At 70.4% G+C, this 54589-nt stretch carries 59 protein-coding genes (1 of these 59 cut by a window edge); 32 read left to right on the forward strand and 27 right to left on the reverse strand.

Going from position 1 to position 54589, the window contains the following annotated elements:
* The coding region (locus tag ABT123_RS21890) for a DUF6542 domain-containing protein (protein WP_502971014.1) at positions 1-461 on the forward strand (461 nt) is incomplete at its 5' end.
* A gap of 57 nt (positions 462-518) precedes the next feature.
* Here ABT123_RS21890 and ppgK read toward each other — a convergent pair.
* Together ppgK and ABT123_RS21900 are read right to left on the reverse strand one after the other, a co-directional pair.
* A complete protein-coding gene (ppgK, locus tag ABT123_RS21895; protein ID WP_351317172.1) occupies positions 519-1271 on the reverse strand; it encodes a polyphosphate--glucose phosphotransferase in 753 nt (250 codons plus the stop codon).
* A gap of 21 nt (positions 1272-1292) precedes the next feature.
* Complete coding sequence (locus ABT123_RS21900; RefSeq protein ID WP_351317175.1) at positions 1293-2279, reverse strand: 4-hydroxy-3-methylbut-2-enyl diphosphate reductase; 987 nt, start codon at positions 2277-2279, stop codon at positions 1293-1295.
* Between the two features lie 95 nt (positions 2280-2374).
* Here ABT123_RS21900 and ABT123_RS21905 point away from each other — a divergent pair, with 95 nt between their 5' ends.
* The 4 genes from ABT123_RS21905 (at position 2375) to ABT123_RS21920 (ending at position 6084) form a co-directional block, all read left to right on the forward strand.
* Positions 2375-3787: an APC family permease gene (locus ABT123_RS21905; RefSeq protein WP_351317178.1), complete on the forward strand. Its 1413-nt coding sequence runs from the start codon at positions 2375-2377 to the stop codon at positions 3785-3787.
* Positions 3788-3796: 9 nt separating this feature from the next.
* Entirely contained in the window at positions 3797-5038 is a 1242-nt protein-coding gene (gene xseA / locus ABT123_RS21910; RefSeq protein WP_351317181.1) for an exodeoxyribonuclease VII large subunit, read from the forward strand.
* Positions 5039-5115: 77 nt separating this feature from the next.
* Positions 5116-5349, forward strand: a complete 234-nt coding sequence (locus ABT123_RS21915) for an exodeoxyribonuclease VII small subunit (protein WP_351317184.1) — start codon at positions 5116-5118, stop codon at positions 5347-5349.
* 144 nt (positions 5350-5493) lie between these two features.
* Positions 5494-6084: a malonic semialdehyde reductase gene (locus tag ABT123_RS21920; protein ID WP_351317187.1), complete on the forward strand. Its 591-nt coding sequence runs from the start codon at positions 5494-5496 to the stop codon at positions 6082-6084.
* 95 nt (positions 6085-6179) lie between these two features.
* On the opposite strand, the gene ABT123_RS21925 is transcribed toward ABT123_RS21920, so the two are convergent.
* Positions 6180-6695, reverse strand: coding sequence for a DUF4245 domain-containing protein (locus ABT123_RS21925; RefSeq protein WP_351317537.1), 516 nt, complete (start codon positions 6693-6695; stop codon positions 6180-6182).
* A gap of 180 nt (positions 6696-6875) precedes the next feature.
* Between ABT123_RS21925 and glpX the strand changes: the two genes are divergently transcribed.
* Positions 6876-7907, forward strand: a complete 1032-nt coding sequence (glpX, locus tag ABT123_RS21930; RefSeq protein ID WP_351317190.1) for a class II fructose-bisphosphatase — start codon at positions 6876-6878, stop codon at positions 7905-7907.
* A gap of 162 nt (positions 7908-8069) precedes the next feature.
* Here the strand turns inward: glpX and ABT123_RS21935 are convergent, their stop codons facing one another.
* On the reverse strand, positions 8070-8444 hold the full coding sequence (locus tag ABT123_RS21935) for a WhiB family transcriptional regulator (protein ID WP_351317193.1): 375 nt from the start codon (positions 8442-8444) through the stop codon (positions 8070-8072).
* Positions 8445-8577: 133 nt separating this feature from the next.
* Positions 8578-9228, reverse strand: coding sequence for a DUF1707 SHOCT-like domain-containing protein (locus ABT123_RS21940; RefSeq protein ID WP_351317196.1), 651 nt, complete (start codon positions 9226-9228; stop codon positions 8578-8580).
* A 167-nt stretch (positions 9229-9395) separates the two neighbouring features.
* On the opposite strand from ABT123_RS21940, the gene ABT123_RS21945 reads away from it, so the two are divergent.
* The 7 genes from ABT123_RS21945 (at position 9396) to ABT123_RS21975 (ending at position 14352) form a co-directional block, all read left to right on the forward strand.
* Positions 9396-11060 (forward strand): fumarate hydratase, encoded by a 1665-nt coding sequence (locus ABT123_RS21945; protein WP_351317199.1) that lies wholly within the window; start codon positions 9396-9398, stop codon positions 11058-11060.
* 171 nt (positions 11061-11231) lie between these two features.
* The gene (locus ABT123_RS21950; protein ID WP_351317202.1) at positions 11232-11423 is read left to right on the forward strand and encodes a hypothetical protein; all 192 of its coding nucleotides are present in this window, start codon (positions 11232-11234) and stop codon (positions 11421-11423) included.
* A complete protein-coding gene (locus ABT123_RS21955) occupies positions 11407-11934 on the forward strand; it encodes a DUF6879 family protein (protein ID WP_351317205.1) in 528 nt (175 codons plus the stop codon). The genes ABT123_RS21950 and ABT123_RS21955 overlap by 17 nt, the downstream gene beginning before the upstream one ends.
* Positions 11935-11957: 23 nt before the next feature.
* Positions 11958-12761, forward strand: coding sequence for a helix-turn-helix domain-containing protein (locus ABT123_RS21960; RefSeq protein ID WP_351317540.1), 804 nt, complete (start codon positions 11958-11960; stop codon positions 12759-12761).
* A 254-nt stretch (positions 12762-13015) separates the two neighbouring features.
* Entirely contained in the window at positions 13016-13168 is a 153-nt protein-coding gene (locus ABT123_RS21965) for a hypothetical protein (RefSeq protein WP_351317208.1), read from the forward strand.
* A gap of 5 nt (positions 13169-13173) precedes the next feature.
* Positions 13174-13824, forward strand: coding sequence for a methyltransferase domain-containing protein (locus ABT123_RS21970; protein WP_351317211.1), 651 nt, complete (start codon positions 13174-13176; stop codon positions 13822-13824).
* A gap of 30 nt (positions 13825-13854) precedes the next feature.
* Positions 13855-14352 carry a hypothetical protein gene (locus ABT123_RS21975; protein ID WP_351317214.1) on the forward strand — a complete coding sequence of 166 codons (498 nt, stop codon included), beginning with the start codon at positions 13855-13857 and terminating at the stop codon, positions 14350-14352.
* Between the two features lie 3 nt (positions 14353-14355).
* On the opposite strand, the gene ABT123_RS21980 is transcribed toward ABT123_RS21975, so the two are convergent.
* Positions 14356-14709 (reverse strand): hypothetical protein, encoded by a 354-nt coding sequence (locus ABT123_RS21980; RefSeq protein WP_351317217.1) that lies wholly within the window; start codon positions 14707-14709, stop codon positions 14356-14358.
* Between the two features lie 53 nt (positions 14710-14762).
* On the opposite strand from ABT123_RS21980, the gene ABT123_RS21985 reads away from it, so the two are divergent.
* Both ABT123_RS21985 and ABT123_RS21990 read left to right on the forward strand, forming a co-directional pair.
* On the forward strand, positions 14763-15539 hold the full coding sequence (locus ABT123_RS21985) for a glycerophosphodiester phosphodiesterase (protein WP_351317220.1): 777 nt from the start codon (positions 14763-14765) through the stop codon (positions 15537-15539).
* A gap of 142 nt (positions 15540-15681) precedes the next feature.
* Complete coding sequence (locus tag ABT123_RS21990) at positions 15682-16308, forward strand: hypothetical protein (protein WP_351317223.1); 627 nt, start codon at positions 15682-15684, stop codon at positions 16306-16308.
* Positions 16309-16378: 70 nt separating this feature from the next.
* Here ABT123_RS21990 and ABT123_RS21995 read toward each other — a convergent pair whose 3' ends face one another.
* Entirely contained in the window at positions 16379-17929 is a 1551-nt protein-coding gene (locus tag ABT123_RS21995; RefSeq protein ID WP_351317226.1) for a ricin-type beta-trefoil lectin domain protein, read from the reverse strand.
* A gap of 107 nt (positions 17930-18036) precedes the next feature.
* Between ABT123_RS21995 and ABT123_RS22000 the strand changes: the two genes are divergently transcribed.
* From ABT123_RS22000 to ABT123_RS22010, 3 genes are all read left to right on the forward strand, one after another.
* Positions 18037-19428, forward strand: a complete 1392-nt coding sequence (locus ABT123_RS22000) for a class II fumarate hydratase (protein WP_351317229.1) — start codon at positions 18037-18039, stop codon at positions 19426-19428.
* Positions 19429-19519: 91 nt separating this feature from the next.
* Positions 19520-20206, forward strand: coding sequence for a cytidylyl-2-hydroxypropylphosphonate hydrolase (fomD, locus tag ABT123_RS22005; RefSeq protein ID WP_351317231.1), 687 nt, complete (start codon positions 19520-19522; stop codon positions 20204-20206).
* Between the two features lie 199 nt (positions 20207-20405).
* Positions 20406-22859: a SpoIIE family protein phosphatase gene (locus tag ABT123_RS22010; protein WP_502971015.1), complete on the forward strand. Its 2454-nt coding sequence runs from the start codon at positions 20406-20408 to the stop codon at positions 22857-22859.
* 73 nt (positions 22860-22932) lie between these two features.
* On the opposite strand, the gene ABT123_RS22015 is transcribed toward ABT123_RS22010, so the two are convergent.
* Entirely contained in the window at positions 22933-25200 is a 2268-nt protein-coding gene (locus tag ABT123_RS22015) for a transglycosylase domain-containing protein (protein ID WP_351317234.1), read from the reverse strand.
* A 303-nt stretch (positions 25201-25503) separates the two neighbouring features.
* On the opposite strand from ABT123_RS22015, the gene ABT123_RS22020 reads away from it, so the two are divergent.
* The 5 genes from ABT123_RS22020 (at position 25504) to ABT123_RS22040 (ending at position 30296) form a co-directional block, all read left to right on the forward strand.
* Positions 25504-26397 carry an SPFH domain-containing protein gene (locus tag ABT123_RS22020; RefSeq protein WP_351317545.1) on the forward strand — a complete coding sequence of 298 codons (894 nt, stop codon included), beginning with the start codon at positions 25504-25506 and terminating at the stop codon, positions 26395-26397.
* Positions 26394-26654: a type II toxin-antitoxin system antitoxin gene (locus tag ABT123_RS22025; RefSeq protein ID WP_351317237.1), complete on the forward strand. Its 261-nt coding sequence runs from the start codon at positions 26394-26396 to the stop codon at positions 26652-26654. The genes ABT123_RS22020 and ABT123_RS22025 overlap by 4 nt, the downstream gene beginning before the upstream one ends.
* Before the next feature lie 104 nt (positions 26655-26758).
* Complete coding sequence (locus tag ABT123_RS22030; protein WP_351317240.1) at positions 26759-27283, forward strand: PadR family transcriptional regulator; 525 nt, start codon at positions 26759-26761, stop codon at positions 27281-27283.
* Complete coding sequence (locus ABT123_RS22035) at positions 27280-27966, forward strand: ABC transporter ATP-binding protein (RefSeq protein ID WP_351317243.1); 687 nt, start codon at positions 27280-27282, stop codon at positions 27964-27966. The genes ABT123_RS22030 and ABT123_RS22035 overlap by 4 nt, the downstream gene beginning before the upstream one ends.
* A complete protein-coding gene (locus ABT123_RS22040) occupies positions 27963-30296 on the forward strand; it encodes an FtsX-like permease family protein (RefSeq protein WP_351317246.1) in 2334 nt (777 codons plus the stop codon). The genes ABT123_RS22035 and ABT123_RS22040 overlap by 4 nt, the downstream gene beginning before the upstream one ends.
* A 37-nt stretch (positions 30297-30333) precedes the next feature.
* On the opposite strand, the gene ABT123_RS22045 is transcribed toward ABT123_RS22040, so the two are convergent.
* Positions 30334-31281, reverse strand: coding sequence for a hydrogen peroxide-inducible genes activator (locus ABT123_RS22045; RefSeq protein WP_351317249.1), 948 nt, complete (start codon positions 31279-31281; stop codon positions 30334-30336).
* 135 nt (positions 31282-31416) lie between these two features.
* Here ABT123_RS22045 and ABT123_RS22050 point away from each other — a divergent pair, with 135 nt between their 5' ends.
* Positions 31417-31971 carry a peroxiredoxin gene (locus ABT123_RS22050; RefSeq protein ID WP_150209491.1) on the forward strand — a complete coding sequence of 185 codons (555 nt, stop codon included), beginning with the start codon at positions 31417-31419 and terminating at the stop codon, positions 31969-31971.
* A 3-nt stretch (positions 31972-31974) separates the two neighbouring features.
* Positions 31975-32511, forward strand: coding sequence for an alkyl hydroperoxide reductase (locus tag ABT123_RS22055; RefSeq protein ID WP_150209490.1), 537 nt, complete (start codon positions 31975-31977; stop codon positions 32509-32511).
* 52 nt (positions 32512-32563) lie between these two features.
* On the opposite strand, the gene ABT123_RS22060 is transcribed toward ABT123_RS22055, so the two are convergent.
* The 7 genes from ABT123_RS22060 to ABT123_RS22090 form a co-directional block, all read right to left on the reverse strand.
* Positions 32564-33289, reverse strand: coding sequence for a hypothetical protein (locus ABT123_RS22060; RefSeq protein ID WP_351317253.1), 726 nt, complete (start codon positions 33287-33289; stop codon positions 32564-32566).
* Between the two features lie 21 nt (positions 33290-33310).
* Positions 33311-33994: a hypothetical protein gene (locus tag ABT123_RS22065; RefSeq protein ID WP_351317256.1), complete on the reverse strand. Its 684-nt coding sequence runs from the start codon at positions 33992-33994 to the stop codon at positions 33311-33313.
* A gap of 10 nt (positions 33995-34004) precedes the next feature.
* Positions 34005-34745 carry a hypothetical protein gene (locus tag ABT123_RS22070; protein ID WP_351317259.1) on the reverse strand — a complete coding sequence of 247 codons (741 nt, stop codon included), beginning with the start codon at positions 34743-34745 and terminating at the stop codon, positions 34005-34007.
* Entirely contained in the window at positions 34729-36189 is a 1461-nt protein-coding gene (locus ABT123_RS22075) for an AI-2E family transporter (protein WP_351317262.1), read from the reverse strand. Before ABT123_RS22075 ends, ABT123_RS22070 begins: the two co-directional genes overlap by 17 nt.
* Before the next feature lie 109 nt (positions 36190-36298).
* Positions 36299-36988, reverse strand: coding sequence for an aggregation-promoting factor C-terminal-like domain-containing protein (locus ABT123_RS22080; RefSeq protein ID WP_351317265.1), 690 nt, complete (start codon positions 36986-36988; stop codon positions 36299-36301).
* A 359-nt stretch (positions 36989-37347) separates the two neighbouring features.
* Entirely contained in the window at positions 37348-38664 is a 1317-nt protein-coding gene (phoH2, locus tag ABT123_RS22085; protein WP_351317267.1) for an RNA 5'-3' helicase PhoH2, read from the reverse strand.
* Positions 38665-38979: 315 nt separating this feature from the next.
* Positions 38980-39741 carry an isoprenyl transferase gene (locus ABT123_RS22090; RefSeq protein ID WP_351317270.1) on the reverse strand — a complete coding sequence of 254 codons (762 nt, stop codon included), beginning with the start codon at positions 39739-39741 and terminating at the stop codon, positions 38980-38982.
* Positions 39742-39865: 124 nt separating this feature from the next.
* Between ABT123_RS22090 and mgrA the strand changes: the two genes are divergently transcribed.
* The gene (gene mgrA / locus ABT123_RS22095) at positions 39866-40903 is read left to right on the forward strand and encodes an L-glyceraldehyde 3-phosphate reductase (protein ID WP_351317273.1); all 1038 of its coding nucleotides are present in this window, start codon (positions 39866-39868) and stop codon (positions 40901-40903) included.
* Positions 40904-41034: 131 nt separating this feature from the next.
* On the opposite strand, the gene ABT123_RS22100 is transcribed toward mgrA, so the two are convergent.
* The gene (locus ABT123_RS22100) at positions 41035-41781 is read right to left on the reverse strand and encodes a prepilin peptidase (RefSeq protein ID WP_351317276.1); all 747 of its coding nucleotides are present in this window, start codon (positions 41779-41781) and stop codon (positions 41035-41037) included.
* A gap of 125 nt (positions 41782-41906) precedes the next feature.
* On the opposite strand from ABT123_RS22100, the gene ABT123_RS22105 reads away from it, so the two are divergent.
* The 3 genes from ABT123_RS22105 (at position 41907) to ABT123_RS22115 (ending at position 44590) form a co-directional block, all read left to right on the forward strand.
* Positions 41907-42395: a DUF192 domain-containing protein gene (locus ABT123_RS22105; RefSeq protein WP_351317279.1), complete on the forward strand. Its 489-nt coding sequence runs from the start codon at positions 41907-41909 to the stop codon at positions 42393-42395.
* 40 nt (positions 42396-42435) lie between these two features.
* Positions 42436-43053: an SMI1/KNR4 family protein gene (locus ABT123_RS22110; RefSeq protein ID WP_351317282.1), complete on the forward strand. Its 618-nt coding sequence runs from the start codon at positions 42436-42438 to the stop codon at positions 43051-43053.
* A gap of 256 nt (positions 43054-43309) precedes the next feature.
* Entirely contained in the window at positions 43310-44590 is a 1281-nt protein-coding gene (locus ABT123_RS22115) for an ABC transporter substrate-binding protein (protein ID WP_351317285.1), read from the forward strand.
* A gap of 132 nt (positions 44591-44722) precedes the next feature.
* On the opposite strand, the gene ABT123_RS22120 is transcribed toward ABT123_RS22115, so the two are convergent.
* Entirely contained in the window at positions 44723-45334 is a 612-nt protein-coding gene (locus ABT123_RS22120; protein ID WP_351317288.1) for a hypothetical protein, read from the reverse strand.
* Between the two features lie 135 nt (positions 45335-45469).
* Here ABT123_RS22120 and ABT123_RS22125 point away from each other — a divergent pair, with 135 nt between their 5' ends.
* On the forward strand, positions 45470-46600 hold the full coding sequence (locus ABT123_RS22125; protein ID WP_351317291.1) for a serine hydrolase domain-containing protein: 1131 nt from the start codon (positions 45470-45472) through the stop codon (positions 46598-46600).
* Positions 46601-46631: 31 nt separating this feature from the next.
* On the opposite strand, the gene ABT123_RS22130 is transcribed toward ABT123_RS22125, so the two are convergent.
* Both ABT123_RS22130 and ABT123_RS22135 read right to left on the reverse strand, forming a co-directional pair.
* Positions 46632-47459, reverse strand: coding sequence for a polysaccharide deacetylase family protein (locus ABT123_RS22130; RefSeq protein WP_351317293.1), 828 nt, complete (start codon positions 47457-47459; stop codon positions 46632-46634).
* A 168-nt stretch (positions 47460-47627) separates the two neighbouring features.
* Positions 47628-49223: an MDR family MFS transporter gene (locus tag ABT123_RS22135; protein WP_351317296.1), complete on the reverse strand. Its 1596-nt coding sequence runs from the start codon at positions 49221-49223 to the stop codon at positions 47628-47630.
* A 109-nt stretch (positions 49224-49332) separates the two neighbouring features.
* On the opposite strand from ABT123_RS22135, the gene ABT123_RS22140 reads away from it, so the two are divergent.
* Entirely contained in the window at positions 49333-49908 is a 576-nt protein-coding gene (locus tag ABT123_RS22140) for a TetR/AcrR family transcriptional regulator (RefSeq protein WP_351317299.1), read from the forward strand.
* 18 nt (positions 49909-49926) lie between these two features.
* Here the strand turns inward: ABT123_RS22140 and ABT123_RS22145 are convergent, their stop codons facing one another.
* Positions 49927-50334: a nuclear transport factor 2 family protein gene (locus ABT123_RS22145; protein WP_351317302.1), complete on the reverse strand. Its 408-nt coding sequence runs from the start codon at positions 50332-50334 to the stop codon at positions 49927-49929.
* A gap of 109 nt (positions 50335-50443) precedes the next feature.
* Between ABT123_RS22145 and ABT123_RS22150 the strand changes: the two genes are divergently transcribed.
* On the forward strand, positions 50444-50983 hold the full coding sequence (locus ABT123_RS22150; RefSeq protein WP_351317305.1) for a TetR/AcrR family transcriptional regulator: 540 nt from the start codon (positions 50444-50446) through the stop codon (positions 50981-50983).
* A gap of 122 nt (positions 50984-51105) precedes the next feature.
* Here ABT123_RS22150 and ABT123_RS22155 read toward each other — a convergent pair whose 3' ends face one another.
* From ABT123_RS22155 to ABT123_RS22180, 6 genes are all read right to left on the reverse strand, one after another.
* On the reverse strand, positions 51106-51735 hold the full coding sequence (locus ABT123_RS22155) for an OmpA family protein (protein WP_351317308.1): 630 nt from the start codon (positions 51733-51735) through the stop codon (positions 51106-51108).
* Between the two features lie 4 nt (positions 51736-51739).
* Complete coding sequence (locus ABT123_RS22160; RefSeq protein ID WP_351317311.1) at positions 51740-52327, reverse strand: hypothetical protein; 588 nt, start codon at positions 52325-52327, stop codon at positions 51740-51742.
* Positions 52328-52358: 31 nt separating this feature from the next.
* Entirely contained in the window at positions 52359-52937 is a 579-nt protein-coding gene (locus tag ABT123_RS22165; protein WP_351317314.1) for a hypothetical protein, read from the reverse strand.
* 59 nt (positions 52938-52996) lie between these two features.
* Positions 52997-53170, reverse strand: coding sequence for a hypothetical protein (locus ABT123_RS22170; RefSeq protein WP_351317317.1), 174 nt, complete (start codon positions 53168-53170; stop codon positions 52997-52999).
* Positions 53171-53280: 110 nt separating this feature from the next.
* Positions 53281-54000 (reverse strand): response regulator, encoded by a 720-nt coding sequence (locus tag ABT123_RS22175; RefSeq protein ID WP_351317320.1) that lies wholly within the window; start codon positions 53998-54000, stop codon positions 53281-53283.
* Positions 54000-54589 carry the 3' portion of a DUF5936 domain-containing protein gene (locus tag ABT123_RS22180; RefSeq protein WP_351317323.1) on the reverse strand. 316 nt of this gene lie beyond the right edge of the window, so only the last 590 of its 906 coding nucleotides appear in the window; its start codon lies off the right edge, out of view; the stop codon is at positions 54000-54002. The genes ABT123_RS22175 and ABT123_RS22180 overlap by 1 nt, the downstream gene beginning before the upstream one ends.

Below are 54589 nucleotides of genomic sequence, written 5' to 3' on the forward strand. Positions count from 1 at the left end.
GTCAGGAGGCCGGGCAGAGCTCCGGGCTGAGTTCGGGGTCCTGGCGGAGCTTGCCGAGGGCGCGGGAGACGGCGCTCTTGACCGGTCTCGGCGGCGGGCTGTTCGCCTGTGCCGCCATGGTGCTGGCGGGCGGGATCGTCTGGCTGCTCTTCGACGCCTCGCTGACCGGGTACGGGGTGCTGTTCCTGCCGGTGGCCGCGGCGACGGCCGTCTGGGTGCGGCCCGCCGACCTGGTCACCGCGCCGGTCTCGGTCCCGATCGCCTTCGCCGTCGGCGTGTGGCCGATCGCCGGCGGGTCGGGCGGGGTCGGCGGGCAGGTGATGGGGGTGGTCACCGCCCTGTCCCTGCAGGCCGGCTGGCTGTACGCCGGAACGCTGGTCGCGGCGCTGATCGCGCTGGGGCGGCGGGCCGCGCTGAGCAACCGGCGGCGGATGGCCGCCGCCCGCCGCCTCCCTGCCTGAGCCGCCCGATCCCGCCTGACCCCGACCCCGCCTGCCCCTCCCCAGCGGGCCCGGGCCTCAGCCGCCCTGCCGGGCCGCCATCGCCGCGCCCACGATGCCCGCGTTGTTCTGGAGCACGGCCGGGACGATCTCGGCCCGGACCCCCTCGATCAGCGGCAGGAACTTCTCCGGCTTGCGGCTGACCCCGCCGCCCAGGATGAACAGGTCCGGGGAGAACAGCATCTCCACATGGGCCAGGTACTTCGACAGGCGGTGGGCCCACCGCTCCCAGGTCAGCTCCCCGTCCTCCTTCGCCTTCACCGAGGCCCGCTTCTCCGCGTCGTGGCCGTGCAGTTCCAGGTGCCCCAGCTCGCTGTTGGCGACCAGGTGCCCGTCGGTGAAGAGGGCGCTGCCGATGCCCGTGCCCAGGGTGAGCAGGATGACCGTACCGGTACGGCCGCGCCCGGCCCCGTACGTCATCTCGGCCACGCCCGCCGCGTCCGCGTCGTTGAGGACCGTGACCGGCAGCCCGTCCAGCCGGCCGGCGAGGAGCGCGCGGGCGTCCAGGCCGACCCACGCCTTGTCGACATTGGCGGCCGAACGGGTGATGCCGCCCGTGACGACCCCCGGGAAGGTGATCCCCACCGGGCCGGACCATTCGAAGTGCCGGACCACCTCCGCAACGCAGCCGGCCACCCCCTCGGGGGTGGCCGGCTGCGGTGTCAGTACCTTGTGGCGCTCGGCGGCGAGCTCTCCGCGCGCCAGGTCGACCGGTGCGCCCTTGATGCCGGAGCCGCCGATGTCCACGCCCATGATCTGCGTCGTCTGCATGGACATACCGTACGAAAGGAGTTACTCCCCGGCGACCAGTTCGGCCGCCTCGGCACGCAGGTCCTTGCGCAGTTCCTTGGGCAGGGAGAAGGTGATCGACTCCTCGGCGGTCTTCACCAGCTCGACGTCCGCGTAGCCGCGCTCCGCGAGCCAGGCCAGGACCTCCTCGACCAGGACCTCGGGGACGGAGGCACCCGAGGTGAGGCCGACCGTGGTGACGCCCTCCAGCCAGGCCTCGTCGATCTCGCTCGCGAAATCGACCAGATGGGCGGCGCGGGCGCCGGCGTCCTTGGCGACCTCGACCAGTCGGATGGAGTTCGAGGAGTTCTTCGAGCCGACCACGATGACCAGGTCGGAGTCCGCGCCCATCGCCTTGACCGCGGCCTGGCGGTTCGAGGTGGCGTAGCAGATGTCGTCGCTCGGCGGCGAGAGGAGCAGCGGGAACTTCGTCTTCAGCGCGTCGACCGTCTCCATGGTCTCGTCGACCGACAGGGTGGTCTGGGAGAGCCAGACGACCTTGGACTCGTCGCGGACGGTGACCTTGTCCACGTCGTGCGGGCCGTCGACGATCGTGATGTGGTCCGGAGCCTCGCCGGAGGTGCCGATGACCTCTTCGTGGCCCTCGTGGCCGATCAGGAGGATGTCGAAGTCCTCGTTGGCGTACCGGATGGCTTCCTTGTGCACCTTGGTGACCAGCGGGCAGGTCGCGTCGATGGTCGCGAGCCGGCCGCGGGCGGCCTCCTCGTGCACCACGGGCGCCACGCCGTGCGCGGAGAACATCACGATGTTGCCGGGGGGAACCTCTTCGGTGCGCTCGACGAAGATGGCGCCCTTCTTCTCCAGCGTCTGGACCACGTACTTGTTGTGCACGATCTCGTGCCGGACGTACACCGGGGCGCCGTACTGCTCGAGGGCCTTCTCGACGGCGATCACGGCGCGGTCCACGCCCGCGCAGTAGCCACGGGGGGCGGCGAGGAGGACACGGCGACGGGATGCGGGAGCAGTCATACGCACATCGTACGGCCGCGTCGATGGGCGCGAAGATCGGTCCGCCGACAGAGACTGGGGCACACCCCTGTTCCCCTCGCCCCCCGGAGGAAGCCATGGCGCAGGTCCGGGCGGCGGTCCGGGGCGAGGACGGGCAGCTGCGGCGGAGCCTGGGGTTCCGGGATCTGGTGGTGTACGGCCTGCTGTTCATCGCGCCGATGGCCCCGGTTGGCATCTTCGGCACCCTGGACGCCGCGTCGCACGGCGCCGTCGCGCTGGTCTACCTGTGCGCGACCGTGGCCATGGCCTTCACCGCCTTCAGCTACGCGCAGATGGTGCAGGTGGCCCCGCAGGCCGGGTCGGTGTACACCTACGCCCGCACCGGGCTCGGCGAGGGGCCGGGCCTGATCGCCGGCTGGATGGCGATGCTGGACTACCTGCTCATCCCGGCCGTCGCCTACCTGTTCTCCGGGATCGCGATGAACGCGCTGGTGCCGGAGGTGTCGCGGTGGGTGTGGACGGCGCTGGCGGTGGTGGTGACCACGCTGCTGAACCTGTGGGGCGTACGGGCGGCTGCGCGGGTCGGCTTCGCGGTGCTGGCCATGGAGATCCTGGTGCTCCTGGTGTTCCTGGTGTCCGCGGTGACGGTGCTGGTCCGGGACGGGGCGCAGCGCGGCTGGCTGTCCCCGCTGACCGGGGACGGCTCGATGGGCTTCGGCATGGCGGCCGTACTGGGCGCGGTGTCGGTGGCGGTGCTGTCGTACCTGGGCTTCGACGCGATCGTGTCCTTCGCCGAGGAGGCCACCGGAGGGTCGCGGCGGGTGGCCCGGGCGGTGCTGTGCTGTCTGGGGCTGACCGGGGTGCTGTTCATCGCCCAGACCTATCTGGCGGCGCTGCTGAGCCCGGTGTCCGCGGCCGGGCTGGCGGCGGATCCGGCCCTGCAGGGGCCCGCCTTCTACGACGCGGTGGAGTCTTCGGTCGGAACCTGGCTGCACGATCTGGTGGCGGTCAGCAAGGCGATCGGGGCGGCCTTCGCGGCGCTGGCCGGGCAGGCGGCGGCCGGGCGGCTGCTGTTCGCGATGGCCCGGGACCGGCGGCTGCCGCACCTGCTGGCCCGCACCTCGGGCGGCACTCCACGGGTGGCGCTGCTGGTCGCGGCCACGGTCACGCTGATCGCCGCGGTGTGGGCGGCCCGCCGGGACGACGGGCTGGACCACCTGGTGTCGGTGGTGGCCATCGGTGCGCTGGTGGCATTCACCCTGCTGCATGCCTCGGTGGTGGGCTGGTTCTGGGTGAAGCGGGGCGGGGAGCGGGCGGGCGAGGGGCCGCCGAGCCGGTGGAAGCACCTGGTGGTCCCGGTGCTGGGCGCAGCGGTGACGGTCGCGGTGATCGTCGAGGCCGCGTGGACGGCCCAGCTGGTGGGGGCCCTCTGGCTGGCGGTGGGGCTGGGGGTGCTGTTCGCCCAGCGCGGGCGACGCGCGGTTCCTCCTGGAGAGGAACCCAAGGGCAGTGTCGGTGGCGCCGGTTAGCCTGCCTGCATGGGTCTGAATACGTCGGCCGAGGCGCCGCTGCCCGTCGGCCAGGTGTCCCGGCTCATCGGGGGCTGGATCGAGCGGCTCGGGCAGGTGTGGGTGGAGGGGCAGATCACCCAGCTGTCGCGGCGGCCGGGTGCGGGGGTGGTCTTTCTGACCCTGCGCGACCCGTCGCACGACATCTCGGTGAGCGTGACCTGCTACCGGCAGGTGTTCGACGAGGTCGGGGACGCGGTGGCGGAGGGCGCGCGGGTCGTCGTCCTGGCGAAACCGGAGTGGTATGCGCCGCGCGGCCAGCTGTCCCTGCGGGCCACCGAAATACGGCCGGTGGGCATCGGCGAGCTGCTGGCCCGGCTGGAGCGGCTGAAGCGCTCGCTGGCCGCCGAGGGGCTGTTCGCGCTGGACCGGAAGAAACCGTTGCCGTTCCTGCCGCAGCTGATCGGGCTGGTGGTGGGGCGGGCCTCGGCGGCCGAGCGGGATGTGCTGGAGAACGCCCGGCGGCGCTGGCCGGCGGTCCGCTTCGAGGTGCGCAACGTCGCCGTGCAGGGGGTGCACGCGGTGCCCCAGGTGGTCCAGGCGGTCAAGGAGCTGGACGCGCTCGACGAGGTCGACGTGATCATCGTGGCGCGGGGTGGCGGCAGCGTGGAGGATCTGCTGCCGTTCTCCGACGAGCAGGTCGTACGGGCGGTCGCCGCGGCCCGCACCCCGGTGGTGTCGGCGATCGGGCACGAGCCGGACTCCCCGCTGCTGGACCTGGTCGCCGACCTGCGGGCGTCCACCCCGACCGACGCCGCGAAGAAGGTGGTCCCGGACGTCGGGGAGGAGCTGGAGCGGGTGCGGCAGCTGCAGGGCCGCGCACTGCGCGCCGTCCGGGGCCTGCTGGACCGGGAGGAGCGGGGGCTGGCGCATGCGCTGGCCCGTCCGGTCTTCGTACATCCGCAGCGGATGGTGGAGACCCGGCAGGACGAGCTGGAGGCGCTGCTGGCGCGCAGCCGCCGCACGCTGGGGCACCTGCTGGACCGGGCGGAGTCGGAGCTGACGCACACCCACGCCCGGGTGGTGGCGCTGTCCCCGGCGGCGACGCTGGAGCGCGGTTATGCGGTGCTCCAGCGGGCGGACGGGCATGTGGTGCGGTCGCCGGAGGATGTCTCAGCGGGCGATGTGCTGCGGGCGCGGGTGGCGGAGGGGGAGCTGACGGTGGGGGTTTTCCAGCCGGCCGGCCCGCTCGCCCGTGACGACGCCGGGTGACGACGCCGGGCGACAACGCCGAGTGACGACACACTCACGCAATATTTTGGTTGCACTACACACATAAGGTGGCAGGAATGGCCGAGCCGACTACGGCGCTGGGATACGAGCAGGCCCGCGACGAGCTCATCGAGGTCGTGCGGAAGCTGGAGGCGGGCGGCACCTCGCTGGAGGACTCGCTCGCGCTCTGGGAGCGCGGCGAGGAGCTGGCACAGGTCTGCCGCCACTGGCTGGAGGGGGCCCGGGCCCGTCTGGACTCGGCGCTGGCGGCACGGGAAGCGGCAGATGCCGGCGGCTCCGAGGACGACTGAGCCCGCCGGAGCGACGGCTGAGGCCGGGGCGGGGGCGGATGTGATGCGCCCCACACGCATAGCGCATTAGTTGAACTTTCATCTATCTCGCCGTAGTGTCAGGGACATCGCTTCACCTCCGCATGTATGGAAGAAGGCTTTCCGATGTCCCTCGTTCTCGACGCCGCCGCCCAGGACCTGCTGTTCCGCGAGGCCCGCACCGCGAACTCGTTCACCGACGAGCCGGTGACCGAGGAGCAGGTCCAGGCGATCTACGACCTGGTGAAGTACGGCCCGACCGCCTTCAACCAGACCCCGCTGCGCATCACCCTGGTCCGCTCCCCCGAGGCCCGCGAGCGCCTGGTGAAGCACATGTCCGAGGGCAACCAGGCCAAGACCGCCGCCGCGCCGCTGGTCGCGATCCTCTCCGCGGACAACGAGTTCCATGAGGAGCTCCCGCAGCTGTTCCCGCACTTCCCGCAGGCCAAGGACGCGTTCTTCAGCGAGCGCCCGGTCCGCGAGCAGTCCGCCGTGCTGAACGCCGCCCTGCAGGCCGCGTACTTCATCGTCGGCGTGCGCGCCGCCGGCCTGGCCGCCGGCCCGATGACCGGCCTGGACTTCTCCGGCCTCCAGAAGGAGTTCCTGGACGGCGACCACACCCCGCTGATGGTGATCAACATCGGCAAGCCGGCCGAGGGCGCCTGGTTCGACCGCTCCCCGCGCCTGGACTACGACCAGGTCATCACGACCGTCTGAGTCACCCCGCACCCCGTACGCGCATACGGCGAAGGCCGCCCCGGACATCCGGGGCGGCCTTCGCCGTATGTACCTATAAGCGCGAGGGGCGGCGGTCAGGCCTTCTTGAACTCCAGCGCCGCCGCCATCTTCGCCAGCTGCTCGAAGGAGGCCGTGCCGGTCACCACCGTCACATGCCCCTGCTCCGCCCGCACCAGCGCGTCGTACTTCGGCCCGTCCCAGCGCTCCCAGGTCACATCGCCGACCTGCTGCTTCTGCCCGGTGGCGGTCGCCTGCTGGGTCACCTTCGCCAGGTACGCCGCGGAGGGGTCGCTGGATTGCTCGACCGCCACGTACTGGTTGTCCGGGTCCAGGAAGCCCAGGTGCCAGGCATGGGCGTCCTTCTTCTGGTACGTCACCGAGGTCGCCCGCCACTCCTGCGGCAGGCCCACCGGCGCGGCCAGCGGGTACGGGGCCGCCCGCCGGGCGGTGATGGTCTCGACCCGGTAGTCGACGACGCGCGTCGGGTCGGCCTTGTCGTCATGGGGAAGGAAGATGTAGATCCCCCCGACGACGATGCCGATCAACGTCAGCGACCGGACCATGTCCCAGATCGTCTGCTTGCCTTTCATACCTGCCACGCACCTATCGTCCCGCACCGCCCGGACGATCAAGGACAGGGGTCCGCTCCGGACAATCCCGCGTCCGATATGCCGCTCATACGTGACCCCCTCTGCTCAATATGTCGACGTACCGATAGAGTTCCAGGACCCTCACTTCCCGGCCGTCGTCGTACAGAAAGGTGCGCTCCGATGACCGAGCACAACCTGCCGCCCCAACTCGAGGTCTCTCCAGAGGCCCCCGACCGCAACCTCGCCATGGAACTCGTCCGGGTGACCGAGGCCGCTGCCATGGCCGCCGGCCGCTGGGTCGGGCGCGGCGACAAGATCGGCGCCGACAACGCCGCGGTCAACGCAATGCGCACCCTGATCTCCACCGTCTCGATGAACGGCGTCGTCGTCATCGGCGAGGGCGAGAAGGACGAAGCCCCCATGCTCTTCAACGGCGAGCGGGTCGGCGACGGCACCGGCGCCGAGGTGGACATCGCCGTCGACCCGATCGACGGCACCACGCTCAACGCCAAGGGCATGCCGAACGCCATCGCCGTCCTGGCCGCCGCCGACCGCGGCACCATGTTCGACCCGTCCGCGGTCTTCTACATGGACAAGCTGGTCACCGGCCCCGAGGCCGCCGACTTCGTCGACATCAACGCCCCGGCCTCGGTGAACATCCGCCGGGTCGCCAAGGCGAAGGGCATGCACCCCGAGGACGTCACGGTCGTCATCCTGGACCGCCCCCGCCACGAGGGCATCGTCAAGGAGATCCGCGAGACCGGCGCGCGCATCAAGTTCATCTCCGACGGCGATGTCGCCGGCTCCATCATGGCCGTCCGCGAGGACACCGGCGTGGACCTGCTCCTCGGCATCGGCGGCACCCCCGAGGGCATCATCTCCGCCTGCGCCATAAAGTGCCTGGGCGGTGTCATCCAGGGCAAGCTGTGGCCGAAGGACGACGCCGAGCGGCAGCGGGCCCTCGACGCCGGCCACGACCTGGACCGCGTCCTGACCACCAACGACCTGGTGTCCGGCGAGAACGTGTTCTTCGTCGCCACCGGCATCACCGACGGCGAGCTGCTGCGCGGCGTGCGCTACCGGTCCCAGACCGCGTCCACGTCGTCGCTGGTCATGCGCTCCAAGTCGGGCACCATCCGGCAGATCGACTCCACCCACCGTCTGTCGAAGCTGCGCGCCTACAGCGCGATCGACTTCGACCGCGCGCAGTAGGAGTAGGCCGAGGGCTGCGCGACGACGCGCGAAGGGCGGTCCCCTGTGCGGTGGGACCGCCCTTTCGTCGTGTGCGGACGACTCGCTCGCCGGCCGGGCCCGGGGCGCGTGCGCTCGTACGCCGTGCGCTCGTACGCCGTGCGCCGTACGCTCGTACGCCGCTCAGCCCGCGGCGGCGATGGGCCCGGCGCCCGGGCTCTGGCGCAGCTCGGCGGCCCGCCGGCGCATCCGCGCCAGCACCACCCGGCGCTCGGCGGCGGTGAGCCCGCCCCACACCCCGTACGGCTCGGGCTGGAGCAGCGCGTGCTCGCGGCAGGCGACCATGACCGGGCAGCGGGCGCAGACCCGCTTGGCGGCCTCCTCGCGCGACAGCCGGGCCGCGGTCGGCTCCTTGGAAGGGGCGAAGAACAGTCCCGCCTCGTCCCGGCGGCACACCGCCTCCGCATGCCATGGGCCGTCCTCTTCCCTCGACGGCACCCGCGACTTCGGCACAGCGATGGCGGCTACCTGCAGGGACTGATGCGGCGGATGCTGCACGGTCTACTCCTGACGACGTATGACGACGTATTCACGAGCCGAGAGACGATGCACCTGTCCCTACCCGCTGTACGCGGCCATATGCACCCCGTGCGGCGAACCGGCCGGGAAGTGGCCGGGAACCAGTCGGTAGCTAGTTGTGGTGCTTGTGGCGCATCCGGTGCGCCAGGTCGACCAGCCGGGCGCCCGGCTTGGGCCGGGCCTCGATGCTGCCGAGCAGGGCGAATCCCCGCACGACCACAACCGGGGCCTGCGGATCGGTCTCGCCGCGGGACTCCCCGCGGATGTCGAAATTGCCGAGGATGCCGTTGCCGAATCCGCGCAGCGTGACGTTTTCCGGCACCAGGATCTCGGCAGTGCCCAGGATGCAGGTCACATGGAGCTCGGTGAGCTGCTGCTCGAACACCGCTTCGGTGAGGTCGATGGTGACGTCGCCCATGACGGCCACGGCGCGGGTCCGCGGGCCCGGCCGCCATCGGCCCCGGCGGGACGAGCCGCTGCACACCGAGATCACGTTCTCGGTGTAGTCGCCGGTGTTCCCGCCGGGCGGCCCGGCGGGGAGGCCGCCGGCCGGGCCTGCCGGGAGGTCCCGGACCAGCGCCTCCAGCTCGCCGACGGTCTTCACGGCGTACAGCGCGTCCAGGCGTTCGGAGTGTTCCTCGGCGGTCAGCCGGCCCTCCGCGACGGCATCGCCGAGGATGTTCGCGATCCGGTCGCGATCGGCGTCCGAGGCGCGGAGTTGGGCGGGAGCGGCAGGGGCGGCAGAGTGCTTGTCCAGGTCCACACGGCCAGCATAGCCAAACACGATAGATCGCGATACTGCCGCATCCTGCTGCGTTCGTGTCGAGTGAGCCTTACCTCACAGACAAGGGCCCGGGGCGAGGACCTACGCTGGATGACTGCGCTGCCAATAGGTCGTCAGCGCTGTCTGCCGAGTGAGGAATGGCCACAATGCCGGAGTTCGCGTACACCGACCTGCTCCCCCTGGGAGAGGACCAGACTCCCTACCGACTGGTGACGTCCGAGGGCGTGTCCACGTTCGAGGCGGACGGCCGTACCTTCCTCAAGGTGGAGCCGGAGGCGCTGCGCAAACTGGCCGAAGAGGCCATCCACGACATCCAGCACTTCCTGCGCCCGGCCCACCTGGCGCAGCTGCGGCGGATCATCGACGACCCCGAGGCCTCCTCGAACGACAAGTTCGTCGCCCTCGACCTGCTCAAGAACGCGAACATCGCGGCGGCCGGCGTGCTGCCGATGTGCCAGGACACCGGCACCGCGATCGTGATGGGCAAGCGCGGCCAGAACGTGCTCACCGAGGGCGGCGACGAGGAGGCGCTCTCCCGCGGCATCTACGACGCCTACACCCGCCTCAACCTCCGCTACTCGCAGATGGCCCCGCTGACCATGTGGGAGGAGAAGAACACCGGCTCGAACCTGCCCGCGCAGATCGAGCTGTACGCCACCGACGGCGGCGCGTACAAGTTCCTCTTCATGGCCAAGGGCGGCGGCTCGGCCAACAAGTCCTTCCTCTACCAGGAGACGAAGGCCGTCCTGAACGAAGCCTCGATGATGAAGTTCCTCGAGGAGAAGATCCGCTCGCTGGGCACCGCGGCCTGCCCGCCCTACCACCTGGCGATCGTGGTGGGCGGCACCTCGGCCGAGCACGCCCTGAAGACGGCGAAGTACGCCTCCGCGCACTACCTGGACGAGCTCCCGACCGAGGGCTCCCCGCTGGGCCACGGCTTCCGCGACCTGGATCTGGAGCAGCAGGTCTTCGAGCTCACCCAGAAGATCGGCATCGGCGCACAGTTCGGCGGCAAGTACTTCTGCCACGACGTGCGCGTGGTCCGCCTCCCGCGCCACGGCGCGTCCCTCCCGGTCGCCATCGCGGTGTCCTGCTCCGCGGACCGCCAGGCCACCGCGAAGATCACCGCCGAGGGCGTCTTCCTGGAGCAGCTGGAGCGGGACCCGGCGCGGTTCCTGCCGGAGACCGAGGACGTGCACCTGTCGGGCGGCGAGGTCGTGAACATCGACCTCAACCAGCCGATGGCGGACATCCTCGCCACCCTGAGCAAGCACCCGGTCAAGACCCGCCTGTCCCTGACCGGCCCGCTGGTCGTGGCGCGCGACATCGCGCACGCGAAGATCAAGGAGCGGCTGGACGCGGGCGAGGAGATGCCGCAGTACCTCAAGGACCACCCGGTGTACTACGCCGGCCCGGCGAAGACCCCGGAGGGCTACGCCTCCGGCTCCTTCGGCCCGACCACGGCCGGCCGCATGGACTCGTACGTCGAGCAGTTCCAGGCAGCAGGCGGCTCCAAGGTCATGCTGGCGAAGGGCAACCGCTCGGCCCAGGTGACGAACGCGTGCGGCACGCACGGCGGCTTCTACCTGGGCTCGATCGGCGGCCCCGCGGCCCGGCTCGCCCAGGACTGCATCAAGAAGGTCGAGGTCGTCGAGTACGAGGAGCTCGGCATGGAGGCGGTCTGGAAGATCGAGGTCGAGGACTTCCCGGCATTCATCGTCGTGGACGACAAGGGCAACGACTTCTTCCAGAACCCGGCCCCGGAACCGACCTTCACCCACATCCCGGTCCGCGGCCCGGGCCTGGCCTGACCCCGGCAGCAACACCTGCTGAGAGCCCCTGGCGCCCCCGCCGGGGGCTCTTGCCGTTGGCAGGTGTGGACCTATCGCGCCGGTTTCCTGTTCCGGAAACTCGAACCCCTTGTTCCTCGGGGGCAAGGGCCGCGAGCATCGGAGGCGACACCCGACGACAAGGGGCAGGCCGTGAAGCTGACGCGACTGGTAGGCGAGTGCGACGAGGGCGAGTGCCCGACCATCTACGCCACGGACCGGGGAACCCTCGCCATTCAGGGGGACCGCGTGGCTGACCACGGGCTGGAGCTTCCGGCTCACGAAACCATGGTGGAAATCCCTGTTGAGCTCATCCGAAAGGCCATTCGTGACAACCTCATCTAAGACGCTGGGGGCCTGGTTCGAAGACTTCGGCCGGGAAGCGTTCCGGCTGGAGACTCTGGACGACTACAGCAAGTCGGGCGGCGTTGACGCCTACCGCGCATTCCTTGCCGGTGAGCCACAGCCGGAGGACTACAAGACGGCTGGATGGATGACGACGGTCGGGGACGCAGTCGCAACGGGCAAGCGAATCTACCGCGTGCACATCCTCGCCCGCCCGCTGACGGATTATCTGCGGTTCGAACTCTCTTGGGGCTACCGTCGCAACATGACAGCCGGGGAAGAGTTCTTCATCCTGGATACGACCACCCAGGAAAACCCGATCCCGGATGCGCCGGACTTCTGGCTCTTTGATGAGCGAGTCATCGGAGCCATGAACTACGACGGGGAGGGTAAGTACCTGGGCGCCGATTTCCTCGGAGAAGATCAGCTGTCTAGGTTCTTGGCGTACAGGGACACGGCCATGGCCCAGGCCGCGCCTTTCGCCGATTGGTGGGCGAAGTACGGCGAGTGAACAAATCCAGCCTTGGGTCAGCGCTGCGGGAACTGCGACAGTCTTCCGGAATGGAAGCGAAAGCGGTTGCCCGCGGCGCTGCCATGTCTCGTTCCAAGCTCTCCAAGATTGAGAACGGAAACACAGCTCCGAGCGTCACCGAGGTTGACCGCATCCTCACCGTCATAGGCGTGTCGGATGAGGTAAAGGCCGAGTACATGGCTGTGGCCAGAGAGGCGGCCACGGAGGTCACAGCGTGGCGACTTATTCGACGCCTGGGCTACAGCCGCAAACAACAACAGGTGCAGGCCCTCGAATCACAGACAAGGCTGCTACGCCTGTTTCAGCCCTCGCTCATTCCCGGTCTGCTTCAGACTCCCGAATACGTGCGGGCGGTTTTTGCTCGAAGGAATCTGACAGAAGCACAGTTGGAGAGCACCATCGGCGCGAGGCTGGCGCGGCAAAGTGTCCTGTACTCGGAAGAGAAGGCCTTCCGTTTCATCATCACCGAATCGGTCCTCCGGTGGCGCATTCTTCCGGCCTTGGTGATGATGGGGCAGCTGGACCGACTGATCTCCGTCTCTCGGCTACCCAATGTAGATATCCGCATCGTCGCACTGTCTGCCCCGCAAGTGGATTTTCCAGGCCACTCGTTCTCCATCAAGGATGACCGCACGGTGACCATCGAGACGGTCCACGCGGAAACAGTGGTAACCGATCCCAGGGACGTTGTCCTCTACGTATCCAAGTTCGAAGGATTCAGCGGGACCGCCGTTGCCGGTGACGACATGCGGTCCCTGATCGAAGGAATCCGAGACGAGCTTTTGCGCGAACAGGAAACCGGCTAGAACCTCGCTCTGCCTCCGGCCACCATTGGGTGAAGATTCCCGGAGACAGCGGCGAAGAGGTGCGCAATGGCAACCAAGACGGACGAGTGGGAGTACGTGACCTACGCACCCCCTGGCCACAAGTGTTCGGCCTGTCTGCGGTTTGTTGAGCCGCTCGACCCCGTACGTCGAGGCACCATCGAGCGCGCTTCCGGTCCGCCGGTGGTGGTCTACCGGCACTCGGGGAAATGCCCCGGTCGACCAAGGAGGAACCAGTGAGCGGAAAGCACAGCGGCGGTACGGGCAGCGGTCAGGGTGGGAGTCAGCAGGACGACGGCAGCAGTGGGCGCGGGCACGGGGGTGGTGGCTCGGAGACGAGCGGCGGGAACTCCTCCGACGGCTCCGGCCCCAGCCCCGCGAAGAAGTAGGTCTGATGGCTGCGCGCGCAGAAGGGGCGAGCCCGCAGGGGCTCGGCTCCGCGCTCGTTGAGTCGGGCGCTCTGCGCTCCGATTGGCTGCCGACGTACCAGGCAGTCCCCCGAGACCTGTTCGTGCCCGAGCGCATCTGGCCGGGCATCCCGGACGGCACCCGGCAGAACCCGTTGGTGGACCGCACCACGGACCCCGACGCCTGGTTCCGCGCGGTGTTCTCCGACATCCCTCTCACCACGCAGTGGGACGACGGCGACCATGCGGGTGACGGCCTCGGCGCGACCCCGAGCAGTTCCAGTTCCCAACCACGCATGGTGTTCTCGATGCTGGCCGATCTCGATGTCAGGGACGGCCATCGGGTCCTCGAGATCGGTACGGGTACGGGGTGGAACGCGGGTCTGCTCTCGCACCGGCTCGGGTCGGGGAACGTGGTCTCCGTCGAGTTCGACCCCGCGGTGGCCGAGGGTGCGGGCGAGAACCTTCGGGGGGCCGGCCTGTCCCCGCTGGTGATCGTGGGAGACGGCCGGCTGGGCTACGCGGGAGGTGCGCCGTACGACCGTGTCATTGCGACGTGCTCCATCGGTGAGGTTCCCGCCGCATGGGTCGAGCAGACCGTTGCCGGCGGGGTCGTCGTCGCCCCCTGGGGGACGTAGTACGGGGGCGAGGCCATCGCCCGCCTGACCGTGAACGACGACGGCACGGCGAGTGGTCGTTTCACCCGTTCCAGTGCCTTCATGCGCCTACGGCAGCAGCGCATGAACCAGCCCCCGCATGGCGAGTACCTCAAGGGGCGGGAATGGCCCGCAAGCGGCGATAGAAGCACGACGACGTTGTCGCCCGCCGATGTCGGCGGGTGGTTGGAGCAGTTCGTGATCGGGCTCCGCATGCCAGGGGCGTTCTGGGCGGTGGAGCGCTACGACGACGGCGCGTACACCCTGTGGACGTACAGCACGGACACGAAGGCGTGGGCCTCGGCCGACTATGTGCCGGAGCGGCAGGAGTACGAGGTGGTCCAGTCCGGCGCCCGCCGGCTGTGGGACGAGACAGAAGCCGCCTACCGCTGGTGGGAAGAGCAAGGGCGACCCGGATTCGATCGCTTCGGCCTAACGGCAGACACCAACGGTGGACGGGCGTGGCTCGACTCCCCGGGCAACCCCGCAGCGGTTCACCGCCGGGCATAGCGGCTAGGAGGCGGGGAGTCCGGTCAGCAGGGCGGCCTCGACCGGTGTGGCCTCGAAGCCGTCCGCCCTGGCGCGGCTCAGTTCCGCCATGGACAGGTGCATGACCTCGCGGATGGTCTTGAGCGGAACGCCGTCGGGGCCGCCCACGCGGACCCGGACCGTGCCCTCCACGGCGATGATCCGCGCGCGGACATGTTCGGGGGCCGGGCCCCATGCCCCGCCGCAGGCCTGGATCACGTACCGGGGGCAGTACTCCTGTTCCTCCCAGCGCAGCCGTCCGTCGACCACGCGCTGCCACGCCTCGATCACGCAGTCGTCGCAGGGTTCGCAGTGCAATGTCACGAACTGTTCGGCCATCCGTGCAGCATCCTGCACCGGGCGGGCCACCGCATCCGGTTAACGTCTGCTGTATGACTCAGGCAACCCTCGGGCGCAACGGCGTCCGCGTCATCGCCCATCGCGGCGCCTCCCACGACCACCCCGAGCACACCCTCGCCGCCTACCGGCAGGCCATCGCCGATGGTGCGGACGCGCTGGAGTGCGATGTGCGGCTCAGTGCCGACGGGCGGCTGGTCTGTGTGCATGACCGGCGGGTGGAGCGGACCTCCGACGGGCAGGGCGTGGTGTCGGCTCTGACGTACGAGGAACTGGCCGCGCTCGACTTCGGCGGGTGGAAGGGGGAATCGCACCGGGGAGCGCGGGTGCTGCTCTTCGAGGAGCTGTTGCAGGAGGCGCTGGGGGCCGGGCGGCCCGTCGGGCTGGCCGTCGAGACCAAGCACCCGACCCGGGCCGGCGGCCGGCTGGAGGCCGAGCTTGTGCGCATGCTCAGGGCGTACGGGCTGGCCGACGGGGCGAGTGGCCTGGTCGAGGTGATGAGCTTCTCCCGGAACGCGCTGACCCGGCTGCACCGGCTGGCGCCCGGGCTGCCCGCCGTGTACCTGATGGAGCGGCGGCTGCGGCCGGTCCGGCCGCCCTTCGCCGGGCATGCCGGGCCCGGTATCGAGCTGGTGCGGCAGGACCCCGGGCTGGTGGCGCGGCTGCACGCGAAGGGGCTGCGGGTGCGAGTGTGGACGGTGGACGAGCCGGCGGATGTGGAGCTGTGCCTGCGGCTCGGCGTGGACACCCTGATCACCAACCGGCCGCGGGAGGTCCGGGAGATGGTCTCCGGGCTGCTCGCCGACCGGTAGGAGCGGGCTTGTAGCCGGGACGGGCTCTGCCGTTCGGCGGAGGCGGCCGGTGCAGGTCCGCCGATCGGCAGATGGAGCCGGCCGGGCTCCGGGACGAAGCTGGTGGCACACCCGAACGGGGTGTCCAACCAGGGGAGTTCACATGCGTATCCGTACCGTCGCTCTGCCCGCCGTCGCGCTGGCCGCCGTCGCGTCGCTGGTGGCCGCCGCCCCCGCGCCGGCCGCGCCGCCCGCGTCGACCGACGCGACCGCGCGTACCGCCTCGGTGCACGGCGGGGGACGGATCTTCTACCCGTACTCCGCCACCCACGAGATCCGGTTCACGGTCGAGGCCGAGGGCGCGCCGTGGAGCAGGCCGTACCCGGGCACGAAGCTGGAGAAGGGCTCGCCCACCGACGCCCGCGGCCGGGTGACGATCCATCACCGGGTGCCCGCCTCCGAGACGGAGGACGGCAAGGAGTTCACCGCCGTGTCCGTGGCCAGGGTGGACTGCCTCGTCACGGGCAACCGGTCGGCCACCCTGACCGCCGTCGTCGAGACCTCGAACGTCGGGACAGCGGGTGAGCGGATCGGCATCAGCATCGAGGACGGTCGCGGCCGGGAGCCGGACCGGTTGGGCTTCTCCTGGGGCGTGGGCAACGCCCACGTGGTGGAGGGCAAGCTCGTGCAGCCCGACACCGGGACCTGCATGGCTCCGGCGGCCTTCGCCCGGGTCGTCGAGGGCGGGTTCAAGGTGGCCGCGGCCCCGCTGGCGCCCCAGCCTCGGTAAGGACCCTGAGAAACGTGACATCCGGCCGGGGTGCGCCGGCCGGATGTGGGGGGTGTGCGGGGGCGGGCGGTTACGCGAAGCTCTGGTTCGCGGAGCCGTTGCAGGGCTGGAGCCGGAGCGGGTCCTTCGCCGCCGCGACCGTCAGGCACATGCCCGGCGCAGCCGCCGGCCGGAGGGTGGCTCCGTCGCGGACGAAGTTCTGGTTGGCGCCGCCGTGGCAGTTCCAGAGGATCAGGGCGGTGCCCGCACCGTAGGCGGCGCCCGGTGCGTCCAGGCAGCGGTCGTGGGTGAGCTCGACGTGCACGGACTGCTGCGTGCCGTCGTACCACCAGCCCTGGTTGCGACCGCCGTGGCAGTCCCAGCCCAGGATCGCGGTGTTGTTGGCGCTGGCGCCGCCCTTGGCGTCCAGGCAGGTGCCCGTCGCCTGGTTCTTCAGCGGCTTGTACAGGTCGTCCCAGGCGCCGGCGGTCAGCACCGGGGTGCCGGTGGAGGCCGGGTCGGCGCAGGAGGCCTCGCGCAGCCCGGAGGCGTAGAACTGGGTGAGGCAGGACGCGAAGGCGGCGTGGCCGCGGGCGTTGGGGTGGAAGGACTGGCGGGCGGTGTTCTCGTCCCAGGGGAAGTGGTCCCCGAGGTCCAGGTACAGGCCGCGGGCCCAGGTGTTCTCCATGCACACCTCGTGGCCGTGGAACAGCCGCGAGTTGTCCAGGTAGACCGCGCCGGAGTTGCGGGCGGCCTCCCGCATGCCCTTCTCGAAGGTGGGCACGGCGTAGTTGCGGCCCCAGGTGGCGTCGGAGTCGTAGCCGGCGCAGCCGCCCGGCAGCTTGCCGGGGAAGCTGGGGTTGTCGTAGAAGTCGGGGCCGATGGGGCTGGGGTAGCCCATCACGACCAGCTTGTAGTCGGAGTCGGCGTAGCCGGCGTCGCGCATGACCGTCTTGAGGTCGGCGACGGTCGCCTCGACCTTGGGGCGGAGGCCGTCGACCCGGGCCTGCCAGCCGGGGGCGTACTTCGGCTCGCAGGTGCCCTGGCTGAGCACCCAGCGGGTCACACAGTCCGTCATGACCGGCCCGAACTGGAGGTCGTCGTTGGCTCCGGCGACCAGCAGCACCATCTTGATCTTTGTGTTGCGGGCCTTGATCGCAAGGCTGTCGCTCTGCACCAGCTCGTCGGCGTACTGCTTGCTGCCGCCGATCCGGATGTTGCCCGTGTAGCCGCCGGAGCAGGACACGTTGAAGGTGAGGTCGGCCTGGATGCCGGTCCGGTGGATCGCGGCGTCGGGCGAGCGGTGGCACTGGTTGTTCGGCGTGTTGGTCGGCGGGTCGTAGTTGCCCACGCCCTCGCCCGAGATCTCGCTGTCGCCGAGCGAGATGAGCCCGGTCTTGCGCTGGTTCAGCGGGCGGATCGCGGAGTCGCCGTAGATCTTCACCGCTTCGGCGGCCCGGACGGCCTCCAGCTCCGGCGGGAGCGGGGTGACGGCCGCGGCGGGCGCGGCGGGTGTTTGGGCCGTGGCGGGCGCAGGGGCCGCCTGGGCCATGGGGGTGATGGCGGTGACGCCCCCGAGGGCGGCCGCGAACGCCGCGAGTGCGGCGAAGGTAGATCTGAGTCTGGGTTTGGTACGCGTCATGGACGCCTCCCCGGTGTCAGTGTTACCCCCGGTATTTACTGGCCGGTAGGGGACTTGGGAACACTTCGAACACGACAATTGCTCAACTTTTTGAGGAGGCCACACACATGACCGACGATCAGTTCCGCATCGAGCACGACTCCATGGGCGAGGTGCGGGTTCCCGCACACGCCCGCTGGCGGGCCCAGACCCAGCGCGCGGTGGAGAACTTCCCCATCTCCGGGCAGCGCCTGGAGCGCGCCCACATCGCCGCCCTGGCCGAGATCAAGGCTGCCGCCGCCCGGGTCAACGTCCGGCTCGGGGTGCTCGATGCGGACATCGGCGAGGCCATCGCGGGCGCCGCCGCGGAGGTCGCCGAAGGCCGCTGGGACGACCACTTCCCGGTGGACGTCTTCCAGACCGGCTCCGGCACCTCGTCCAATATGAACGCCAACGAGGTGATCGCGACCCTGGCGACCGAGCGGCTCGGCCGCGAGGTCCACCCCAACGACCACGTCAACGCCTCGCAGAGCTCCAACGACGTGTTCCCGTCCTCCGTCCACATCGCCGCCACCGCGGCGGTCACGGGCGAGCTGATCCCCGCCCTGGAGCACCTCGCCACCGCCCTGGAACACAAGTCGGCCGAGTTCGCCGAGGTGGTCAAGGCCGGCCGGACGCATCTGATGGACGCCACACCCGTCACCCTGGGCCAGGAGTTCGGCGGGTACGCCGCCCAGATCCGCTACGGCGTCGAGCGGCTGCACGCCGCCCTGCCCCGGCTCGCCGAGCTGCCGCTGGGCGGGACCGCCGTGGGCACCGGGATCAACACCCCGCCCGGATTCTCCGCGGCCGTGATCACCGAAGTGGCCGCGGCCACCGGGCTGGCCCTCACCGAGGCCCGGAACCACTTCGAGGCCCAGGGCGCGCGGGACGCGCTGGTGGAGACCTCCGGCATGCTCCGGACCATCGCGGTCTCCCTCACCAAGATCTGCAACGATCTCCGCTGGATGGCCTCCGGCCCGCGCACCGGATTGGCCGAAATCAATCTGCCGGATCTCCAGCCGGGGTCCTCGATCATGCCCGGAAAGGTCAATCCGGTGGTCCCGGAGGCCGTGCTCATGGTCGCCGCGCAGGTGACCGGGAACGACACGACCCTCACCGTGGCGGGCGCGTCCGGCAACTTCGAACTCAATGTGATGCTCCCCGTGATGGCCCGCAACCTGCTCGAATCCGTACGCCTGCTCGGCGCGGCGAGCCGCCTGCTGGCCGACCGGACGGTCGCCGGAATCACCGCGAACGCGGACCGGGCCAGGGAGTACGCCGAGTCCTCGCCCTCCGTGGTGACCCCGCTGAACCGGTACATCGGCTACGAGGAGGCGGCCAAGGTCGCCAAGAAGTCGCTCGCGGAACGGAAGACCATCCGGGAGGTGGTGCTCGAGTCCGGCTACATCGAGCGCGGCGACCTCACCCTCGAGGAACTCGACCGGGCCCTTGACGTGCTGCGCATGACCCACCCCTGAGCGGGGGCCGAATTTCGGTCATTTCTCGGCCCGCACCCGACCGTGACCTGCACCGCAGCGGGTCCACAGGGCCCCGCCCTAAGATCTGCGCATGACAGGTACCGACGCGCGGGACGCGCAGGGCACGCACTGGGCGCCCGGGGAGCACATCCTCTGGCGCTATCGCGACCATGCGCCCGGCCTGAAGGGCCAGGTGCACATCTGCCGGCCGGTCACCGTGGTCCAGGACACGGACGAGCTGCTGGCCGTGTGGATGGCCCCGGGGACCGAATGCGTCAAACCCGTCCTGGCCGACGGCACTCCGGTGCACGAGGAGCCGCTCGCCACCCGCTACACCACCCCGCGCACCACGGTCCGCTCGCAGTGGTTCGGGGCCGGGGTGCTGAAACTGGCCCGGCCCGGCGAGCCGTGGTCGGTGTGGCTGTTCTGGGGCGACGACTGGGAGTTCCGCAGCTGGTACGTGAACCTCGAGTCGCCGCGGGTGCGATGGGACGGCGGGGTGGACTCCGAGGACCACTTCCTCGACATCTCCGTCTACCCGGACCGCACCTGGATGTGGCGGGACGAGGACGAGTTCGCGCAGGCCCAGCGGTCCGGGCTGATCAGCCCGGAGGAGGCGGCCCGCGTGCGTGCGGCGGGCCGCGCCGCGGTGGACGTGATCAAGGCCTGGGGGCCGCCATTTTCCTCCGGCTGGCAGGACTGGCGACCCGATCCGAACTGGGAAATTCCGGTGCTGCCGGAAGGCTGGGACCGCACTCCGGCGCATATGACCTCATGAGACCCTTGATGCGCCCCCGGGGTTCAAACGTAGGATCGTCCTCCGCAAGGCTGCGTAATTGTCATGCTGCGCGCGGGACTTGGTAACGAGCGGGACGCGGTACCCGAGGGTGACGGTGCCCTCGCCGCTGAGCGGGTATACCGCGACTGACCGAGTTGAGTGCAGCGCACATCGAGCGCAAACGGACGGAATTCCACGCGTGACGGAGTACCCCACGTCCCACGACGGCCCGCAGCCTGCCGCGGCGGGCAGCTCCGACGTGCCCGGGCCGCGGCGGGCGCGGCGGGGTGCGCGGGGCCAGGCCGCGCCCGGCTCCGCCGTGGGCGCGCAGAGCATGCCGGGCACCAGCGGCCCGGCCGGCCGCGGCGACCGGGGCAGCCCGGCCGACCCCGGCGACCTCGGCCACGGCAAGGCCCCGGCCGATGACGACCCGGCCGGAGTGCGGGCCCGCGACGGGCTCGCCCAGGACGCGGCTGCCGGCTCCGGCCCCGACGCCGCCCCCAAGGCGGTCCGGGCGGCTCCCGACGGCGCCGCCGGCCCGGGCGGCCCCGAGCGCGACCCCGAGGGGATCCCCCCGGCCCGGCCCTCCGGAGGCCACCGCAGCCGTGCGGAGGCCGCCCGGCAGGCCCGGGACGCCGCAGCCGCCCGGAAGGCCGCCGGGGCCGGTCTGCCGGGCCCGCGCGGCGGGACGGCAGCCTCCCGTACCCCGGCAACCGCACGTGCCGCCGGCTCCGCAGCGGGCTCCGCCACCGGCCCGGAGCTTCCTGTCGGTCCGTCACCGGCCGCCCCCGAGACAACGGAACCCGCCACCCTGACGGCAGCGGCAGCGGGTGGCACGGGTTCGGGTGCCGGCGGCGCCGTACCGGCGGGTGCCGATGCCACGGCCGCGCGCCGCGAGGGCGACCGGCTGCGCTTCGTGGGCGCCGCGACCCGGCGGATCGCCCGCGGCATCGACCTCGACGAGATCGTGCTCGGCCTGTGCCGGGCCACCGTGCCGACCTTCTCCGACGCGATCCTCGTCTACCTGCGCGATCCGCTTCCGGTCGGCGACGAGCGCCCGGTCGGCCCCGTCGTCTTAAGGCTGCGCCGCACGGACCGGCTGCGGCCGATCGACGAGCTCGGCACCGGGCTGGAACCCACCGGGAGCGCGGCGGCCACGGGGGCCGCCGGCGAGCTCGACTTCAGCCAGCTGCCCCTGCTCGGCCCGCAGGGCGACCTGCCCGCCGCCGAGCTCTGCGAGATCCGGCCCGGCGGGGCACTCGCCGAGGTGCTGCGCGGCGTACGGCCCGTCTTCGGGTCCTCCGCCGCGGCGCGGGCCGCGCTGCCCGAGCTGCTCGGCGCCGACCATCCGCTGCCGCGCGGCCAGCGGGCCGTGCTGGCACCGCTGCGCGGCCGACGGCGGGTGATCGGCGCCGCCGTGTTCCTGCGCAGCCCGGAGCGGCCCGCCTTCGAGCCCAACGACCTGCTGGTCGCGGCCCAGTTGGCCACGCACACCGCGCTCGGCATCGACAAGGCGGTGCTGTACGGTCGCGAGGCCTACATCGCCGACGAGCTGCAGCGCACCATGCTGCCGGACTCGCTGCCGCAGCCCACCGGGGTGCGGCTGGCCTCCCGGTACCTGCCGGCGGCCGAGACCGCCCGGGTCGGCGGCGACTGGTACGACGCCATACCGCTGCCCGGCAGCCGGGTCGCGCTGGTGGTCGGCGATGTCATGGGCCATTCCATGACCTCCGCCGCGATCATGGGCCAGTTGCGGACCACCGCCCAGACCCTGGCCCAGCTCGACCTGCCGCCCGGCGAGGTGCTGCACCACCTCGACGAGCAGGCCCAGCGGCTCGGTTCCGACCGGATGGCGACCTGTCTGTACGCCGTGTACGACCCGGTCGCCCACCGGATCACCATCGCCAACGCGGGACACCCGCCGCCGGTGCTGCTGCACCTCGGCGGCCGTGCCGAGGTGCTCCGGGTGCCCCCGGGCGCGCCCATCGGCGTCGGCGGGGTCGATTTCGAGGCCGTCGAGCTGGACGCGCCGGCCGGGGCCACCCTGCTGCTGTACACCGACGGCCTGGTGGAGTCCCGGCTCCGGGACGTGTGGACCGGCATCGAGCAGCTGCGGGAGCGGCTGGCGGCCACCGCCCAGCTGACCGGCCTGGACCATCCGCCGCCGCTGGAGGCCCTCTGCGACGACGTGCTCGACATGCTGGGCCCGGGCGACCGGGACGACGACATCGCGCTGCTCGCCGCCCGCTTCGACGGGATCGCGCCCAGCGATGTCGCGTACTGGTTCCTCGACCCGGAGGAGACGGCCCCCGGCCGGGCCCGCCGGTTCGCCCGCCGGGCACTGTCCCGGTGGGGTCTGGAGGAGCTGACCGATTCGCTGGAACTGCTGGTCAGCGAGGTGGTGACCAATGCCGTCCGGTACGCGGAGCGGCCGGTCACGCTGCGCCTGCTGCGGACGGACGTGCTGCGCTGCGAGGTCGGGGACGACTCCCCCCAGCTGCCGCGGCAGCGGCGGGCCCGGGACACCGACGAGGGCGGGCGCGGCCTGTTCCTGGTGAACCGGGTGGCCCGGCGCTGGGGGGCGACCCGGCTGAGCAGCGGGAAGGTGGTCTGGTTCGAGCTCGCGCTGCCGGGCGGGCGAGACCGGCACTGACGCCGGCTTTGACGGCAGGGAACGGCAGGGAACGGCACCGCCCGGCAGCCAAGGAGCTGCCGGGCGGTGGTGTTTACGGCGCGGGCGGTCTGATGCCGGTGTCCGTCGGGTCCGGGTCGGGCGCAGTCGGGGTGGTCTTCGTCGGGCCGGGCGGCGACGGCGGCGTCGGCGGCTTGGTGGAGCTGCTGCGCGTCGGGTCGGGCTTGTTGGGGCTGGAGTTGCCCGGGTCCGGGGTGACCGGCTGGGAGGACCGGGTGCTCGGGGTGTTCTCCGGCGAACGGCTGGCCGAGTTGGACGGGGAGGTGCTGCGGGTCGGCGTGGCCGGCTCGCCCATCTCCGCGTCCTCCAGGTCGAACTTGCCCGTGTCGACGCCGTTGAGGGCGGCCAGGGTGTAGGCCTGCCAGATGTCCGCCGGGAAGCTCGAGCCGCCCGCACGGCCACCGCCGGCGGTACCGGTGAGGGTCTTCTGCTTGCCGGTGCCCGGCTCCTCGCCGAACATCGCGACCACGGTGACCAGTTCCGGGGTGTACCCGGTGAACCAGGCGGCCACGTTGGACTCGGTGGTGCCGGTCTTGCCGGCGGCCTCGTAGGAGCTGCTGTGGACGTTCTTGCCGGAGCCGTCCTTGACCACGCCGGTGAGCACCTTGGTGACGGTGTCGGCGGTCTCGCTGCTGATCACCTGGCCGCCGACGGGCTCCATCGGCCGGTACTCGCGGGTCGCGTGCTTCGCCGACTTCACGATCGACGGGGTGATCTTCTTGCCGTGCCGGTCGAGGGTGGCGTAGACGCCGGCCATCTCGACGGTGTTGGCGCTCATGGTGCCGAGCGACATGGCCGGCGATTCGGTGGGCCAGCCCTCGCGGTCGGCCATGCCCAGCTCCAGGGCGGTCTTCTTCACGGCGGCCGGGCGGGCGTCCACGAACATCTGGGCGTACGCGGAGTTCACCGAGAAGTTCGTGGCCTCCTGGACGGTGATCTGGCCGTAGCTCTTGTTCTCCTGGTTCTGCGGGGCGAAGGGCTCGCTGGCGCCGACGATCGGTATCCGGCTGTCGCCGTTGTAGATCGTGTTCGGGGTGATCGGCTTGCCGTCCTGGGTTTTGGCCTTGGTCTCCAGTGCGGAGGCGAGCACGACCGGCTTGAAGGTGGAGCCCGGCTGGAAGTCGGTGCGCAGGGCGTTGCTCGACCACTTGGCGTCCTGGCCGGTGCCGCCGTACATGGCGACGATGGCGCCGGTCTTGGGGTCCACCGAGGTGGCGCCGGCCTGGACGTACTGGTCGACCGGGCGCTTCTTGGTGTCCTTGCGGTCGAGCTTGGACTCCAGCTCGTCCTGGACGGCCTTCTCCAGTGCCTTCTGCTTCTTGGGATCGATATTGAGGGTGATCGTCCAGCCGCCGGCCTTGATCTGGCCCTCGGTCAGACCCTGCCTGCGGAGCTCGGCGTCGGCGGCCTCCAGCAGGTAGCCCTTCTGGCCCTCGGTGCCGGGGGCCGGCTTGGGCTTGATCGGCTCCTGGAACTTCAGCGTCTGGCGCTTGGCCTCGTCGAGGGCGCCCATCTCGACCATGTTGGAGAGCACGCCGTTGAAGCGGATCATGACCCGCCTCTTGCTGTCCTCACCGGCGGTCGCCCAGTCGTACTGGCTGGGGGCCTGGAGGAGGGCGGCGAGGTAGGCGCCCTGTTCCAGGTTCAGCTTGGAGACGTCGATGCCGTAGTAGGCCTGCGAGGCGGCCTGGATGCCGTACGCGCCGCGGCCGAAGTAGCTGGTGTTGAGGTAACCGGCGAGGATGTCGTCCTTCTCCATCCGCGAGTCGACCTTGAGGGAGATCACCAGTTCCTTGAGCTTGCGGGTCGCCGTCTGGTCCTGGTTCAGGTAGTAGTTCTTGACGTACTGCTGGGTGATCGTCGAACCGCCGGCCTTGCCCTGGCCGGTGACGGTGACGAAGGCGCCCCGGGCCACGCCCAGGACGTCGATGCCGCGGTCCTTGTAGAAGGACTTGTTCTCGATGGCGATGAAGGCGGTCTGGACCTCCTTCGGGATGCGGTCGAGCGGAACGATCTCGCGGTTCTTCTCGCCGGTGCGCGTCATCACGGTGCCGTCGGCGTACTTGTAGACGTTGCTCTGGAGGATCGCGTCGGCGTTGGCGTTCTTGGGCTCGTCCACCCAGTAGTAGATCGCAACGAGGGCCGCCATGCCGAGCAGGATCAGCCCGAAGAACGTGCCGAGGATCTTCTTCCAGGTGAAGAGCCGCCGTATGCCGCTCTTCTTGCCCGCCTTGCCGGCGCCTTTCGCCGCGCGCCGCGCTCCGCGCTGCTTCTGCGCTTTGCGCGCTTCTGCTCGGCCCATCGCTCCCGCTCCGCTCGATTACCCCCCGACGTCAGCTCCGAAAACTAACACCGCAGGAATGGTCAAAGGTCGGCGAATGTCGACCAATACCGCCCAATTCGGACGTGAGAATCAGCACCCACTCCAAGGGAACCGACGCACAGGAGGGGGCCAGGGTTGCGGTCTCCCAATAAAGTGATATCACTTTGCTAGGGCCTGTAGCCCGCCGGACCGATCGAAACGGGGCGAACCATGACCGATGACCTGACCGATGCCGTGACCGGCACGACCGATGCCCGAACGTCCGCGAACGCGGCCTCGACCATGCCCGAGCCGCAGGTGCGGGAGTACCCCGCGCACAGCGTCGGCGGCGGACTGGCCCTGCTGGCCGGCCTGGCCGGTGTACTGGCGGGGGCGGGCCTGGTGGTTCTCGGCATCCTCGCCGCGGCCACCGCCGCCAAGGCCTCGCTGATCCCGCTGGGCATCCTGACCTTCCTCGGCGCGGTCCTCGCGATGAGCGGACTGAACATGGTGGAGCCCGGCCAGGCGCGGGTGGTCCAGCTGTTCGGCCGCTACCGGGGCACGATCCGCACCGACGGACTGCGCTGGGTGAACCCGCTGACCACGCGGGAGAAGATCTCGACCCGGGTCCGCAACCACGAGACGGCCGTCCTGAAGGTCAACGACGCCTACGGCAACCCGATCGAGCTGGCCGCGGTCGTGGTCTGGAAGGTCGAGGACACCGCGCGGGCGGTGTTCGAGGTGGAGGACTTCACCGAGTTCGTGGAGACCCAGACCGAGGCCGCGGTCCGGCACATCGCCATCGAGTACCCCTACGACGCGCACGACGAGGACGGCCTGTCGCTCCGCGAGAACGCCGAGGAGATCACCGAGAAGCTGGCGGCGGAGCTGCACGCCCGGGTCGAGGCGGCCGGCGTGCAGATCATCGAGTCCCGCTTCACGCATCTCGCGTACGCTCCGGAGATCGCCTCGGCGATGCTCCAGCGCCAGCAGGCCGGTGCCGTGGTGGCGGCCCGCAAGCAGATCGTCGAGGGCGCGGTGGGCATGGTCGAGCTGGCCCTGACCCGCCTGTCGGAGGATGGCATCGTGGACCTGGACCCGGAGCGCAAGGCCGCAATGGTCTCGAACCTGATGGTGGTCCTGTGCGGAGACCGCGCCGCCCAGCCGGTCGTCAACACGGGCACCCTGTACCAGTGACCCCGCCAGACCAGGACCCCCCCGAGCCGAAGCCGGCCCGGCCGGCCGCCCGGCAGGCCCGCAAGCAGGTGCTGCTGCGGCTGGACCCTCAGGTGTACGACGCCCTCGCCCGCTGGGCGGGCGAGGAGCTGCGCAGCGCCAACGCCCAGATCGAGTTCCTGCTCCGCCGGGCCCTTTCGGACGCGGGGCGCCTGCCCTCCGCGCCCGGACCGATCCCGCGCCGCGGCCGGCCCCCGAAGGCCGGTTCGGAATCGTGACAATCGCCGCTGACCTGCGGTGACAACACCATAAAGCGGTCCACTGGCCCGGCTATACACCGTGCGTATACATCGAGCGTATACACCCGGTGTACAGTCGGGCCATGTCCATCGGTCACACCCTCCTGGGCCTCCTCGAGGCCGGTCCCCGCCACGGTTACGACCTCAAGCGGACCTTTGACGAGAAGTTCGGCCACGACAAACCGCTCGCCTACGGGCAGGTCTACTCGACCATGTCCCGCCTCCTGAAGAACGGCCTCGTCGAGGTCGACGGCATCGAGGCCGGCGGCGGCCCGGAACGCAAGCGGTACGCCATCACCGACGCCGGCATCACCGATGTCGAGCAGTGGCTCGCCCAGCCCGAAAAGCCCGAGCCGTACCTCCAGTCCACCCTCTACACCAAGGTGGTCCTGGCCCTCCTCACCGGCCGCAGCGCCGCCGAGCTGCTGGACACCCAGCGGGCCGAACACCTGCGCCTGATGCGCATCCTCACCACCCGCAAGCGCAAGGGCGACCTCGCCGACCAGCTCGTCTGCGACCACGCCCTGTTCCACCTCGAGGCCGACCTGCGCTGGCTGGAACTCACGGCCGCCCGCCTCGACCGGCTCGCGAAGGAAGTCCGCCGATGACCCCCGCAGGTTCCCTCCTCACCGCCACCGCCCTGCGCAAGTCCTACGGACCCACGCACGCGCTCGACGGCGCCGAGTTCTCCATCCACCCCGGCGAGGTCGTCGCCATCATGGGGCCCTCCGGCTCCGGCAAGTCGACGCTGCTGCACTGCCTCGCCGGCATCGTCACCCCCGACTCCGGCTCCATCGCCTACGCCGGCCGCGAGCTGACCTCCATGAACGATGCCGAGCGCAGCGCCCTGCGCCGCACCGAGTTCGGCTTCGTCTTCCAGTTCGGCCAGCTCGTCCCCGAGCTGACCTGTGTGGAGAACGTCGCCCTGCCGCTCCGCCTGACCGGCGTCAAGCGCAAGCAGGCCGAGTCCACGGCACGCCAGTGGATGGAGCGGCTCCAGGTGGACGAGCTGGCCGGCAAGCGGCCCGGCGAGGTCTCCGGCGGTCAGGGCCAACGCGTGGCCGTGGCCCGCGCGTTGGTCACCGGTCCCCGCGTGATCTTCGCCGACGAGCCCACCGGCGCCCTGGACTCCCTCAACGGCGAGCTGGTCATGCAGCTGCTCACCGAGGCGGCCCGGTCGGCGAACACCGCCGTCGTGCTGGTCACCCACGAGACCCGGGTCGCCGCGTACTCCGACCGCGAGATCGTCGTACGGGACGGCAAGTCGCGGGACATGGAGCGGGTCGTATGAGCCTGCTCAAGGTATGGGGCCGCGATCTCGGCATGGGTGCCCGGTTCGCGCTCGCCGGAGGCCGCGAGGGCCTGCTGCGGACCCTCCTCACCGGCGTGGGCGTCGGCCTCGGCGTGGCCCTGCTGCTGGTCACCGCCTCCCTGCCGAACGCCTTCGGCCAGCGGGACGCCCGGACCTTCGCCCGCGAGACCGCCTTCACGGGACCGGAGGGCACGCTCTCCAAGGGCCCCGACACCCTGCTCATCGCCGACGTCAACCAGACGTACCGCACGTACGGGGTGGACGGCCGGCTGATCGAGCCCGAGGGCCCGAAGGCCCCGCTGCCGCCCGGGCTGAAGGCGTTCCCGAAGCCGGGCGAGCTCGTGGTCTCCCCCGCCCTCGACCGGCTGATGAAGACCGGCGAGGGCAAGCTGCTGCGCGAGCGCCTGGACGGCCCGATCGTCGCGACCATCGGCAAGGCGGGCCTGGTGGGCCCCGGTGACCTCTTCTTCTACATCGGCGCCGAAGGGCTGAAGGACGCACCGGGCCTGCCCATCCACCGCGTCGACTCCTTCGGCTCGGCCGTGGAATCGCCGCCGCTGGACCCGGTCCTCACCCTGCTCGTGCTGCTGGTGTTCGTCGCCCTGCTCATGCCCGTCGCCGTGTTCATCGCGGCTGCCGTCCGGTTCGGCGGCGACCGCCGCGACCGCCGGCTGGCCGCGCTCCGCCTGGTCGGCGCGGACGGCCGGATGGTCCGCCGGATCGCCGGGGGCGAGGCACTGGCCGGCTCGCTGGTGGGCCTGGTGCTGGGCGCCGGCCTCTTCCTGCTCGCCCGCGGCCTCGTCGAGCAGGTCGAGTTCTCCCAGCGCAGCGTGTTCGGCTCCGACCTCGAACCGACCCTCTGGCTGGCCGCCCTGGTCGTGGTCGCCGTACCCGCCGCGGCCGTCGGGGTGACCCTCTTCGCCCTGCGCGGTGTGGTCATCGAGCCGTTGGGCGTGGTCCGCACGGCCACGCCGCGCAAGCGGCGGATCTGGTGGCGGCTGCTGCTTCCGGTGGCCGGACTCGGCCTCCTGGCCCCGCTCATGGGACGGGGCAACGAGGCGGGCTACTTCAACGAATGGCAGGTCGGGGGCGGTGTGGTGCTGCTGCTGATCGGCATCACCGCCCTGCTGCCCTGGCTGCTGGAACGGATCGTCGGCCGGCTCGGCGGCGGCGGGGGCGGTGGGGTGTCCTGGCAGCTCGCCGTCCGCCGGCTCCAGCTGACCAGCGGCACCGCCGCGCGTCTGGTCAACGGCATCGCAGTGGCGGTCGCCGGGGCCATCGCCCTGCAGATGCTGTTCGCGGGAGTCGAGAACGACTACACGGAGGACACCGGCCACGACCCGAGCCGGGCCTCGCTGTCCGTCATGACCCGCGCCCCCATCGACCAGGTGGACGAGCTCGGCGCGGCGCTCGGGAAGGCGAAGGGCGTCACCCAGGCCGTGCCGTTGGCCGGCACCGCCGCCGCGCACCAGCCCACGACTCCGGGCAACGCCATCAGTGTCACCGTCGGCAGCTGTACGGCCCTCGCCGAAGTCGCCACCCTGCCCTCCTGCCGGGACGGGGACGTCTTCCTCCTGGGCGGTCCCACCCCCGAGGAGCGGGCAAAGGCGGGCGACAAGCTGTTCGTCGGAAACATCTACGGGCACCCGGACGCGCCGGCACCGGGCGTATGGACGGTTCCCGCCGCGGCCCGGCCCGCGACCGCCCGCCCGAGCCCGTTGGGCAACCTGCAGACCGGTCTGCTGGTCACCCACGCCGCCGCGCCCAAGGGAGACTCGAGCCTGGGGTACTCGCACGTCTACGTGAAGATCGACCCCAAGGTCCCGGACGCCCTGGACCGGGCTCGCAATGCCGCGTTCAAGGCGGACCCGATGGCCGTCGCGATGACCATGCAGCAGCGGGCCACGACCCCTCGGTTCTCCTCCATCCGGACCGGGCTGTTCGTCGGCGCCGCCGCCGTGCTGGTGCTGATCGGCGCGAGTCTGCTGGTCTCCCAGCTGGAGCAGCTGCGCGAGCGCAGGAAGCTGCTGTCCGCGCTGGTCGCCTTCGGCACCAAGCGGTCCACCCTGAGCCTGTCGGTGCTCTGGCAGACCGCCCTGCCCATCGGCCTGGGAGTGGGCCTGGCGATCGCCGTCGGCCTCACCCTGGGCACCGTGCTGATGCGGATGACCAACGTTCCGGTCCGGATCGACTGGTCCTCGGTGGCCGCCATGTCCGGCATCGGGGCCGGCGTGGCCCTGCTGGTGACCCTGCTCAGCCTGCCGCCGCTGCTGCGGATGATGCGGCCGGACGGTCTGCGCACCGAATGATGGCCGGCCGGTGTGGCCCGCGGACCTGCTCCGCGGGCTATTCCGCGGGCCACACCGGCAGCGGCCGTACGGCCTCGCGCAGCGCCGCCGCGACCGCCCGGAACTCCTCGGCCCGGGCGGTTCCCGTACGCATGGCCAGGGCGATCCGCCGGGAGGGCGCGGGCTCGGCGAAGTAACCGGTGGCCAGGTACTCGTTGCGGGTGGTCTCCAGCCGCAGCGCGGTCCGCGGCAGCAGGGTCACCCCCAGCCCTCCGGCGACCAGTTGGACCAGGGTGGAGAGCCCGGCCGCGGTGGTGGTGACGGCGGCGCCGTCGGTGCGGCCGGCCTCCCGGCAGATGTCCAGGGCCTGGTCGCGCAGGCAGTGCCCCTCGTCGAGCAGCAGCAGGTGCAGCCCGCGGAGCTCCTCGCGGGGGATGTCACGGCGCCCGGCGAGCGGGTGCTCGCGGGGGGCGAGCAGGACGAAGTCCTCGTCGAAGAGGGGGACTTCGGTCACTCCGGGCACCCCCAGCGGCACCGCGAGCAGCAGCAGGTCGAGGCGCCCGCCGGCCAGCCCGTCCAGCAGCGAGGAGGTCTGCTCCTCGTGCACCTGGAGCTCCATCCCCGGCCAGCGCCGGTGGAACAGCCCCAGCACGGTGGGCAGGAGGTAGGGCGCCACGGTGGGGATCACCCCGAGGCGGAGCACTCCGGTGAAGGGGGCCCGTACCGCCTCGGCCTCCTCCAGCAGTCCGCCCATCGCATCCAGCACCACCTTGGCCCGGGCAGCGATCCGCTCGCCGGCCGGGGAGAGCAGCACCTTGCGGGTGGTGCGCTCCAGCAGCTGGACGCCGAGGGCCTCCTCCAGCGCGGAGACCGCCCCGGAGAGGGCGGGCTGGCTCATGCCGATGGCCGCGGCGGCGTCCCGGAAGTGCAGGTGCTCGGCGACCGCGGCGAAGGCGCGGAGCTGGGCCAGGGTGGGCTGCTTCGCTCCCCTGTTACCGATAACCACTGATAGGTACCTCCGATCGCTCGGCACAAGACTAGCTATTTCTGTAATCAATGCAGGTGTGTCAGCATGTGAGATCAGTCCAACCCCCTCGGAAAACCCCCAAAAAGGGCATTTTCCATTCCGCAAGGAGAGCACGTGCTCACTGTCGGTGACAAGTTCCCCACCTACGATCTGACTGCCTGCGTCTCGCTGGAGGCCGGCAAGGAGTTCGCGCAGATCGACCACAAGACCCACGAGGGTCAGTGGCGCGTGGTGTTCTTCTGGCCGAAGGACTTCACCTTCGTCTGCCCGACCGAGATCGCCGCGTTCGGCAAGCTGAACGACGAATTCCTCGACCGTGACGCGCAGATCCTCGGCGTCTCCGGCGACTCCGAGTTCGTCCACCACGCCTGGCGCAAGGACCACGCCGACCTGCGTGACCTGCCCTTCCCGATGCTGGCCGACTCCAAGCACGAGCTCATGCAGGCCTGTGGCGTGCAGGGCGAGGACGGCTTCGCGCAGCGCGCCGTCTTCATCGTCGACCAGAACAACGAGATCCAGTTCTCGATGGTGACCGCCGGTTCCGTGGGCCGTAACCCCAAGGAGGTCCTGCGGGTCCTCGACGCCCTGCAGACCGACGAGCTGTGCCCCTGCAACTGGACCAAGGGCGAGGACACCCTCGACGCCGGCGCGCTGCTGGCCGGTGAGTGACGCATGTCCCTCGACGCCCTCAAGTCCGCCATACCGGACTTCGCCAAGGACCTGAAGCTGAACCTCGGTTCGGTCATCGGCAACAGCGACCTGCCGCAGCAGCAGCTCTGGGGCACCGTGCTGTCCTGCGCGATCGCCGCCCGCTCGCCGATCGTCCTGCGTGAGCTGGAGCCGGAGGCGAAGGCGAACCTGTCGCCGGAGGCGTACACCGCCGCCAAGTCCGCAGCCGCGGTCATGGCGATGAACAACGTCTTCTACCGCACCCGCCACCTGCTCTCCGACCCGGAGTACGGCACCCTGCGGGCCGGTCTGCGGATGAACGTCATCGGCAACCCGGGCGTGGAGAAGGTCGACTTCGAGCTGTGGTCGCTCGCGGTCTCCGCGATCAACGGCTGCGGCCAGTGCCTGGACTCGCACGAGCAGGTGCTCCGCAAGGCCGGCGTGGACCGGGACACCATCCAGGAGGCCTTCAAGATCGCCTCGGTGATCCAGGCCGTCGCGGTCACCCTGGACGCGGAGGCGGCACTCGCCGCCGAGTAGTCCGCGCCCACGCGCATCAGGGGCCCCGCCATCCGGCGGGGCCCCTTCGCGTTCAGCCCTTGCGGACGGCGTCCATCAGCTTCCGCATGTCCTCGATCAGGGCGTACTTGACCGCCTCGTAGTCGAGGGTGTCGGTGATGACCTCGTTTGTCGGGGCCCCGTTCTTGTCGAGGCGATCGGCGCCGCTCAGCCACAGGGTCAGGACGGCGCCGCCGTCCAGCACCTGCAGAGCAGGCATCCGCCCGGCCTGGTCGGTGTACATGACCGCCCGCTCGCCCAGGCCGGACACGGTCGCCGATTCCATGCCGGCGAACCGCTTGCCGGGGCCGCTCAGGCCGAACTCGACCCCGGGATCGGCCTTCCGGTGCACCTCGATCTCGGCGGCCCCGTGGTAGCGGATCCGGTCACCGGACTCGGTCTCCTTGCCGCGGACGGAAAATACGCACACCGCCCAGTCCAGCGCCGCATTGCTCTCCCGCGCGGCCTGCCCCGTTTGCAGTCCGGGCAAGGCCGCGGTCAGCGCGGACGCCTTGAACGTGTCGCAGAGCCGCTCCGGCGCCTCGTACGCCACGTCCGGCGCCGCCAGTTCGTCCCCGTACGCGTACAGCCCGCCCGCCCATACCGCGGAGGCGGCCAGCACCCCGCCCAGGGCCCAGAGCCACCCGGGATACCGGCGCCGGTCACGCGGAGCCGCGGGCTCCACCACCTCCGGTGCCGCTGGTGCCTCCGGTGCCGCCGCAGACTCCCATGCGTCGTCCAGCTCCGGATCCGTGATCACGTCCGCCCCCCCCTGATTCCGCTACTTCTTCAGCGCCGCCAGCAGCGCCCGCATGTCCTCGATCAAAGCAGCCTGTACGGCCGTTGGGTCCATCCGGGCGGGTTCACTGTCAGGTGGCCTTTCGCCGAAGTCGGTGGCCGAGGCCGACAGCCGCACCACCGCCCCGCCGTCCAGGACCTTCAGCTCCACGGAGTCGTTGTCGTACGCCACCAGCATGAGCGCCTGCTCGCCCAGATCCGGCACCCGGGACGGCTCCGTCAACTCCTCGTACAGCAGCGGCTCGACCTCGAACTCGGCCGCGGGGTCGGTCTTCTTGTGGAGGGCGACCCGGGCGGTCACGAAATAGCTCAGGCCGGCCGTCTCCTGGCCCCGATCCGACAGCATGCAGACCGCCTGGTCCAGCGCCGGGTGCGCGGCTTCCCGGTGTTCGGGCGCGCTCCGGTGCAGCGAACCGGCGATTCGGGTCAACGCCTGCGCCTGCAGCTCGTTGCAGAGGTTCTCCGGGAGCCGGTACGCCACCTCCGGCGCGGCCTCCCGCTCCGTGACCACCGCGTACAGGCCGCCCGCCCACAGCACCGAGCTCGCCAGGACTCCGCCCAGCGCCCACCGCCAGGGCCGGGCCGTTGACCGAGCCGGCCCGGTGGACGGCAGGTCCGGCGGGCGGGGGTCCTCCCACCCGCCGTCGAGCTCGGGCTCGCTGATCATGTCCCGCCCCCTACTTCCGCAGTGCCGCGACGGCCGCGCGCATGTCCGCGATCATCGCAGCCTGGACAGCCGCTTCCTCCGGGTCCGGCGGAAGCTTCGTACCCTCGTCCCAGTCGTTCCCGGACACATACCAGTCCGTCTCCAGGGTGAACACCGCACCGCCGTCCAGGACCTTCAGCCGGGGGCCGCGGCCGGGCCCGGCCCCGTACATCAGGGCCCGCTCGCCGAGGCCCGCCACCTCTGCCACCTCGACCGCGTCGAGCGACTCGAAGGGCTCGGCCTCCAGCCCCGCGTCGAACTCCACCGCCGGGTCGGCCTTCTTGTGCAGTTCCAGCGTGAACGTCACGTCGTAGGAGAGGAAGGGCTTCCCGCCCGATTCCTGCTGCGGCGTCGGCGCCGTACCGAGCGCGCACCAGGCCACCTCCGCCGTCTCGTGCAGCCGTTCGGCCTCGCGCGCCTGCGGGCGGAGGTTGCCCACGAGCCGGGTCAGGGCCTCCGCCCGTACCTTCTCGCACAGCGCGGCCGGATTCTCGTACCGGATCGGCGGCCGTCGGTCGCGGTCCGGCACGAAGAACAGCCCGCCCGCCCACAGCACGGATGCGGCCAGGGCTCCGGCGAGCACCGGCTGCCAGGCCGGGCGGCTCCGGCGCTCCCCCTCCGGCCCCGCTGTCCCCGCCCCTGCGGTCTCCACCGTGTCTGCCGGGCGCTCCGGGAACTCCGAACTGCCCTCCAGCTCAGGTTCGCTGATCACCCGGCCGACTCTCCCCCTGGTCGGTGGCGGCGGTCACGGCGTAGGCCGTGGCTCCGTGCGGTCCCGGACCGACGCGCATCTCGCGCTCGTGCGCCTGCACGCGCAGGTAACCGACGACCGTGTTGGTCACGGCGACCAGCGGCACCGCGACCACCGCGCCGCCGATGCCGGCGATCATTCCGCCGGCCGCCACCGAGAGCACCACCGCGAGCGGGTGGACCCGCACCGCCCGGCCCAGGATGAACGGCTGGAGCACGTGCCCCTCGATCTGCTGCACGGCGAGGACGACGAGGAGCACCATCAGTGCCGTGAACACCCCCTGGGTCACCAGGGCCACCACCACGGCGAGCGCGCCGGAGACCACCGCGCCGACCAGCGGGATGAAGGCGAACAGGAAGATGAAGACGGCCAGCGGCACCGCCATCGGCACGTCCAGGAAGTAGATGCCGAGGCCGATGAAGATGGCGTCGATCAGGGCGACGATCACCGTGCCCCGTACGTACGCGGTCAGGGTGCGCCAGGCGCGCGGGCCGGCGCCCGCGACACCGGGGCGGGCGACCGCCGGGACCAGGCCCAGCACCCAGTGCCAGATCCGCTTCCCGTCGTACAGCAGGAAGAGGGTGGAGAACATGGCGAGCAGAATGCCCGTCAGCACCTCGACCATCACCGTGACGCCCTGCAGGCCGGCCGAGGTGATCTGGTCCGTGTTGGAGCCGATCGTCTCGGTCAGGTTCTTCGCGATGTCGTTGATCTGCTTCTCGGTGACGTGGAACGGACTGTCCAGCGCCCACAGCTTCAGCTCGTTGATGCCGTCCTTGACCCGGTCGGAGAGGTCGTCCAGGTTCTCCATGACCTGCCAGACGACGAACCAGCCGACCAGTCCGATGATCACGAAGCCGAGGACCGCGGTGACGGCGGTGGCCAGGCCGCGCGGCAGGCCGGCCCGGCGGAGCCGGACCACGAAGGGCTGGAGCATGGCGGTGATGAGCAGGGCGGCGGCGAACGCCAGCACCACCAGCCGCACCTCGCTGATCATCTTCATCAGCACCCAGAGCATGCCGGCGAGCAGCAGCAGCCGCCAGCTGGCCTCGGCGGCCACCCTTATGCCCCAGGGCACCATGCTGGCCGGGTCGGGGCGGGCGGTAGCCAGGCCGGGGTGGGCCTCAGGAGCCGGCGCGGCTACGGACACGGCGACTCCGGAGGCTGCGATCACCGGCGCCGGTTCCGGTGCCGGTGCCGACTCGGCCGGTGCCCCCGGTGCCGCGGCCCCTGCCGCTGCCGCCGGTGCCGCCGCTGCCGCCCCCGGTGCCGGTGCCGATCCCGCGGCCGGCTCCGGCTCCCCCATGGACTCGGCCTCGACTTCGGCACGCCGTTCGTTCAGGCGGGCCTCCATCCGGTTCAGCTTGTTGCCGAGCCGGCCGAGCCAGCCTGCTCTCTTCGCCATCTCGTTCCCTTCTCCCCCGGACTCGTCGACCGTACACGCGAGGAGCCCCGCACCGTAGGACGGTGCGGGGCTCCTCTCGGTTGAGCGGAGGCGGCAATGCCGCGACCCTCTAGTACCAGTTGTTGGCCTGCCAGAACGACCAGGCGCCGCAGGGGCTGCCGTAGCGCTTGTTCATGTAGTTCAGGCCCCACTCGATCTGGGTGGCGGGGTTGGTGCGCCAGTCGGCTCCGGCCGAGCCCATCTTGGACCCGGGCAGCGCCTGGACCAGGCCGTACGCGCCCGAGGACGGGTTCTGCGCACGGTAGTTCCAGGTGGACTCGTGGTTCACGATGTTGGAGAAGCACTGGAACTGGCCGGCCGGGACCATCTGCTTGGCCATGGCCTTGACCTGGGCGACCGTGTAGGAGCTCTGGGGCGCGAAGTCGGAGCTGTCGCGGGTGGCGGAGCGGCTGGCGACCTGCTCCTTGTCCTTCTCCTCGCGTTCCTTCTTCGCCTTGGCCTCGGCGGCTGCCTTCTTCTCCTTGGCGTCCTTGGCGGCCTGGATGCGTGCCGACTCCTCGACCGACTTCTTGGCCTCGGCGTCGGCGGACAGGGCAATGGCGTCGGCCTGCTGCGTCAGGGACGCCGTCTGGACCGCTGCCTGCTCGCCCACCGGAATGTCCGCGAGGAGCGTGGTGCCCGATGCGGTGGTTTCGAGATCGTTCGAGGGGTCGCCCGTGGCAACGCCCACGACAGCGCCGACGGTGGTGACCGCAGTGGCAGATGCCACCGCGAATCCCCGGACCGAGATCCGGCTCACACGATGTCCTTCCAGCAGCGACCGCAACGTGACCGCAGCGGTTGCAAGAGCGCCCCTTGCACTGGCCTCCGGGTAGTGCGGTCACTGGAGGCAACTGGCCCGTGGCGGGCGGCATACGGCGGTCGAATCTTGAATTGTGGGTACAGCTGTGCCGTATGCGGGGCCTGACGGAAAACAGACTCTGCCGGACCCGATGCCGCAAGGCAATTCTCCGTTGCGTGTGAAAGCTCACACCTGGGATGTCACCTGTGGTTTGAGCAAACACCTGTGCAAGGGGACGCCGCCCGGCTAGGCTCCTTCGCCTTTGCCGGACGGCGCCAACTTCCCTTCCACCTATGGGGTGTTTTGCGCGGATTCGCTTAGAGGGATTCGAGCATCTCGGTGACCAGCGCGGCGATGGGCGAGCGCTCCGACCGGGTCAGCGTGACGTGCGCGAAGAGCGGATGGCCCTTCAGCTTCTCGACCACGGCGACCACTCCGTCGTACCGGCCCACCCTGAGGTTGTCCCGCTGGGCCACGTCATGGGTCAGGACGACCCGGGAATTGGCCCCGATCCTGGACAGAACGGTCAGCAGGACGTTCCGCTCCAGCGACTGGGCCTCGTCCACGATGACGAACGCATCGTGCAGCGAGCGCCCGCGGATGTGCGTCAGCGGCAGCACCTCCAGCATGCCGCGGCCCAGCACCTCCTCGATCACCTCACGGCCGGCCACCGAGGAGAGGGTGTCGAAGACCGCCTGCGCCCAGGGGCTCATCTTCTCGCCCTGGTCCCCGGGCAGATAGCCGAGCTCCTGGCCGCCCACCGCGTACAGCGGCCGGAAGACCATCACCTTCTGGTGCTGCCGCCGCTCCAGCACGGCCTCCAGGCCCGCGCAGAGCGCCAGGGCCGACTTGCCGGTGCCGGCCCGGCCGCCCATGGAGACGATCCCGACCTCCGGATCCATCAGCAGGTCGAGCGCGATGCGCTGCTCGGCACTGCGGCCGTGCAGCCCGAAGGCCTCCCGGTCGCCGCGGACGAGTTTCACGTTCCCGTCGGCGGTCACCCGGCCCAGCGCCTTGCCGCGCTCGGACTGCAGGACCAGACCGGTGTGCACGGGCAGTTCGGCGGCCTCCGGGACATAGAGCCGCTCCTCGGAGTAGAGGAGGTCGATCTGCTCCCCGGCGAGCGCGAGCTCGCTCATGCCGGTCCAGCCGGCATCGGTGATCGCGAGCTCCGCCCGGTACTCCTCGGCGAGCAGACCCACCGACGAGGCCTTGATGCGCAGCGGGAGATCCTTCGACACGACCGTGACGTCGTACCCCTCGGCCTGGAGGTTGCGGGCGACCGCCAGGATCCGCGAGTCGTTGTCCCCCAGCCTGAAGCCTGCCGGAAGTACCCCGGGGTCGGAGTGGTTGAGCTCGACACGGAGGCTGCCGCCCAGATCGCCCAACGGGATGGGGGCGTCGAGGCGGCCGTACCGGACCCGGAAGTCGTCCAGCAGGCGGAGGGCCTGCCGGGCGAAGTAGCCGAGTTCGGGATGGTGCCTCTTGGCCTCCAGCTCGGTGATCACCACGATCGGGAGCACGACCTCGTGCTCGTCGAACCGGGAGAAGGCGTTGGGGTCTGCCAGCAGGACGCTGGTGTCGAGGACGTAGGTCCGCCTGTCGGGCAGGCGGCGCTTTGTGCTGGTCACCACGGAAGGACGTACCCCCTCGGAAGAGGTCGGGCCATGAAGACCGGACCGGTCATCGGCTCCCATGCCAGGGCCGATTTCCGGCCCTCCACTCCGTCCGTGCGAACCGCACGTGCGTCCTGGTGCAAAGGGCCTCCCGGGCGGACGGCCCCATGCCGTCCGCTGAGACTCGAAACCCGTGGATCGGGCATCGACCTGCCAGTGATATTCCCTCGAACGTGCTCTGCCATGCCATGGCATATGACGGACGCTCGGTGAATCGCTGGTGAAGGCTTTGCGAGGGGGGTCCGGGGGGCTGACGGGGCTTCCGAGGAACCGTCAGGTGCCGTAGCGCCGGTGCCGGGCGGCGTAGTCGCGCAGTGCCCGGAGGAAGTCGACCTTGCGGAAGGCCGGCCAGAAGACCTCGCAGAAGTAGTACTCGGAGTGGGCGCTCTGCCAGAGCATGAATCCGGACAGCCGCTGCTCGCCGCTGGTGCGGATCACCAGGTCCGGGTCGGGCTGGCCGCGGGTGTAGAGGTGCTCCGAGATGTGGTCGATGTCCAGGATCTCGGCGAGCTCCTCGATCGAGGTGCCCTTCTCGTGGTGCTCCAGCAGCAGCGAGCGGACCGCGTCGGCGATCTCCTGGCGGCCTCCGTAGCCCACGGCGACGTTGACGAGTATCCCCTTGACGTCGGCGGTGGCCTGCTCGGCCTCCTTCAGTACGGCCTGGGTGTGCGCGGGCAGGATGTCCAGGTTGCCGACGTGGTGGACGCGCCTGCGCCCGTCCGCCGCGAGGTTCCGTACGGTGTTCTCGATGATCGACAGCAGGGGGCGGAGCTCGACCTCCGGCCGGTCCAGGTTGTCGGTGGACAGCATCCACAGGGTGACGACCTCGACGTCGGTTTCGTCACACCAGCCCAGGAGCTCCGAGATCTTGTCGGCTCCGGCCTGATGGCCCTGCTCGGTGGTACCGCCGGACGCCTTCGCCCAGCGCCGGTTGCCGTCCAGGATGACGCCGATGTGCTTGGGCACCGCGGCATGGTCGAGGCGGCCTTCCACCCGGCGTGCATACAGCCTGTACACCAGGTCGCGCAGCTTCACGATCCTTCTGCCCCTCCGTGCAATGCCCCCGTGCGATTGCGGTCCCCCGAGTGCGCCACATTACTGCGCACCGGAAGGACTGGCCCAACTCGGTCTGTCACAAGTCCGTGATAGGGAGGACATCGTGACTGATACCAATCCCTATCGGGCAGAGGCTTCGCGGTACGACTCCATGGAGTACCGGCGCACCGGCCGCAGCGGCCTCAAGCTCCCCGCGATCTCCCTCGGCCTCTGGCACAACTTCGGCGACGACGCGTCCCTGGAGTCCCAGCGTGCCATCCTCCGCCGAGCCTTCGACCTCGGCGTGACCCACTTCGACCTGGCCAACAACTACGGGCCGCCGCCCGGCTCGGCCGAGCTCAACTTCGGCAAGATCTTTGCGCAGGACTTCGCGTCCCACCGCGAGGAGCTGGTGATCTCCACCAAGGCCGGCTACCTGATGCACCCCGGCCCGTACGGCGAGTGGGGCAGCCGGAAGTACCTGATGGGCTCGCTCGACGCCTCGCTGAAGCGGATGGGCCTCGACTACGTCGACATCTTCTACTCGCACCGCTTCGACCCGGAGACCCCGCTGGAGGAGACCATGGGCGCGCTCGCGTCCGCGGTCCAGCAGGGCAAGGCCCTGTACGTCGGCATCTCCTCCTACACCGCCGAGCAGACGGCGGAGGCCGCCCGGCTGCTGCGCGAGATGGGTGTGCGCCCGCTGATCCACCAGCCCTCCTACTCCATGATCAACCGCTGGACGGAGGAGGACGCCCTGCTGGACACCCTGGAGGAGGCGGGCATGGGCTGCATCTCCTTCGTGCCGCTCGCCCAGGGGCTGCTCACCGGCAAGTACCTGAAGGGCATCCCGGAGGGCTCGCGCGCCACCCAGGGCAAGTCCCTGAACCCGGAACTGCTCTCGGACGAGGTGGTCCGCCGCCTCAACGGGCTCAACGAGATCGCGGCCCGGCGCGGCCAGTCGCTGGCCCAGCTGGCACTGAACTGGGTGCTGCGGGACGAGCGGATGACCTCGGCGCTGATCGGTGCGTCGAGCGTGTCCCAGCTGGAGGAAAACGTGGCGGCCCTGGCCGGCGCTCCCCTCTCGGACGCCGAACTGAAGGAGATCGACTCCTTCGCGGTGTCCACCCCCGGCACCAACATCTGGGCCCAGCGGGGCTGACCTGCGCTTTTGCGCGGAACGTGGTGAGAACAGAAAACGGGCCGGTCCGTGGGGGGGATACGGACCGGCCCGAGGGGGGGGTTCCACCATAACCCTTCGTAAAGCGTCCTGCGTGCATTGGCGCGAAACGATTACGCTCCGAAGCCGCCCAGGAGCACTCCGGTAAGGGCCCCGCCGGCCATGAACGGGCCGAACGGGAAGGCCGTACGCCGCCCCGCCCGCCCGGCAAGGAGCAGGCCCAGGCCGTACAGGGCCCCGTACAGGAACCCCAGGAACGCCCCGACGATCCATACCCCCCACCCGTACCACCCAAGAGCGACGCCGAGGGCGAGCGCGAGCTTGACGTCGCCGAAGCCGATGCCGGCCGGGTTGATCAGGAACAGCAGCAGGTACGCCGCGCCCAGCCCGGCCCCGCCGGCCACCGCGCCCGGCCAGGACCCGCCCGCGCCGGGCAGCGGGGCGACCGCCCCGAGCCCGGCGGCTGCCGCCGCGGCCAGCGGCAGGGTCAGCAGATCGGGCAGCCGGTGCACGGCGAGGTCCACCAGGGCGAGCAGGAGGAGTACGGGGGCCAGCCCGACGTAGACGGCGGCCTCGGGCCGCGCCCCGACCGCGGCCCCGACCGCGGCGCACACCGCCGCGCACACGGCGGTGACCCGGCCGGTGTGCGGACCGTACCCGTCCGGGCGGGCCGGGGTGGAAGCCCGGCAGCGGGCGAGCCCGAGCCAGCCGCCGAACCGGCCCCCGAGCGGGTGCCCGCCGGGGCACCGGCCCTGCCAGGGCTCCCCCGGTTCCACCGAGAGCCGGTACGCGACCCGCGGCAGCAGCAGCCCGGCGGCCACGCCGTAGGCCCCGGCAAGAACGATCACGAGCACGCCCATCCCGCCGACCCTAGGCATGCCCGGCCGGAAGGGCCATGGGCCCGGGGGCCCCATTCCCCCTAACCTGGACCGACCGGCACTCCGGGACTTCGGCACTTCGGCACTTCGGGAGGGAGCAGCGCCCCATGCGTCACCGGCACTTCCGGGACGGCCCGGCCCTGCTCCGCATCGGCACGGCGGTCGAGTCCTGCCCGGCCGTCGTGGCGGTCCCGCTGGAGATCCCTCTGGAGATCGCCGCTTCCTACCGGGCCAGGACCCGTGGCCTGCTCGGCCGGGACGGGATCGAGGGCGCCCTGCTGCTGACCCCCGCGGCGAGCGTGCACACCTTCCGGATGCGCTTCGCGATCGACGTGGCGTACCTGGACCGGGCCGGCACGGTGCTGGCCGTCACGACCATGCGGCCGGGCCGGCTGGGGCTGCCGCGGCTGCGGGCCCGCCGGGTACTGGAGGCGGAGGCGGGAACCATGGCCGCCTGGGGCATCCGGCCGGGCGTCCGCCTGCACATCGAGCCCGCCCCTGTCCGGGCGGACAGGACCACGCCCGGATCCACCCCGGACCCGGGCGACAGCGGCACCCAGCAGGGCCCTGGCCAAGCCCCGGCGCGGCCACGGTAAGTTGGGACGGTTGGGCAACGGGCGGGTTCGGGGAGCGGCGATGACGGAGAACGCGCAGCTGAAGGCGCTGGAACAGCTCATGCCCGCCACGCACGGGGCCGACGAGGACATCGACTGGCCCGCCGCCGAGGCCGTCTGGCGCACCCGCTTCCCCGCCGACTTCGTCGCCTTCATGGGCCGCTTCGGTGCCGGCACCATCAACGGCGAGGCGAGCATCCTGCTCCCGCTCCCCAAGCCGGGCCTGCAGTGGGACCCGGCCGAGATGGCCGAGGAGACCGAGAACGCCCGCCAGGCCTGGATGGCCGAGGGCGGACCCGCCGCCTTCGACATCGACCCGGAGTCGATCATCGCCTGGGGGGTGACCGGCGGGTCCGACATCCTGTGCTGGCTCACCACGGATCCCGACCCGGACCGCTGGCCGGTCCTGGTCTGCGGCCGGCACACCGCGGACACGTTCGCCGTCTATCCGTACGGCATGGCGGAATTCCTGTACCGCCTGTTCTCGGACGAGTTCGACGTGAGCCCGGTCAGTATCACTTTCTGGGACGGCGGGCAGCTCGGCTTCGTGCACTGGCGGAAGGCGCAGCGACGCTGGCAGGAAGGCCGTAACCCGGAAACGGGCGACCCGGACCCCTACGCCGGCGAGTTCCCGGCTTAACCTCGCCACCCCCTCAACTCCCGTTCCGCCCGGCGGAAACGGGCATTCGGCATTTCTACGCGCGTCCGAATTATGGATCACATATCGGAAAACACCAGCCGGAAAAGCCCCACTTGGAGCATTGCCCACAAGTGCCGCCCCCATGGAATCAACCACCCCGCCTTCAGGAGAGAATTCCGGCCATCGGGTCACCCTCCGGACACCGGACCCCGAAGCAACTCGTAAGTAACCAAAAGAAAACCAGGGGAATTCACCCGTGCGACGAAGAATCTTCGGGGCGGCAGCGAGCACGACCGCGTTCGGCCTCCTGATCGCTCTCTCCGGCTGCGGCAGCACCTCCGGCGACGGCGGCGACGCCACCCTCAAGCTCGTGGCCGCCGAGTACGGCACCACTCCGGAAACCAGTTCCAAGGCCTTCTGGGACAAAGTCACCGCCGATTTCACCGCCGAGCACCCCGGCATCAAGGTCGAGGTGAAGCTGCTGCCATGGGCCGACATCGACCGCGAGGTCGGCCGCCTGGTCAAGGCGGGCAAGGCTCCCGACATGGCGCTCATGGGCTCGTACTCGGACTTCGCGGCCCAGGGCAAGCTCTACCCGGCGGAGGAACTCCTCTCGGTCCGGGCGGAGGCGAATTTCCTGCAGCCCCTCGCCGAGGCCGGCTCCATCGGAAACACCCTCTACGGCCTGCCCTTCGTGGCGAGCAGCCGGCTGCTCTTCTACAACGAGAGCCTTTTCACCAAGGCCAAGGTCGCGCCGCCGAAGACCTGGAAGGAGCTGAAGAACGCCGCCGAGGCGCTGAAGCAGAAGGGCGTGAAGTTCCCGTACGCCCTGCCGCTCGGCCCCGAGGAGGCGCATGCGGAGGCGATGATCTGGGAGCTCAGCAACGGCGGCGGTTACGTCGACAGCAGCGGCAACTACAGCCTGGCCTCCGAGCAGAACGTCCAGACCTTCAAGTGGATCAAGGACGAGCTGGTCACCCCCGGTCTGGTCGGCCCGGTCCCGCCCGGCAGGTTCAACCGCCAGGACGCCTTCGACGCCTTCCTGCGCGGGGAGGTCGGCATGCTCAACGGCTACCCCTCGCTGGCCCACGCGGCCGAGGCCAAGGGCATCACCGTGCGCACCGTGGACATGCCCGTCAACGACGGACTGGGCGCCTCCGAGCGACCGCCCGCTGTCGGTGTGGCCGACTGGATGGTGGCCTTCAACCAGAACGACCACCGGAAGCAGATCGGCACGTTCCTGGACTTCCTCTACCAGGACAAGAACCTCTCCGACTTCGCCGGCCGGTACCACCTGCTCCCGTCCACGGTCAGCGCGTCGCGCACCCCCGCGGGCGGCGGCATCGACAAGGACGAGGAGCAGTTCCTGGCCGCGCTGCGCGGCGCCCAGCTGTACCCGGTGAACAACCCGAACTGGGTGACGGTCAGCGACACCATCAAGCGCAACATCGGGCGGGCCGTAGAGCCGGGCGCCGATGCCAAGGCCGTCCTCGAGGACATCGCGAACCAGTCCCGCGAGCAGACCAAGAAGCCCTGACCCGCTCGACCTGCTAGACCTGCTCGACCCGTACTTCCGGGCCCTCTTCCCTGGCTGATCCGGCACGCGATCCGAGTCCGCAGCCCCTTCGCCCGCACAGCGCCCACAAGGTGCTCGGGCGTGGCCCCTTTCTCACTTCTGGCTGAATGCCGTCCGGTACTGCGCGCAGTCCGCGTTCCACTTCAGCGTGCCGCCGACGGACCCGTGTCCGGACCGGGTGACCGACCATTCGGCCGTGTAGCCGCCCGTGTCGCAGGCGATCCGCTTGCCGCCGGGGAGCGTGGTGCGGCCGGTGGCCGGGCGGTCCTTGACGGTGCTGTGCACCTCGGCCGCCTTGGTGCGGTCCGCCGTCCACAGAGTGGCGTGCAGGACGACGGGGTGCCTGCCCTTCGACGCGAGCGCCGTCTTCAGCAGCGCCACATCGGAGACCCCCCAGGCGAACTCGAACTTCGGCTCCCAGGCAAGGGACTTGGGATCGGGCATCTCCCCCTCCGCGCCCCCGGCCCAGTCCTGGCCGCCCTTGGCGGCGGGACGGGGCACCATCGTGTAGACCACCCCGGGATGGAACCGGAGTTGTCCCTCCACCTTGTACGTCTTGTCCTTGGTCGAGCGCATCTTTTTCTCGCCGCCCGCGGGGTCCTGCAGGAACGCGGTTCCGTCGGCGGCGGAGGCCTCGACGAGCGCAGGAGCCAGTGCGGCCACGGCTGTTGCGAGGGCGAGAGCGGCGGTTTGAGTACGTTTCACACCGGGAGCAACGGGACCCTCCGGCGGCCCGGAACGACGCCGGGCGCGCATTCACCCGTACGGGAGCCGGAATATGACCGTGCGAACCCTGGTTGTGGACCGTCGAACGAGCCAAACGATCTAGGGGGGACCGAAATGAGCACGTACACGGGGACCGCGGGCATCAACGGCACGGTGGAGGCCGGCTGGGAGCCGGTCCGGGAGGAGTTCGCCTCCTTCATCGCGGGCGAGGCGCACTCCCCCGAGGCCCAGCTCGTGGTGGTCCACCAGGGCCGGCGCGTGGTCGACCTGTGGGCCGGCGAGGACACCGACGCGGACACCCTGTCCGGGGTCTACTCGATCACCAAGGGAGCCGTCCACCTGGTCGTGGCGCTGCTCGCGCAGGAGGGCGTACTGGACCTGGACCGTCCGGTGGTGGAGTACTGGCCCGAGTTCACCGGTGACGGCAAGGAGCAGCTGACCGTCCGGCAGCTGACCGCCCACGGCTCCGGGCTGATCAACACCCCGGAGGGCTTCTCGATCGAGGAGCTGGCGGACGACGCGCTGGTCGCGGCCCGGCTGGCCGGGCAGAAGCCGTACTGGACGCCCGGGACGGGGTACGGCTACCACGGCTTTGTGATCGGCGCGCTGACCGGCGAGGTGGTCCGGCGGGTGACCGGGAAGTCGCTCCAGGAGGTGTACGAGGAGCGGATCCGCGCGCCGTACGGCCTGGACCTGTACCTGGGCCTGCCGGAGGGGCTGCGGGACCGCTGGAAGCCGGTGCTGGCGGGGGTCCCGACGCCGGAGGGCGAGGCGGCCCAGGCGGCCTGGCCGGCCCCGCCGGAGCTGCTGCCCATCGCGTTCAACCTGCACCGCACCCCGCCGATGGACATCGTCGAGTACGGCAACCACCCCGCGGTCATCGCCCAGGGCCCGGGCGCGGCGGGCGGGATGGGCAGCGCCCGCGGCGTGGCCGGGCTGTACGCCGCCGCCCTGGGCGGGCTGCTGAAGCCGGAGACTCTCGTGGACGTGGCGCGGCTGCACACCCGGGGCACCGACCTGGTGACCGGTGAGACCGACCACTTCGGGCTGGGCTTCGAGACCCAGCCGCCGGTCGGCCCGCAGGCCTTCGGGCACAGCGGAGCCGCGGGCGGGCAGGCCTTCGCGGACCCGGTCACCGGGATCGCGTACGCCTACTCCCGCCGCCGGTTCACCTTCCCCATGCAGAACAACTCCCCGGAGAACCTGCGGTTCACCGCGGCGGCGCTGCGGGTGGCGGGGCAGTAGGCGAGGGCCGCGGGCGGGGCCGGGCCGCGTGTCACGGGGTGGTGCGGACCGGGAAGCCGGTCGGCCGGCCCTGTTCCTTCAGCCAGACCAGCACCCGGTCGAGGGCCTCGACGCTCTGCGAGCGGTTCCCGCCGCCGTCGTGGAACAGCACGGTCGGACCGTTCCTCAGCTCCGCCTTCACGGTGTCGACCTGCTGTTGCACCCCCGGGGCCCGGTAGTCCTTGCTGTCGGCGTTCCAGCCGAGCGGGCGCATTCCGTGGGCCGCGGCGATGCGCCGGCTGTCGGGGGTGAAGGCACCGCCGGGCGCCCGGTAGTACTCGACCTTCGCGCCCCCGCCGGCCGCTTCCTCGATCATCTTCTTGGCCTCCAGGATCTGCCGCTCCTGGTACTCCACGGGCTTCTTGTCCATGCCGGTGTCGTGGTCGACGGTGTGGTTGCAGAGCCGGTGCCCCTCGGCCACCACCCTCTTCACCAGGTCCGGGTGCTCGCCGGCCTGCGGCCCGACCATGCAGAAGACCGCCTTGACCTGGTGCCTCTTCAGCACGTCGAGGACCTTCGGGGTCCAGGTCGGGTCCGGGCCGTCGTCGATGGTGATGTTCACGGCGTTCCCGCCGGCCTCCGAGGCGTGTGCGATGCCCTCCGGCATCTGCGGGCCCTGGGGCGCCTGGGGAGCCCGGGGCGTCTCCGGACCGCGCCCCTGGCCCTCGTTCGCCACGCTCCCGCCCTTGCCGTCGGCAGCCGGACCGCTGTCGGCGAGGGCCGCCACTCCCCACACGGTGGCCGCAACCACCGCTGCCGAGGCGGCGACTGCTATTCGGGCGCGGGTGTCCTGGGTGATCTCCTTGAGCGTGCGCGCCATGAAGTATCCACTCCTCGTCCGGCTTGAGGTTCCGTCAGTCAGGACGTGGAGAACAGGCCAAGAGTTCCAGGCCATTCGGCCATAAATTCCAGATAATGGGGCGTTCACGACACAGCCCCCGGCGGATCCGTGGATCCACCGGGGGCTATGTGTTCAGAGGTACGGAGGTCAGCGCGCGACCGGCTCCGCGAGCTCGGCCGGCTCCTCCGCGGCGGGCGCCGCCGCGGCCGGACCGGCGCCGCGCAGCGGCACCTCCTTCACGAACCAGGCTGCCGCAAAGCCGAGAACGGCGATGGCAGCGCCCAGCAGGAAGGCGGAATGCGTGCCGGCGGCCACCGCGTGCTGGTACGCCTCCCGCACCGCCTCCGGCAGCTTCGCCAGGCTCGCCGCGTCCAGCTGCGCCGATCCGCCGGTGGCCGCGCCGCCCGCCTCGCCCAGCCGGTCCGTCATGGTGTCCTGCACCCGGCCGGTGAACAGGGAGCCCATCAGAGCCACTCCGAAGGAACCGCCGAGCGTGCGGAAGAGCGTGGCGGAGGAGGAGGCGACGCCCATGTCCTTCATCTCCACGCTGTTCTGGGCGACCAGCATGGTGATCTGCATCAGGAAGCCGAGGCCGGCACCGAGGACGGCCATGTAGATGCCCGACTCGAAGCGCGAGGTGCCGGTGTCCATCTGCGCGAGCAGGAACAGCCCGACCACCATCAGCGCGCCGCCCACGATGGGGAAGATCTTGTACTTGCCGCTGTTCGTGGTCACCCGGCCCGCCACCAGCGAGACCAGCATCATGGACAGCAGCATCGGGAGCAGCAGCAGACCCGAGTTGGTCGCGGACGCGCCCTGTACCGACTGCTGGAACAGCGGCAGGTAGAGGACGCCGCCGAACATGGCGAAGCCGGTGAGGAAGCCGATCACCGACATCAGGGTGAAGTTGCGGCTGCGGAAGATGTGCAGCGGCATGATCGGCTCGGCCGCGCGGCGCTCGACGGCCAGGAAGCCGGCGAGGGTCAGCACGCCGACGACGGCGAGGCCGATGATCTCCGCCGAGCCCCAGGCGTACTCGGTACCGCCCCAGGTGGTGACGAGCACGGTCGAGGTGATCGCCACGGTGAGCAGGGCGGCACCGAGGTAGTCGATCTTCGCCCGGGTCTTCGGGGTCTTGGGCAGGTGCAGTACGGCGGTCACCATGGCCAGCGCCACCGCACCCAGCGGCAGGTTGATGTAGAAGGACCAGCGCCAGCCCATGTGGTCGGTGATGGTGCCGCCGACCAGCGGTCCGCCGATCATGGCGAGGGCCATCACGCCGGCCATCATGCCCTGGTACTTGCCACGCTCCCGCGGCGGGATCAGGTCGCCGATGATCGCCATGACGCCGACCATCAGGCCGCCTGCGCCCAGGCCCTGGACGGCACGGAAGCCGATCAGCTGGCCCATGTCCTGGGCCATGCCGCTGAGTGCGGAGCCGATCAGGAAAATCACGATGGACGTGAGGAAGGTGCCCTTGCGTCCGTACATGTCGCCGAGCTTGCCCCAGATCGGGGTCGAGGCCGCGGTGGCGAGGGTGTAGGCGGTCACCACCCACGACAGGTGCTCCAGACCGCCCAGTTCACCCACGATCGTCGGCATGGCGGTACCGATGATCATGTTGTCGAGCATGGCCAGCAGCATGGCGATCATGAGCGCCAGGAGCACCACGCGCACACTGCGCGGCTTCACCTCCTTCGAGGTGTCCGCATCCACATCAACCACATCGCCAACGTCGGCCACGTCGCCACTCCCCACGATCCCGGGGGCTTACTTGCCGCCCGGCTAGTTCACTACACTGGGAAGGTAGACCCGCACTAGCCGGGCGTCAAGTAAGTAAGTGGGGAGAGCCATGTCCAGCAGTCCGCAGTCGCGCCGCGGGAACACGCGCCAGCGCATCCAGGACGTCGCTCTGGAGCTCTTCGCCGAGCAGGGATACGAGAAGACCTCCCTCCGCGAGATCGCGGAGCGGCTGGAGGTCACCAAGGCTGCGCTCTACTACCACTTCAAGACCAAGGAAGAGATCATCATTAGCCTCTTCCAGGACCTGACCCGGCCCATCGACGAGCTGATCACCTGGGCGGAGGCACAGCCACGCACCCTGGAGACCAAGCAGGAGATCCTGCGCCGTTACAGCACCGCGCTGTGCGGGGCGGCCCCGCTGTACCGCTTCATGCAGGAGAACCAGGCGACGATGCGCGAGCTGAGCATCGGCGAGACCTTCAAGCAGCGGATGTTCACGATGGTCGACCTGCTCCGCACGGACGGTGCCCCGCTCACCGACCAGGTCCGGTGCGTGAGCGCGCTGTTCACGATGCACGCCGGAATGCTGTTCCTGCAGCATGTGGAGGGTGACCAGGAGGAGAAGCGGATGGCCACGCTGGAGGTCGCCATCGACCTGATCACGCAGGCGCACCACGAGGCGTAGCGGGGGCGGGTGAGGGCGTCAGAGGCGGCGCTCGGATTCCTCGATGGGGACGTCGTTGATGCTGGCCTCACGCCGCCGCATCAGGCCGTCGTCGGCGAACTCCCACTGCTCGTTGCCGTGGCTGCGCCACCACTGGCCGTCCGCGTCGTGCCACTCGTACTCGAAGCGCACGGAGATCCGGTTGCCGGTGTAGGCCCAGAGCTCCTTGCGGAGCCGGTAGTCGAGTTCGCGCGCCCACTTCTCGGCAAGGAAGGAGCGGATCTCCTCCCGGCCTTGAAGGAACCGGTCGCGGTTCCGCCACACGGAGTCCTCGGTATAGGCGAGCGCGACCCGCTCGGGGTCACGGGTGTTCCATGCGTCCTCGGCGGCTTGGACCTTGGCGCGGGCGGTGTCTTCGGTGAAGGGCGGCAGGGGAGGTCGAGTCATGTGAACGCCTTCCGAATGAAAACCAAGAGAACGCTCGTTCTCCTACACATGGAAACACTACGAGAACGAGCGTTCTCACCGCAACCGCCGGGAGACTACCCTTCCCTCCATGGACGACGAAGAGGCCAGGACCCGACTGCTCGACACGGCAGAGGCGCTGTTCTATGCGCACGGCATCCAGGCCGTCGGCATGGACCGCATCCGCACCGCATCGGGCGTCCCGCTGAAACGGCTGTACCGGCTCTTCCCCGCCAAGGAATCCCTGGTCGCGGCCTACCTGGAACGCCGGGACCGCCGCTGGCTCGACTCCCTCCGCACAGCGGCCACCCGCCCCGCCACCCCCCTCGACAGGGTGCACGCGGTGTTCGACTGGCTGGCCGACTGGTTCACCGAGCCGGAGTTCCGCGGCTGCGCCTTCCTCAACGCGTACGGCGAACTCGGCCCGGCCGCACCGGAGATCGTCCACACCCACAAGACGGAACTCCGCAGGTTGCTGGCCGACCTGACGGAGGCTCCACCGGCCGTAGCCGACCAGCTGCTGATCCTGGTCGAGGGCGCCACGGTGGTCGCCGCCCTGACCCCCGGCCGCGAGCCGGCCCTGCGAGCGCGCGAGATGGCAGACCTGCTGCTCACACATGAGCAGCGCTAGCCCAGCGCCGCGCTCAGCCCTCAACTCGACTGGGGAGACGGGTTGTAGACGGGTGGAGTGTACGCGGGCCACGGCTCGGTGGACGGCGGGTGCCAGCCCTTGTCCTCCGGGACGGCGTGCGGCTACGAGGCCCCGCGGGGGAACGTGATCTCCACGCGCCGGTTCTTCTTGCGGCCCTCTTCCGTCTTGTTGTCCGCGATCGGGTAGTCCTCGCTGTAGCCGCGGATGTCGAACATGACGGACGGATTGGTCACCGTCTTCGCCAGCTCCCGCTGCACCGAGTCGGCGCGCTTCTTGGAGAGCACCTTGCCGTGTTCGTAGCTGCCCTGGTCGTCGGTGAATCCGAACACCCGGACGCGGGTGGCCTTCTGCTGGTTGATCTCCTGGCCGATGGCCTGGATGCGGGCCGAGGCCTGGGCGTTGAGGACATCACTGTCCTCGGGGAACAGCACCTCGGCCTGAAGGGCCATCATCACGGTCTGATTGGTCTCCTGCCGCCGCTGCTCACCCCCGAGGTCCTCGACGACCTCGGCAATGTCCAGCACCTTGGGCGCGGCAAGGACGCCGCCCTGAGGCATCTTGAGGCCGGGCGAATTGGAGTCGATGGCAACGGGCGGCGCAGCCGAGGGCTCGGTCCCGGGCGGCGCGGTCGGATCGTCGGCGTGGGCGCTGGCCGCACCGATGAAGTGGGCCCCGGCGATGACCAGGCCGACTATGGCGGTGGCGGCGGATGCGCGGTGGCGTGTGGTCATGGGGTCACCCGGAGATCTTGATGGCTACCGTGGCGAATGTGGGCAGGCCGAAGTCGACCTCTGTCGTGCCGGACGGCGGCGAGGGGAACTGCGCCGTCACAGGAACTGAGCCTCCCGCGTCAATGGACAGGATGGAAGTCGTGCACAGGCACCGCCCCTCCGTGTCCCTGAGTACGTAGTAGCGCTTCTTGCCCGCCCGGTCGACCAGGGTGGCCCCTGCGATCGAGTTGGGGCTTGCGTTCTTTTCGGTGCCGCGCCAGATCTGGGTCTGCACGTACTTGCCGGAGCCGTTGTTCTTGATCTTGCCGTTGACGGTGACGAAGCCCCCCGGGTCCCGGACGGCCGAGTTGATCTCCATGACCAGGGATTCCGGCCCGTTCGACGTCGCGATGACCTCTTCCACAGCCGTACTCGGCGTGTTGGGCGCGGGGTTCCGCGTGCCGGCCGATCCCTGGGACGCCGGGTTGCTGGGCTGCGCAGCCTTCGGCTTCTCGTCGTCGCCGATTCCGCACCCGGCCAGAGTGAGCGTCAGGACCGCCGCGACCACTATGGGCGCTGCCCTGCCGACCTTCGCCGTCTGCCGAATGCTCATCTGCTCCGCTTCCTTGTCTCTCGTTGCGCCATCAGCCGTCCAGCCTCACCTTGAAGAGTCTGCGCGCCAGCTCCGCCGGCTCCCCCGGGTCCAGGGGATCAAGCTTGAAGTCTTTCCCGTCCTCGCACACGAAGTTGACCGGATCGGGAACGGGTGGAGTCGTCGGATTCGGCGTGGGCGACGGCGTGACCGTCTCCGTCGGCGCGGGGCCAAGAGTGCAGCGCGGCTCGATGACGGCGGTGGCTGTGGCGACGGCGTACGTGCTCTCCGTCCCCGGAACGACCGAGTTGCCCACCGCACGGTTCGTCCGTACATCAACGGTGAAGCGGGGAAGCGCCGATTCACATCCGGTGACGGAGGCATCGTTCTGCGCGGCAAAACTGCCTGCCTCCGCGCACGCCGCGCCCACGTCGAAGTAGTCGCCGTCGAGGAGTTCGCCCCAGTCGTCCGGAGTGAGATCGTCCAGCACCAGCCCCGTGAAAACGCCGTCCCGCGCCTCGCGTGCGGCTGCCAGTGCAGCCGCATCGGCGGCCCCTTGGCCGTCGCTGCGAGCCGCCCCTGCAAACCCGACGACGAACAGGGCAAACGCGGCGAAGAGCAGACCGGCCACCACGACAACGTAGAGGGGGAAGGTCTGCCCTCGGTCCCGCTCGCCCGTCGCGGGCGGCCTCAACCCGTGATGTCGGCGACCGCCTGAACGATGGCCGCTGAAATGCGGTCCCCAACCCCCGACGCGAGGATCGCGCCGATGATCAGCACGACCACCACGACGATCCCCAGGTACTCGAAGGCCGTTTGGCCCTCGTCCCTGCCCTTCAAACGGTGCCACTTGAGGTTCCGCATGGGGGCCCCCTCCAGATCCGGTCCCGCTGTCGACTCGCGGACGGTACTCAGTCGCACCCGCGCTTGCAAAGGGTCCTGGGACCCATCTACGGACCCACTGCGCACTGCGTCTACCCATGGCCCACCGCCCCGGAACGGATCGTTCCCAGCCACCGGGCTATCGCCTCGCTGCGGCTCGCGCTCTGGAGCTTCGCGAAGATGCGGTTGATGTGGTTCTTGACCGTTTTCTCGCTGATGAAGCAGGTGGCGGCGATCTGTTGGTTTGTCATTCCGGACGCGATCAGGTCCATCACCTCCACCTCCCTCGAACTCAGCCCGAAATTCGTGTGGTTGGGGGCTCGCTCCGAAGACTGTGCCACAATTCGTTGCGCCTGCGAAGACCCCCGCCGCCGCAGCTCCGCCAGTACCACGCTCGCCGCCGTCGGGGTGAAGTGCGGGCGGCCCTCGTGGACGTCGCGGACCGCGCGGGTCAGGTCCTCCGGGGTGAATTCGCCGTGCAGCAGGTAGCCGTTCGCGCCCAGCAGCAGCGTCTCGCGGACCACGTCCGGCTCCCGGCTGGACGTCAGCATCAGGACCGCCGCCAGCTGGACCAGGTGCGGCAGTGCCGAGATGCCGTCCACGCCCGGCAGGCGGACGTCCAGCAGGACCACGTCCGGGCGGTGGCGGCGCGTCAGGGCCAGGGCGTCGCCGCCGTTGGTGGCCTGGGCGATCACCCGGAGGTCGGGGTGCGGGGACAGCAGCGCGGCCAGGCCCGCCCGGATGACCGGGTTGTCGTCGGCGATGAGGATCCGGATCGGTGCCGGCGTCGGCGTCCGCGTACGCGGCGGCATCAGCGGGCACCCAGCATTGCGCCGAAATCGATGTCCGCGCCGTACACGAACCCGCCGATCAGCAGGATCATCGTGCCGGGCAGCATGAACGTGGTCACCACGAAGGTGGCCTTCGGAACAGCCCGGGCGGCGCGGCGCCGCGCGTTCTGGGCGTCCGTACGGCGCATGTCCTCGGCGATCGCGATCAGGGTGTCGACGATGGGTGAGCCGAGTTCCTCGCCCTGCTGGAGCGCGGTCACGAACTGGGCGACCTGTTCGCTGTCGTTGCGCCGGCGCAGCTCGTCGAAGGCCTGGCGGCGGCTGACGCCCATGTCCATCTGCTGGAGGGTGATGCGGATTTCGTCCGACCAGGGGCCCTCGTACTTGTCGGCGACCCGCTCCAGGGCGGGCCGGAAGCCCAGCCCCGCGCTGACGACCACCGCCAGGACGTCGAGGAAGTCCGGCAGGGTCCGCTCGATGTGGTCCCGGCGGACGCGGATCGCCGACCACAGGCCCGCCTCGATCCAGAACAGCCCGAAGGCGACCATGATCAGGGCGAGGACCAGCCGGCCGTTGAGCAGCATCGCGAAGGCGCCGGCCGCGCCCAGTG

The organism is Streptomyces sp. NPDC002054, from assembly GCF_040296685.1.
Classification (GTDB): Bacteria; Actinomycetota; Actinomycetes; order Streptomycetales; family Streptomycetaceae; genus Streptomyces.

Excerpts from the sequence above, each read along its gene's own strand:
- ppgK (WP_351317172.1), bottom strand. The coding sequence starts at position 1,271 with ATGCAGACGACGCAGATCATGGGCGTGGACATCGGCGGCTCCGGCATC.
- ABT123_RS21900 (WP_351317175.1), bottom strand. The coding sequence starts at position 2,279 with ATGACTGCTCCCGCATCCCGTCGCCGTGTCCTCCTCGCCGCCCCCCGT.
- ABT123_RS21905 (WP_351317178.1), top strand. The coding sequence starts at position 2,375 with ATGGCGCAGGTCCGGGCGGCGGTCCGGGGCGAGGACGGGCAGCTGCGG.
- xseA (WP_351317181.1), top strand. The coding sequence starts at position 3,797 with ATGGGTCTGAATACGTCGGCCGAGGCGCCGCTGCCCGTCGGCCAGGTG.
- ABT123_RS21915 (WP_351317184.1), top strand. The coding sequence starts at position 5,116 with ATGGCCGAGCCGACTACGGCGCTGGGATACGAGCAGGCCCGCGACGAG.
- ABT123_RS21920 (WP_351317187.1), top strand. The coding sequence starts at position 5,494 with ATGTCCCTCGTTCTCGACGCCGCCGCCCAGGACCTGCTGTTCCGCGAG.
- ABT123_RS21925 (WP_351317537.1), bottom strand. The coding sequence starts at position 6,695 with ATGAAAGGCAAGCAGACGATCTGGGACATGGTCCGGTCGCTGACGTTG.
- glpX (WP_351317190.1), top strand. The coding sequence starts at position 6,876 with ATGACCGAGCACAACCTGCCGCCCCAACTCGAGGTCTCTCCAGAGGCC.
- ABT123_RS21945 (WP_351317199.1), top strand. The coding sequence starts at position 9,396 with ATGCCGGAGTTCGCGTACACCGACCTGCTCCCCCTGGGAGAGGACCAG.
- ABT123_RS21970 (WP_351317211.1), top strand. The coding sequence starts at position 13,174 with ATGGCTGCGCGCGCAGAAGGGGCGAGCCCGCAGGGGCTCGGCTCCGCG.
- ABT123_RS21980 (WP_351317217.1), bottom strand. The coding sequence starts at position 14,709 with ATGGCCGAACAGTTCGTGACATTGCACTGCGAACCCTGCGACGACTGC.
- ABT123_RS21985 (WP_351317220.1), top strand. The coding sequence starts at position 14,763 with ATGACTCAGGCAACCCTCGGGCGCAACGGCGTCCGCGTCATCGCCCAT.
- ABT123_RS21990 (WP_351317223.1), top strand. The coding sequence starts at position 15,682 with ATGCGTATCCGTACCGTCGCTCTGCCCGCCGTCGCGCTGGCCGCCGTC.
- ABT123_RS21995 (WP_351317226.1), bottom strand. The coding sequence starts at position 17,929 with ATGACGCGTACCAAACCCAGACTCAGATCTACCTTCGCCGCACTCGCG.
- ABT123_RS22000 (WP_351317229.1), top strand. The coding sequence starts at position 18,037 with ATGACCGACGATCAGTTCCGCATCGAGCACGACTCCATGGGCGAGGTG.
- fomD (WP_351317231.1), top strand. The coding sequence starts at position 19,520 with ATGACAGGTACCGACGCGCGGGACGCGCAGGGCACGCACTGGGCGCCC.
- ABT123_RS22015 (WP_351317234.1), bottom strand. The coding sequence starts at position 25,200 with ATGGGCCGAGCAGAAGCGCGCAAAGCGCAGAAGCAGCGCGGAGCGCGG.
- ABT123_RS22020 (WP_351317545.1), top strand. The coding sequence starts at position 25,504 with ATGCCCGAGCCGCAGGTGCGGGAGTACCCCGCGCACAGCGTCGGCGGC.
- ABT123_RS22030 (WP_351317240.1), top strand. The coding sequence starts at position 26,759 with ATGTCCATCGGTCACACCCTCCTGGGCCTCCTCGAGGCCGGTCCCCGC.
- ABT123_RS22035 (WP_351317243.1), top strand. The coding sequence starts at position 27,280 with ATGACCCCCGCAGGTTCCCTCCTCACCGCCACCGCCCTGCGCAAGTCC.
- ABT123_RS22040 (WP_351317246.1), top strand. The coding sequence starts at position 27,963 with ATGAGCCTGCTCAAGGTATGGGGCCGCGATCTCGGCATGGGTGCCCGG.
- ABT123_RS22055 (WP_150209490.1), top strand. The coding sequence starts at position 31,975 with ATGTCCCTCGACGCCCTCAAGTCCGCCATACCGGACTTCGCCAAGGAC.
- ABT123_RS22065 (WP_351317256.1), bottom strand. The coding sequence starts at position 33,994 with ATGATCAGCGAGCCCGAGCTCGACGGCGGGTGGGAGGACCCCCGCCCG.
- ABT123_RS22075 (WP_351317262.1), bottom strand. The coding sequence starts at position 36,189 with ATGGCGAAGAGAGCAGGCTGGCTCGGCCGGCTCGGCAACAAGCTGAAC.
- ABT123_RS22100 (WP_351317276.1), bottom strand. The coding sequence starts at position 41,781 with ATGGGCGTGCTCGTGATCGTTCTTGCCGGGGCCTACGGCGTGGCCGCC.
- ABT123_RS22105 (WP_351317279.1), top strand. The coding sequence starts at position 41,907 with ATGCGTCACCGGCACTTCCGGGACGGCCCGGCCCTGCTCCGCATCGGC.
- ABT123_RS22110 (WP_351317282.1), top strand. The coding sequence starts at position 42,436 with ATGACGGAGAACGCGCAGCTGAAGGCGCTGGAACAGCTCATGCCCGCC.
- ABT123_RS22125 (WP_351317291.1), top strand. The coding sequence starts at position 45,470 with ATGAGCACGTACACGGGGACCGCGGGCATCAACGGCACGGTGGAGGCC.
- ABT123_RS22130 (WP_351317293.1), bottom strand. The coding sequence starts at position 47,459 with ATGGCGCGCACGCTCAAGGAGATCACCCAGGACACCCGCGCCCGAATA.
- ABT123_RS22140 (WP_351317299.1), top strand. The coding sequence starts at position 49,333 with ATGTCCAGCAGTCCGCAGTCGCGCCGCGGGAACACGCGCCAGCGCATC.
- ABT123_RS22145 (WP_351317302.1), bottom strand. The coding sequence starts at position 50,334 with ATGACTCGACCTCCCCTGCCGCCCTTCACCGAAGACACCGCCCGCGCC.
- ABT123_RS22150 (WP_351317305.1), top strand. The coding sequence starts at position 50,444 with ATGGACGACGAAGAGGCCAGGACCCGACTGCTCGACACGGCAGAGGCG.
- ABT123_RS22155 (WP_351317308.1), bottom strand. The coding sequence starts at position 51,735 with ATGACCACACGCCACCGCGCATCCGCCGCCACCGCCATAGTCGGCCTG.
- ABT123_RS22160 (WP_351317311.1), bottom strand. The coding sequence starts at position 52,327 with ATGAGCATTCGGCAGACGGCGAAGGTCGGCAGGGCAGCGCCCATAGTG.
- ABT123_RS22170 (WP_351317317.1), bottom strand. The coding sequence starts at position 53,170 with ATGCGGAACCTCAAGTGGCACCGTTTGAAGGGCAGGGACGAGGGCCAA.
- ABT123_RS22175 (WP_351317320.1), bottom strand. The coding sequence starts at position 54,000 with ATGCCGCCGCGTACGCGGACGCCGACGCCGGCACCGATCCGGATCCTC.